Source organism: Psychrobium sp. MM17-31 (genome assembly GCF_022347785.1).
Taxonomy (GTDB): domain Bacteria; phylum Pseudomonadota; class Gammaproteobacteria; order Enterobacterales; family Psychrobiaceae; genus Psychrobium.
In genome coordinates this window covers 230,686-288,356 of record NZ_JAKRGA010000003.1, presented here as the reverse complement: position 1 = coordinate 288,356, position 57,671 = coordinate 230,686, and the positions used below count along the sequence as shown (strand labels likewise).

The window sequence follows — 57,671 nt, the reverse complement described above, 5'->3', positions numbered from 1 at the left end:
GTGAATACCGACAGCTAGATGGGGCTCACTTCTTAACTTGATCCGTTATCCTAGTTGATTAGCCTTGCGGTATTTGCCGTTGTAATCAAAAATCTTTTCTTGGATCTTCCAGTAGTACTTTTGTTTTTTAGCGATCACGAAATCAGGCGTGGTAATACGCGGTGCCATGGCAATGGCTTGATTAAGATCCTTAAACTGCGTCGGTGTTGCGCCGTTATCAACTCGCTTAGAAAATTGATGGTTAAACGCCGCTAGTGCCTTAGGGTTGGCAAAGTTGTAATTTTCACTGAGTGTATGGCCGTCTTCATCATAGTAAATGACTTTAAGAGTATTTTCTTTGCCAGCCTCAAAACTCATGGCCTGACAGCGAATCACTTTGGAGTCTTTTAAACTAAGGGACTTTTTAAGGAGCTCATCGGGATCGATAATCGCGTGCTGACATTGCTGACAATTACGCGCCGCAATATCGTTTTGTGCGCCGCACTGGCTACATTCTTTAAAACGAAAGCGATAATCACAGCGAATGCGCTCGCCATCGATATCTTCAAACCCCATGCAGCGGCGGCCGTAGTGTTCAATAATATCGCCGTCATTGTCGACTTTACCCCAGAAGGTGTTGCCAAATTCGCACATTGGACAAGTCACCATCACGGCAACGCTATCTTTCGATGGTTTAGCGCTGCCAACTTCTGGGCTAAAGATATCAAAACCGCTATTGGCATAGTCGATAATCAAGCAATCATCTTTGTCATCGCAAAGGCGTAAGCCACGGCCGATAATTTGTTGAAACAAGCTTACCGATTGTGTTGGGCGCAGTAGGGCGATTAAATCCACATGCGGCGCGTCAAAGCCAGTCGTTAATACCGCTACGTTGACGAGATATTTAATGTGTTGCGACTTAAATTGATTGATTATCGCATCGCGCTCGTCGTTGGCGGTACTACCAAGTATGATGGCGCTGTGCTCAGCTTGGCCAAACTCGCCGAGATAACCCATGATCTCATCCGCGTGTTTGGTGGTAGCGGCGAAAATCATTACTCCTTTACGATCGGATGCTAAGGATACCACTTGTTCGATAATGGCTTTAGTCACCCGTTTATGACTCGCCAGTAGTGTATTAAGCGCTTTTTCAGGGTAAAAACCATTGCGAGTGGCTTGTAGCTCATCAAAGTCATAATGGGCAATGGCAGCATCAATCAGTTTTGGCGGTGAGAGATAGCCTTGTTTGATCATCAAGCCAAGCGGCATTTCATAAATGCAGTGCTTAAAGATAGCGTCGTCATCGCCGCGAGAAAATCCGTGGTAATGATCGCGATAGATCCATCCGCTGCCCATGCGATAGGGCGTTGCCGTTAAGCCAAGGACTTTGAGATCAGGATTGCGCTCGGTGAGATAGCTAATGATTTGCTGATATTGATTTTGCGTGTCTTTGCTATCATCCACTGCACCGATGCGATGACATTCGTCGATAATCACTAACGAGAAGTGCTCATCAAATTGCGCAAGGTTAGGAGCCACAGACTGAACGCTGCCAAAGGTTACTTGCGCTGATGATTCTTTTTGATTTAAGCCTGCTGAGAAAATACTCGCATTAAGGCCATAGCTCTGATATTTGCTGTGGTTTTGCTCAACCAGCTCTTTAACGTGGGCTAGAACAAGTATTTTATGGCGAGCTAATCGCGCTAATTCGCTAATCACCAAGCTCTTGCCACTACCGGTCGGCAGTACAATCACAGCTGAGTCGTTGGTGCGTCTAAAATGTTTAATAGTCGCTGCAACGGCTTGTTGCTGGTAGGGGCGAAGTTGATATTGCGTCATGGTTACGAATTAGCGTGTTTGTTTTTGGCTTCAATCCACTGTGCCATATATTTGGTGCTTTTGTGGTGGTGATGCTTAAGCATGCTGCCTGCAAAGTTATTAAGACGATGCTTATCTAAGTTAGCAATAGTTTGATTAACCTTGGTCATCAAAGTTTCACCAAGCGATTTTTTATCATAGAGCTTGCGAATAATGTCATCACCATTATCAACACTTTGTTGCCACACTGCTTGTTCTTGATAGAGCTTAACCGCCGCATCGGCGAAGGCTTGTGGCTCTTGCTCGATAAGGCCGTTCCACGGCAAGTTATCGTGCATAGCTTCACTACCGATAGTTGTAGTTACCGACGGTAATCCATTTAACATGGCATCGGCGAGTTTGCCTTTAATACCTGCACCAAAGCGCAGTGGCGCCAATAGCACGCGCGATTTAGCCATTTCGGCATGGGCATCCTCACACCAGCCTTTTATAAGAAATCCTTGTTTTTCATTGTGAAGCTGCGTTGCCTTAGGCGGTGGGTAGGCGCCGTAAATATTAAGTGTCGCCTTAGGGAGCTGTTTGCGAATTAGCGGCCAGATTTCTTGTTTAAGATACAGCACCGCGTCCCAGTTTGGCGCATGGCGAAAATTGCCTATCGACATAAAATCATGACGCTCATCAAAGCCTAAGCGAGGCGCGTTAAGTTTTTCTGGCTCAAGCATGAACGGAATGTGATGGAGTAGAGCCGTATCGACGCGGTAATGATCTCGTAATAGCGCAATCTCGTAAGTGGAGATAATTAATGAAAGATCACAACGTAAAATAGCGGCAATTTCACGTTTAGCAATATCTGATGATAAATCACCATCGGTTAGCTCTCGCCCAGCTTTATTAGCTTGATGTCGAGCATTGCGCAGAGAATGTAGATCCTCGGTATCTAAGATGGTGAGGGCATTGGGACATTGTTCTTCTACGCGCCAGCCAAATTGCTCTTCCATCATAAAGCGATCGTACATCACGATATCAGGAGCAAGTTCGCGCACAAAGCTATCAAAACTTTCGTTATTGAGCTCGATATTGACGGCGTTAACATCAAGAGCGGCTAAGTCAGCCATGTGATCGCTGAGCTGGGCTGGGCTTGCAAAGGTGATGGCGTAATCATGTGATTTAAATAACTCGATGAGTTCCATCATGCGGGTGCCTGCCGCCGATGATTGTGGCTCTGGCCAGACGTAGCCGATAATCAATAATTGTTTCATGGTGTACTTACAAACTGCGTTGATTACTGATGAGAAAACTCGGCTTTAGTTGCTTTAAGCGCTTTGATACCGCCGCCATTGTGTATTTTTGTAAAACCAGCTTTGCGAAGAAATTTAATTGCTTTGCCCGCACGATTACCGCTGCGGCAGTAAAGTACAATTTGTTGATCTTTAGCAACGCCTTGTTGCGTCAAGGTCTTAACAATTTTTTTATACGGGATATGTAAGGCGTTCAGTAAATGTGATTGTTGATATTCTTCATTGGTGCGTACATCGATAAGTAGCGCTTTATTATCGATTAGTTGCCATGCTATTTGCTCTCGGGTTTCGTGTTTATGGTCGTCACCGCCATGGGCAAAAATCGTGGAAGAAAATAATAAGCAAAGGCTTAGCACACAAAGGTTGCGTAATTTCATGAGTTATCTTGGATCGTTTAAAGAAACAGATTGTATCGGAAAACGATATGCCTGACAGCAATTTAACGCGTTATTTCAATCACAATCCTTGGTTTCGCACTTTAGGTACTGATAAACTGCAGGCAAGATTGTTTTAAAGGAAAATTAAGTGGAATTTTTATCAAACTATGGGCTATTTCTGGCTCAAGCTGTCACTATCGTCGTGGCGATTATTGTTGTGCTAGTGGCTATTGTTGCGTTGGGAAGCAAAGGCAAGGGCGGTGACAAAGGTCAATTGGAACTTATCAATATCTCGGAATCATTAGACGCGGTGGCAGACGATTTTCGTCAGACCATTTTGTCTAAAGATGAGTTAAAGAAACGGGCCAAGGACAAAAAGCAGCAAGCAAAAGAAAATAAAGACGAAGTAAAGCCAAATCTTTATGTTATCGACTTTAATGGCTCTATGGATGCCAGTCAGGTGGAAAGCTTGCGCCGTGAAATTACAGCCATTGTGCAATGCGCTGAAAAAGATGATGAAGTGCTGGTGCGTTTAGAAAGCCCGGGTGGAGTGGTTCATGGCTATGGCTTAGCAGCCAGTCAGCTTAAACGCATTACCAGTCGTGATATTTCATTAACCGTTGCCGTTGATAAAGTGGCGGCGAGCGGTGGTTATATGATGGCGTGTATCGCCGATAAAATAGTTGCCGCGCCTTTTGCCATTATCGGCTCTATTGGCGTAATTGCACAAATTCCAAACTTTAATAAAGTGCTTAAGAAAAACGATATCGACTTTGAGCAAGTTACTGCCGGACAATACAAGAGAACGTTAACGATGTTTGGTGAGAATACCGAGCAAGATCGTGAGAAATTTCAAAGCGAAATTGACGATGTGCATGGTTTATTTAAAGATCATGTGGCTAAGCATCGTCCAGCACTAGATATGGACAAAGTTGCAACAGGGGAGACTTGGTACGGTGAACAAGCTATAGATATCGGCTTAGTCGATGAGCTATCCACCAGTGATGATTGGCTATTAGAGCAAGTCAAAGATAAAACGGTTTATTTGGTGAAATATTCAGTGCCTAAAACCCTAACTCAAAAGCTAGGTAAAGCGGCTAGTGCTTCAATTGAAGAGAGTGTGACTAGCTTGTGGCAAAAAGCGAGTCAATGGCGTAGCTTTTAATTGGCATAAGCAATAAAAAAGGGATGCATTAGCATCCCTTTTTTGTATCAGTCATACGACAAGTTAACTTTCAGTTTTACGACCGACCCAAGGATCGTTATAAACTTCTGTGTCTAACTCTTTTTCAGTCTTTGCAACAATCACAGTTACCATACTATCGCCGGTTACATTTACTGCGGTACGTGTCATATCTAATAGACGGTCAACACCGATAATTAGCGCGATACCTTCTACAGGCAGGCCAACTTGCTGTAGTACCATCGCTAGCATAATAAGGCCAACGCCAGGAACACCTGCTGTACCAATTGAGGCTAACGTCGCGGTTAGGATTACCATTAGATAATCAGCAATGCTTAAATCGATACCGTAAACCTGCGCAATAAATACAGTCGCAACACCTTGCATAATTGCGGTGCCATCCATGTTAATCGTTGCGCCTAATGGAACGGTAAACGAGGCGATTGAGTTATCAACACCCATTTTCTTGGTGGTCGTTTCAAGCGTTACAGGAATAGTGGCATTAGAACTCGCCGTGCTAAATGCAAACAATGCTGTATCACGCATCTTACGAATAAAGATCACAGGGTTTAATCCCGTTAGGAATTTGAGGATCGTAGGATAGGTCACTAATGCATGTACTGCTAGTGCTAATAACACTACCAAGAAATACATGAACACTTTGCCGAAAGTGCTAGGTGAAATTTCACTGGCCAATTTAGCCATTAAGAAGAACACACCGTATGGTGCTAAATTCATAATGATATTCACGATTTTCATTACGACTTCATTAAGATCTTCAAATACTGATGCTACACGTTTACCAGCATCACCCGCTAACGTAATCGCAATACCAAACAATAAAGCGAAAACGATAATCTGCAGCATATTGCCTTCAGCCATGGCTTGAATTGGATTGCTCGGGATAATGTTAATAAGAACTTGCGATAGCGACGGTGCTTCTTTACCCGTAAAGCTAGCGCTACTTGCTAAAGCTTGTTCGGATGCGCCTGGAGAGATTAGCAGTGCTAATGCAATTGCTAAGGTGATAGCGATTGCTGTTGTCGTTAGATAGAGAGCAATTGATTTGCCACCTAAGCGCCCAAGCTTGCTTGGATCAGCTAATGAACAAGTACCACATACTAAAGAAATGAATACTAAAGGTACAACCAGCATTTTTAAGCTGTTAACAAACATCTTACCACCGGCGTGGAAGAGACCACCGACGATGTTATCTTGTACGAACTCTACGTCACCCATCCAAAATTGAATGGCAGCACCTACCAAGATGCCAAGACCCATACCGATGAGAATTTTCATCGTTAAGCCTAAAGGTTTTTTATTACTCATGGTAATCCTTAATTATTATTAGGTGCCTGATTTAATAATGATTTGCCAAACACAGACACTAGCAGCGGAGTCTAACAAAAGTTTATTTGATGCAAAAGCACAAATCGTTAAACCCTGTATATCCTAAACGCATAGCGACAACTGTATAAATAATCCCTTGAATTTTATCTAAAATCCTTTTGCATCTTATTGGTAAATTATCTAACATCAACAGTATTGCTTTAACTATTGTTGTATTTTCGGCAGGGAGAATGCCCAATGCGTCAGACCATTCATTATTTTTCAATTGCTTTCCTAGCGCTTTTACTCATTGCTTGTAGCGGTGGTAATAAACTATCAAATTCTTCTGATGGTGATGGCGACGGCGGCACAACCCCAACCCAGCCAACTTCTGTTGTTTCTTTAACAATGACGGATAATGATGGCAACAGCGTCACTAATGTTGACGGTAGCCAACCGCGGTGGTTAACGGCGACTTACACTGTTGACAATAAAGCGGTTGCCAATAAGAAAGTTGTATTTAGCCTTGATGGCGACATTGGTCAGTTATTAGTAACAAGTGCTCTAACCAATAGTGAAGGTGTCGCTAAGGTTGAGATATTTGCTGGTAATACTGTTGGCGCTGGCACAGCAACGGTAACCATCGATGACCTTACTGATTCACTCGACTTCTCGACTTCTAACCCAGTTGCGGTAATTGAACCTGTAAACCTTACCATTAAGCTGGTGGACGATAGTGGTGCATCTATTAAAAACGTCAGCAGTATTGAACCAGCTAAATTAGAAGCGACATTAACTCACAGTGGTTCACCTACCGCTGGCGTAAAAGTGACCTTCGCATTAGCTGATGATATTGGTGAACTAAAAACCACCAGTGCGCTAACTGATGATAACGGCATTGCATCTGTCCTGTTATATTCAGGCGCGCAAGATGGTGCGGGCACGGTGAGTGCTGCAGTAGGTGATGTTAATGCAAGCCTTGATTTTTCAGCATCAGTCGCAGCAGTCAATGTGGAAATGGGGGATCTAGTATTAACACCGACAAGTATTGGCCCTAATGGAACGGCATCGTTATCTGTTCCAATTAATGAGTCTGTTGCTGGTACGGTCAGTCCGTTAGCACAATCGGTAAATGTTCAGTTTTCTTCAGCATGTGTTACTGCAGGCAAAGCAGAAATCGCAAGTGAAGTAGCTACCGTAAACGGCGTAGCAACAGTAACCTATAAAGATAAAGGTTGTGGTGCGGTTGATAAAATCAATGTTACCTCAACTATTGGTCAAACAGTTTTAACCAAAAATGTTGATTTAACGGTCGGTGCTGCAGCACTACAAAGTATTCAGTTTACCGAAGTAACCTCTAATTTCATCGCCCTAAAAGGGACTGGTGGCGCAGAGCGCAGTGAGACTGCAACGGTAACATTTACCGTATTTGACGAATTAGGTGCGCCAGTATCTGATACTTTAGTTAACTTCGCTTTGACTACTAATGTTGGTGGTATTGAAATTCGTCCTGAAAGCCAAGCTAAAACAGACGCCAATGGTCGCGTGGACGTAATTGTTTCTTCTGGTTCTATTGCTGTTCCTGTTCGTGTTGTTGCTTCGTTAGATGCATTCCCAACGATTTCGACTGTTTCTGGTGCTTTATCCATTTCGACTGGTGTTGCTGACTATAATAGTTTCAGTGTTGCAGCTTCTAATTTAAATCCTGATGCTTGGGGAATCGATAACGTTGAGGTTGATATTACAGCGCGTCTTGCAGACCATTTTAATAACCCTGTTCCAGACGGTACTACAGTTCAATTTAGTACAGAGTACGGCGCTGTAGATTCAAACTGTTTAACTGAAAATGGTACTTGTACGGTGAAATGGCGCAGCCAAGCACCGCGAACACCTTCTCCTGCTTATCGTGATGCAAATGCAATCACCCGAACTATTGGTACCTCTCTGTGTTTAAATAGTGCAGGCGTTGATACTGGATTAAGTCAAGCAGGCTTGCCATGTTTTTATGGTAATACTAGAACGGAGAACCGTTTTGGTGGTTTAGGACAAGTTTACGGTAATCGAATAACTATTTTTGCTCATGTATTAGGTGAAGAATCATTTGCTGATTCAAATGGCTCAGGCCAGTTTAACGCTGGCGAAGCATTCACTGATTTACCAGAAGCATTCCGCGACGAAAATGAAGACGGTGTATTTGGTGGGCGATTAGCAAATGGTGATGTCGTTGCTGGGGCTTCAGACACGGGCGGTGTTTGTTATGGCTCGACCGCTGTTTGTTTTGAACCAGGCGGTGATAATGAAGAGTTTATCGATTTAAATAGTAATAACACCTTTGATCTAGGTAATAACAAATACAACGGTGTGTTGTGTAGTGTCGATGATGATGCCGCAGGGATTTGTTCACGAGAGCTAGTTTCTATTTCAAAGAATATCACTATTCTGCAGGCGGGTTCAGGCATTCAAGCTGGTCTCATTGAAGCGGGCTTGGATCGTGATAATCCAGCCAATTATGGCTTAGCTGTTGATATCAGTGGTGGTGCTAAAACGATTCATTTATACGCAGCAGGTGCATTTAATGGATTGCTTCCAAGTGGAACAACAATTACTTTCGACGCAGGTAATGGTGAAATCGTTGGACCGAGTGAATGTACGGTCGGCCAATCATCAGCTTATGCCATCAACCATTGTTCTGTTTCAGTGAAACCAGACGATGAAGCGAGTGCGGGAAGTTTAACCGCGACAATTGAAACACCTAGTGGTGTTGCAAGAACACTCTCGGTATCGGTGAGTGATTAAACCTTAATACTTACGGCGCCTAGTGCGCCGTTTTATTTTGTTTCTTTAACGAGCAATCGATTCAAGAAAAGTATGAATTTTCGGTTTTTCTGCTTATATTGCAAATAACATCTTGAATTCTTGTTTATTAGTCTCTATAAATTGAGCCAATACACATTCTCAATCCATCAATGGACATTTTTTTCTTATGGGAAGATCATTAGTAATAGTGGAATCGCCAGCTAAAGCGAAAACTATTAACAAATATTTAGGTAAAGACTTCATTGTAAAGTCATCAGTGGGTCACATTCGTGATTTACCCACTTCTGGTGCAGTAAAAAAGAATAAGTTTACTAAGACACCTGCTGAAGTTCGTAAAATGGCGCCTGAGGCCAAAGCTAAATATAAAGCTGCGCGTGATAAGCAGCAGCTCATTAACCGTATGGGTATCGATCCAGAAGGCGGTTGGGATGCCCATTACGAGATCCTACCCGGGAAAGAAAAAGTCGTTAGCGAGCTACAATCACTTGCCGAAAAAGCCGATTATGTTTATCTCGCATCGGATTTGGATAGAGAAGGGGAAGCAATCGCTTGGCACCTACGCGAAGTGATTGGTGGTGATGATAGTCGCTTTAAGCGCGTGGTGTTTAATGAAATCACTAAAAACGCGATTAGCGAAGCTTTCGACACACCAACTGAATTAAATATTGATGGTGTTAACGCCCAACAGGCTCGACGTTTCCTCGATCGTGTCGTGGGTTATATGGTGTCGCCACTGCTATGGAAAAAAGTAGCGCGTGGTTTATCTGCTGGCCGTGTTCAATCAGTAGCTGTGAAGCTTGTCGTTGAGCGCGAGCGCGAGATTAAAGCCTTTAACCCTGAAGAATTTTGGGATATGCACGCCCAGTTAACGACCGACGATACACAAGCGTTAACAATGAAAGTGACTAAGGTTGACGGTAAAACCTTTAAACCTGTCAATGAAACAGAATCTAATACAGCGCTAGCTGCATTAAAAGACGCGACTTATACGGTGAGCTCTCGCGAAGATAAACCAAGTCAATCGCGCCCATCAGCACCTTTTATTACTTCAACATTGCAGCAAGCAGCTAGTACGCGTTTAGGTTTTGGCGTTAAGAAAACCATGATGTTAGCCCAGCGACTTTATGAAGCCGGTTACATCACTTATATGCGTACCGATTCTACTAACTTAAGTAAAGATGCCATTGAAGCAGCGCGCGGGCATATTGAAAAAGAATACGGTAAATCTTATTTACCAGATTCACCTAATTACTACGGCAGTAAAGAGGGCGCGCAAGAGGCGCATGAGGCGATCCGTCCAAGTGATGTCACTCGCAGCGCAACATCGTTAACTAAAATGGAGCGCGATGCTGAGCGTTTATACGAGTTAATTTGGCGCCAATTCGTGGCTTGTCAAATGACACCTGCTAAATATGATGTGACAACGTTGAAAGTTGCTGCCGACAAATATGAGTTGAAAGCGACTGGTCGTATTATCAAGTTTGATGGTTGGACGCGCGTTCAGACTGCAGTTAAGCGTAAAGCTGAGGAAGATGTGAATCTTCCAGCAGTTAATGTAGGCAATACATTAAACCTTGAGAAGCTAGATCCTAAGCAACATTTTACTAAGCCGACAGCGCGTTTTAATGAAGCAAGTTTAGTAAAAGAGCTAGAAAAACGTGGTATCGGTCGTCCTTCTACATACGCCTCAATCATTTCTACTATTCAAGACCGCGGTTATGCGCGCGTTGAAAATCGTCGCTTCTTTGCAGAGAAGATGGGCGAGATAGTGACCGATCGTCTCAACGAAAATTTCACTGAGTTACTGTCATACGATTTCACCGCGCAAATGGAAGAAGAGCTCGACCAAATCGCTAACGGTGGAATGGACTGGAAAGAATCGCTGAATAATTTCTATCAAGGGTTCACTAAACAGCTTGATCAAGCGAATTTAGATCCAGAGCAAGGCGGTATGCGTCCTAATGACATGGTGCTAACCGACATCGACTGTCCGAGCTGTGAGCGCAAGATGGGTATTCGCACAGGAACAACAGGGGTATTCCTTGGTTGTTCTGGTTATGACTTACCGCCAAAAGAGCGTTGTAAAACAACCATCAATTTAACATCCGGTGATGATGTTGTAGCCGCTGATGACGACGAAGAAAATAAAGCGTTAATGCAACGTCGTCGTTGTAAAGTGTGTGACACTACTATGGATTCTTATCTTGTTGATGAAACTCGTAAGCTTCATGTTTGTGGTAATAACCCTGCGTGTAGTGGCACGGAGATAGAAGCTGGTACCTTTAAAATCAAAGGTTATGATGGTCCACTTATCGAATGTGACCGCTGTAGCCATGACATGGAACTTAAGAACGGTCGTTTTGGTAAGTACTTTGCTTGTACTAATGTCGACGAGTGTAAAAACACCCGTAAATTACTGAAAAATGGCGAAGTAGCGCCACCGAAGGAAGATCCAGTGCATTTACCAGAGCTGCCTTGTGACAAGAGTGATGCTTATTTTGTGCTGCGCGATGGTGCGTCAGGGATTTTCCTTGCTGCGCATACATTCCCGAAAGCACGTGAAACACGAGCACCACAGGTAGCTGAGTTACATCGCTTTAGAGATCGTATTTCACCGAAGTTTCACTACTTAGCGGATGCACCGCAAAAAGACAGCGAAGGAAATCTCGCTATCGTGCGTTACAGTCGTAAGAACAAATCACAGTACGTTATGACTGAGATTGAAAAGAAAGCGACTGGCTGGACCGCTACCTACGAAGACGGTAAATGGGTTGAGCATCAAAAAGTGAAACGCGCTGCCAAGAAAAAGTAGGGCGTTTCATAGAACCATAAAAAAACCGCTAATATTAGCGGTTTTTTTATGTGTTGAATCTAGTAATCAAAATAACAATAGAGCATTACCATTTCTTTTTAGGCTGGAATAAAATGTCTAAGTCGGTACTCGATTTCTCTTCTTGCTCTTTCTTAACACGTTCATCACGATCAATTTTAACTTGATTGAGCTGAGCTAACATTCCTTCAGCCTCTTCTAATTTAGAAGAAACAAAACCGTCGCCTTCAGAGTTTATGGCTTTAAGGGTTTTGATTGCTTTATCTAAGTATGTACGGGCTGAGCCTGATTGCTTAGCTTCCATCGCACCGCGCGCTCTCGAAATAATTGAATTGATGTTAATACGGATCTGCATTAAATCGGCACGTTTGATTTCATTACCAAAAACATCTGGATTAATTCGGCCGCGTTTGTGTTCACTGTTGATCAGACCCTTTAACTTCTTGATAAGCTGAACCATTTGCAGAATTTCACGGTCGTCATTGGGTAATCTAAAAGTGTCTAGGCCTTGAGATTGGAATGAATTGCCTATTGATTCTATCAATTGTTGACGGTCATTAACCTGTGCAGCAATAGTTCTGTCATTATTAATGGCTAGAATTGCCTTTTGTGTTTCTAAAATACGATTGTGCATGATGATCATTAATGCTTTTGTCACCGGGATATTGGTGATACGGCTTAGCAGATCTTCGGTTTCATCAATAGTCAGTGTTAAACGTGCTACTTCGGTGCGCTTTTCTGACTCGACGCGTTTGCGCTGTTGCTGCATGACGGTCATGACAATAACCATCAATACTAAGAAGCCTACGCCTGCAATAATATAAACTGTCATTAATGGTCCTTATAGTTATGGCAATACTATGGTAAAGGTGCTGCCACCTAATTTACCATCGTTTTGTAGGATAAGTTCGCCGTTGTCGCCGTAATTGTTGTGAGACAGGACAATGAGTTTTGAAAAGAGTAAGCCGATACCCATTCTTCCAAATTGTGACGCTAAATCGTTGATGGGGGCTGCTGCCGCTTCAATCATTTTTTCTGGATAACCTGAAGAGTCATCAGAGATAGCAATGTATAGCTTTTGGTCGAGGATTTTGACGTCTATATCAATGGCAGCCGTTGAATAGCGAATAGCGTTACTTAATACGTCATCAATAAGGTAAGCGATTAAGTCGCGGTCGAGGCACCAGTGAAGTTCATCTTCAACATTAATATTAATTTGGATGCCTTTACTTTGGGTGTAGAGATCGTTTTGGAATACAGCAGTTTCAATCACATCACTGACTAGCTCATCGGTTGAGTTAATCATCAATCTGTCTTCTTCAACATTATATAAGGCCATCAATTGCGTGAGATTGCCGTTGAGGCGCTGCACCTGATAATTGATGTCTGATAGTTCATCACCACTTAAAGTCTTGGTTGCTTGAGGTTGATTGGCAATGGTTTGTAATGACTGAAACATCAGAGTTAATGAGTTTCGCATGTCGTAGCTGATAGCCGATAAGATCTTCTTGTAATCTATATTGTTATTATCTGATTTACTCATAAATATGTCTTATAAAAAAAGGCGTTACACGCATGTGCTTCCTATCATACCGCTTGTTAATAGCAAAAATCTAGCGCAAACCGATAATGAAAACTATGAATCTCAAGACTGGGTTAAATTAACTGAGAATTTGTCTTGCTATATTCTGTTTATGATTTATATTTAGTCTTGTTATAACCAATTAGAATATAGTGAGCGCCATTGCTAACTGGGCGTTTAACCAGTTAGCCCAAAATCGAGAGTTTTACCCCATGAAGTTACAACAGTTAAAGTACATCGTTGAAGTCAACAACAATAATTTGAATGTATCTGCGACAGCAGAAAGTCTTTTTACATCGCAACCCGGTATTAGTAAACAGGTGCGAATGCTAGAAGACGAATTAGGTATTCAAATTTTTGGACGCAGCGGTAAACATTTAACTCATGTTACTAAAGCGGGTCAGGAGATTATTAACATCTCCAATGACATACTTTCTAAAGTAGAAAGCATTAAAGCAGTTGCTTATGAACATACCAAACCAGATCAAGGTGCGTTGAATATTGCGACAACCCATACACAAGCCCGTTACGCGCTTCCTGATGTCATTGGTAAGTTCATTAAACACTACCCAAAAGTATCACTGCATATGCATCAGGGTACACCAGCGCAGATCAGTGAAATGGCGATTAAAGGCGAGGCTGATTTTGCCATTGCCACTGAGTCTATGCATTATTATGAAGATTTGGTGATGCTGCCTTGTTATCACTGGGGGCGCAGTGTTGTAGTTAATCCAGATCATCCACTGGCTAAATTAAGCCGTGTGCGAGAGCTAGAGATCGAAGATATTGCTGCCTATCCATTAGTTACCTATGTCTTTGGTTTCCAAAATAAGTCTGACTTAGAGATAGCGTTTAATGAAGCTGGGCAAGATCCTAACGTTGTATTTACGGCGACTAGTGCCGATGTTTTAAAAACTTACGTCCGCCTAGGACTTGGGGTAGGTGTACTAGCTTCAATGGCTATTGATAAAGAGTTAGATAGAGATCTCGTCGCCATAGATGTAAATCATTTATTTGGTTACGCGACGACCAAAATTGGGTTTAGACGCGGGACATTCTTACGCAGTTACATGTATGATTTCATCGAAGAGTTTGCGCCACATTTAACCAAGAATTTAGTGTCTCAAGCAGCGAGTATGCGCGATCACGAGCAAGTTGAAGCCTTGTTTAAAGATATTAAACTGCCGATGCGTTAATCAACATCCAATAGGCTACAATAAAAAAGCGGCTTAACAGCCGCTTTTTTTGTTATTTTATTTGTTAGAAATTGAGAAATTAACACTCAACGATATTAACTGCCAAACCACCGCGTGCAGTTTCTTTGTATTTACTCTTCATATCGTTACCAGTATCCCACATGGTTTTGATAACTTTATCCAAGGATACTTTGTGTTGACCGTCACCGCGCATGGCGATACGCGATGCATTAATTGCTTTTACAGCCCCCATCGCGTTACGTTCGATACAAGGAACCTGTACCAAACCGCCTACGGGATCACAAGTTAAACCTAGGTTATGCTCCATACCAACTTCGGCCGCGTTTTCCACATTATCAATAGTGCCGCCCATGATTTCAGTTAAACCTGCTGCGGCCATTGAACAAGCAACGCCCACTTCACCTTGACAACCAACCTCAGCACCAGAAATAGAAGCATTTTTCTTGTATAGAATACCGATGGCAGCAGAAGTGAGTAAGTAACGCACTGCAATTTCATCATCAACAGGTTGAATGAACTTATCAAAATAACACAATACTGCTGGAATAATTCCCGCCGCGCCGTTAGTTGGCGCTGTTACTACTTGTCCACCAGCGGCGTTTTCTTCGTTAACGGCCATCGCAAAGAGGTTGACCCAATCGATTGCCGATAGAGGATCAACGTTACTGCCTTCTTCAACTTTTAAGCGGCGATGTAAACTAGCGGCTCGGCGGCGCAGTTTTAAACCGCCAGGTAAAATGCCTTCACGGCGACAGCCACGTTCAACAGAAGCTCGCATGGTGTGCCAAATACCTGCCAAACGCTCTGACACGTCTGCTTCCGGTGCCAATACGGTTTCATTGGCCATCATCAGGGCAGAAATACTAAGGCCATGCTTGTTACATTGGGCAAGTAATTCTTCAGAGGTGTTAAAAGGGTATTTTGCAATATTGGTATCTGACTTTTCTTTACTGAAGGTTTTCATTTCCTCTTCGTCGACAATAAAGCCGCCGCCGATAGAGTAGTACACCTTACTAAAGAGTAGATCGTCTCCGTTATAGGCAAATAGCTCCATCGCGTTAGCATGTAGAGGAAGGCTCTTACGGCGATGGAAAACAATGGCGTTTTTACGCGGGAAGTCTGTTTGATGACGACCGAGTAGGTTGATGGTTTCTTCTTTGTCGACTTGCTCTAAAAAGGTATCAATAATTTCTGGATCAATAGTTTCTGGCTCAAAACCAGCTAATCCGAGGATGACGGCTTTACCAGTGCCGTGGCCGATACCAGTTTGGCCTAGTGAACCGTATAACTCGGTTTTAACGTGGGTGGTATCGTCGAGATGATTTAGGCTTTCTAAATCCTGTGTAAATCTAAACGCTGCACGCATTGGACCAACGGTATGGGAACTCGATGGCCCTATGCCAATACTAAACATATCAAATACACTGATCATAACTTTCTCTGTTGCTCATCTATTATTATCTGACGTATCTTACACTAGCCATCAATGAGACCCAACAAAATAAGTATCTTTTTTTTCACATTTGAGGAAACGTTTCCAAAAGGAAACATCTGTTTAATATCGATTAATCGTGCATGACTTTACTTAAGTTTCTAATTTTTAAATATAAATTGGTTATGAGTTGATTTGCGTCACATCAACTTTTAGCTTTAAGCGCTGTCCTGGTTGTAAATACTTTTTAACATTTAAAGCATTCCATTTAACGACATCTTTTACTTTCAAATTAAATTTTTGGGCGATTCGGGCGATAGAGTCACCGTTTTTAACGCGATAAGTAATGGTACGAACAACTTTATTACCAGGCCCTGTCGATGTGTGTTTTCCATCCAGCCAGATTACTAATTTCTTGCCAAGGCGCAGATTATCAGTAGGTGCCATGCCATTCCATTTGGCAATACTGCGATGGCTTACCTTATATTTGCGCGCGATATCCCATAAGTTATCGCCTGATTGTACGATATGCGTCGTTTTTAACTGGCCGCGCTTTTTGTTCTGCGTCGCTGCTAATCGTGAATCAGCGGAAAGCTGATAATCGCTAAGGTTGTTCGCAGCGATCGGGATTAGTAGATGTTTACCCGCACGAATATTATTACCGCTTAAATTGTTGATTTGGCGTATGATAGATGCTGTCGTTTGATGACGTTGTGCTATCTGGCCAAGCGTGTCGCCATTTTTAATTTGGTAACGAGTCCAGTGTAAACGGTCTTTTTTAGGCGTCTTTGCCAATGCTTGTTTAAATGTCTCTGATTTGGCTAAGGGTAGTAGCAGTTTAACATCACCATTTGGTGGAGTCGCCCATCGATTAAACCCTGGGTTGAGTTTATAAAGAGCTTTTAATTCCATGTCGGCTAACTTAGCTGCTAGCGCAAGGTCAATTTGCGATCCTGTACTTACCTCTGCAACTTGTTGTGTGTTAGGTAACGTTGGCCAAACAAGGTTGTATTTTTTAGGATCGTCTAGCAACTTTGCCAAAGCAAGGAGTTTAGGCACATAGTCTCGCGTTTCAGCTGGTAGTTTCAACGACCAAAAATCGGTAGGCTTTCCGAGTTTTTTGTTTTTGCGAATAGCTCGACCGACACGACCTTCACCTGAGTTATAGGCGGCTAACGCATGTAACCAGTCGCCTTTAAAGTGCTTATGTAAAAACTGTAAGTAGTCTAAAGCCGCGTGGGTCGATGCAACAATGTCACGACGTCCGTCATACCACCAATTGCTTTTTAATCCGAAACGTTTGCCTGTATCGCCAATGATTTGCCACATCCCTGAGGCCGCGCCATGTGAATAGGCAAAAGGATCAAAAGCACTTTCCACAATCGGTAGTAGGGCGATCTCTAAAGGCATGTCGCGTCGCTCAACTTCTTCGACGATAAAGAACAAATACGGCGCCGCGCGGTTTGACATGCGTTGGATATATTTTGGATGTTTCTTGTACCAGTTTAATTGACTGGTTACCGCCTTTTTATCTTCGTGCGGTAGCGAAAACTGCATTTGGATTCTATACCACAGGTTTTCAACTTCTTGCGGGGTAGGTGCTTTGACAACAGCAATAGGGGCAACTTCTTCAACAACAATAGGTGCAGGTTGTTCCACAACGGGTTGAGCTGCAATTGGTTGGTGTTTTGGTGCCGTCGTAGACTGACAGCCCATTAATCCAGAAAAGAATAATGTGGGAAATACTAAATGCTTAACTTTGTTCAAAAGAAAATCCAAAAACAATAAAATCGCGCTATTGTATCGCAATGTCAGCAAAAGCTATAGCGCTAGAAAAGTTCAATAGACGCTATTTTGCTAAAAGGTATCTTTCCAGTGCCTTAACCATTTAAAGGTTTCACTAATATCGCCATTTATTGACAGTGATAAATCAAATTGTTGATTGAGTGAATCAATTAAAGTTGGATCATTAAGGCGCATAAAAGGATTGATGGCAAGTTCAGTGTTGATGTTACTTGGAATTGTTGGTAAGTCGCGCTCGCGTTGGTGATTACAATGAGCAATGTAGTCATCTAATTCGCTAGCTGTTGGTAAGACGGACTTTGCAAATTTTAAATTGCTTAAGGTGTATTCGTGAGCACAATAAACCTTGGTCGTTGTTGGCAACTGTGAAAGTTTTTTTAGTGATGATGAAAACATCGAGGGATCGCCTTCAAACATACGCCCACATCCTCCTGAAAACAGCGTATCACCGCAAAATAGTGAATGGTTATCACAATAAGCTATATGGCCGAGCGTGTGTCCCGGCACATCAAGCACTTTTAACGTTAAGCCAAGAGACTCAATGGTGATGACATCATCTTGTGATAGCGGTTGTTGCACGACTCTTTGTGCTTCCTTAGATGGGCCGTAAACCACAACATCGGGGAATCGCTCGGTGAGCGTTGGCACGCCACCGATGTGATCGTTGTGATGGTGGGTAATTAAAATCGCGGTAAGTTGCAGCTGATGTTGCTCTAAGAAACTGATAACTTCTTTTGCTGAGCCGGGATCAACGACAACACAGTGATTGTTATCCGTTTTAGTGATCGCCCAAATATAGTTGTCGTTGAAGGCCTTGATACCTTCAACTTGGTAGAGTGATGACATTGCTAATCCAATATTATTGTTTTGTTGTCGTGCACTATAACACGACCTTCAAGGTGCATTCTAAGGCCGTTAGAAAGAACGCGCTTTTCGACATCTTTCCCTAATCGCACCATGTCCTGTGGTGTCATGCGATGACTCACTCGTGCAACGTCTTGTTCAATGATTGGGCCTTCATCTAAGTCTTGCGTGACATAATGGCAGGTCGCGCCAATGAGTTTAACTCCACGGTTATAGGCTTGGTGATAAGGTTTAGCACCGACAAAAGACGGTAGAAAACTATGGTGAATATTAATGATTTGATGATGAAAGCGATCGCACATGTTACTGGGCAATATTTGCATGTAGCGCGCGAGCACCACTGTGTCGCTATCGTATTTATCAATCAGCTCAGTGATTTGATTAAAGTGAATCGATTTATCTCGTGTCACTGGTACATGGTGATAGGGAATACCGTACCATTTAACAAGTTCACTAAAATCTGGATGATTAGAAATAACGCATGAGATATCACAATCGAGATCGCCACTATGCCATTGATTGAGAATATCAACCAAACAGTGGGATTCTTTGCTGCACATTAGTATGACTTTATTTTTCACGCCGCTGTCGGTAATTGACCAGTCGAGATTTAGCTCCTTAGCAAGCGGCGTGAACTCTTGGCGAAATTGTTCTAGTGATAATGGAAAGGTGTCCGCAGCGATCTTATGGCGCATAAAAAACCAGTTATCTTGAACGTCAGTGTGATGGTTAGCTTCGGTGATTGACCCCTGATGCTTGGCAATGAATTGGCTTATTTTTGAAACGATCCCGATTTGATCGGGGCAGGAAATAACAAGGCGGTAGTGTCTGTTCATAATTACTTATTTAAAATGAGGATTAACAGACCCTAGCACAGGAGATTGGCGGTTATAAACGATTAAGGCATCATAATAGACCAAAGGGTTAGGGCAATTGGTAATATCTTAGCTTGTAATGGGATAAAAGCTGGGTAATGATAATTGCATGAAAAATGAACTGCGTGACCAATTACAGCTTTTCACCATCGAGAGTCCTTGCATTGGCATATGTGAGGTCAACAATCGCGGCTATTGTAAGGGATGTTTTCGAAGTCGCGATGAACGCTTTTATTGGCATCGATTGAGTGACGCTGACAAAAGTAAGGTTATTCGCCTCTGTCAGCGTCGTAAGCGCAGAAAGCAATCGCAAAGTAAAGGCGGTGATGATTCCCCATCACCAAACCTTTCCTTATTTTAATCAACCAGCGTTCGGGTTTATTAAATTACTTTTGTGCGTTGAGTGCTTGTCCGTTTGTTTCAATGCTGTCGTCAGACATTAGATATAAATAGACAGGCATAATTTCTAATGGTGTTTTTAGCGTTTTAGCATCTTCACCTGGATAAGCACGTGAGCGCATTTGGGTAGCAGTAGCGCCCGGGTTAATAGAATTAACGCGTACATTTGTACCACTCACTTCATCAGCAAGCGTTTCCATCATGCCTTCGGTGGCGAATTTAGAAATGGCGTACCCCCCCCAAAATGCGCGCCCTTTACGACCAACGCCGCTAGAGGTGAAAATAACAGAACTGTTTTTAGTTGCGCGTAAAAGTGGCAACAGGGCTTGCGTCATAATAAATGGCGCTTTGACATTAACTTGCATAATGTCGTCGAAACTATCTTCTTCAATTTCATCAAATGGTGAAAGTACCGTCAAAATTGAAGCGTTGTGCAAGACGCCATCTAAACGCCCGAACTGCTGTTCTATGGTATCAGCCATATCTAAGTAGTTTTGACGCGTTGCCCCTTTAAGATCAAGCGGAATAATTGCTGGCTGTGGGTAACCCGCATTGGTGATTTCATCATAAACTGCTTCTAATTTAGCGACGGTTTTTCCTAATAAAATAACAGTAGCGCCATGCTCAGCATAGCTTAGCGCCGCTTGGCGGCCGATACCGTCGCCAGCACCGGTAACAAGAATAACACGTTCGTGTAGGGCATTTTTTTGACAAGTAAAATCAAACATTAAGAGTTTCCTGATGATAGGTTTTAGAGCATTTTACCTAAATGAAATTCCAGCTTTAAACGCATGTTTTAAATATTTGGCTGAATTTGCAGCAAATTTTACTTAAATTAGTGCTTTAAAGGTGTAGATTATTGGCTTTCTTTAGGTTAAGTTGAGCCTAATCTGTAACAATTATCCAAAATTGCTCTCGAAATTTGGCGCTATTCTAGCAAGCTTATCGAGAGAATTAAAAATAATAACTAAAGGAAATGGAGAATTTTATGAAAAAGTTAATGCTTAGTGTGGCAGTTGCTAGTGCACTAGGGCTAACAGCTTGTGGTGGCGGTGATACCGTTGCTGAAATTAAAGAAGAAGTCATTGATAACGGTGGTCAACAACTACCACTTTCACGCATCGATTACGATCCTGCCAACGCGATAGTTCCCGTTCCTAACGATTTATTATTTAGTGGTACGACTGACGGCACTTTAAATATGCCAGGTGAAACTGTACCTGCGGGCGCTGCAATTAACTACTACGATCCATCAACAGCTATTGGCGCATTAGATGGTTGGTCAACTGTAGCACCAATGTCAATTAACGTAAAAATGGCACAAGGCGTTAGCTTAGAGCCAACAAGTGTGTCACAAGCTGGTGCGGTGCGTGTATTTGAAGCAACGCTAGGCGGTCCGTTATCTCCGGATGCTGAATGTACTACAGCGCCTTCAGTGAGTGCATGTAAGATTGGTGAAGAATTAACCTTTGGTGTTGATTTTGTTACCACAGTATCTGGCAGCCAAATTGTAATGGTGCCAATTAAGCCATTTAAAGCCAAACAAGGTTACTTAGTTGCAGTGACGAATCTAGTAACAGATTCTAACGGGAATGCACTTGCGCCGTCTTCTACTTATGAGTCTGTGCGTATCGATGTCAATACTAAACCTCTTCCTTTACCGAGTCAGTTAAGTCTTCAAACTTTAATTAATTCATATGAAAATGCACTAGATGGTGCTGGTGTAGATAAAGATTCTTTAGTGTATTCTGCTGGCTTTACGACGCAATCAACTAGCGATGTATTTGATGTGGCTAAGTTAGGTATGCTGGCGAGCGCGCCAGTGATTACGCCGTTTACATCGACAACATTCACTGCTGGTCAAATGCTTGTTGGTGCTGGTGCGGTTGATCCTAGTACACCTGCCGGTAAACAGGCATTTGATAGTGCAAGTCGCGCAATGATGTACAACGCAACATTGAATGCGCCACAATATCTGAAAACACCAACTGCAGCTGGCTGTAAGACAACGGCAGAGATGCCAACGCCAAACCCAGTTAATTGTCCAGAACTATTTAGTCGCTTTGAAGCGATGGGTGATAGTCCGATTACGGTAGTTGGTGCACTACAATCAGGTGTTCTTTCTGCTGAATCATTTGCAGCGCAATACGCTCCACAAGCACAAGCATTGGGTCGTGGTGCATTTGACAACAATCCAGCTAACCTTGTTGGTATGACGTTTACCGTTGAAGTTGAAGTGAATGGCCAAAAAGTCAATGTACCTTTAGATCAAGTACGCCATTTAACGAAATTTAATCCACTACCTAAAGTGCAGTCAGTCGCGCAAATTCCAATGTTAATTTCTGTGCCTAATGAAGCAGTAATTAATGCTGGTCGCGCAGCACGTGGCGAAGATCCAATTGAGATGCCTGCAGCAGGTTGGCCGGTAATGATTTACCAACACGGTATTACAACCACCAAAGAAACTTTATTGCCGTTTGCTGGCGCGATGGCGGAAGCGGGTATCGTTGTCGTTGCAATCGATCATCCATTGCACGGCGCTCGTGTTGGTCAAATGACGACACCACTAGGCGTGTTGCCAATTGGTGCTTCTGATACTAAAGTTGGCGAGCAAACAATTCCGGGTAATTCTACGACTTACCTAAACCTTGCAAGTTTGCTAACTGCACGTGATAACCTACGTCAATCAGAAATGGATTTGCTGGCCTTGCGTCTTGCACTTAATGCTAAAGCAAACGACCCTTCACTAAAGATTGATCCAACAAACGTTAGTTTCTACGGTCACTCGTTAGGCGCGATTACTGGTGTGAGCTTTGTAGCTAACGCTAACCGTCCGCTATCTATCGAAGTTCCAGGTAACCCTTACGGTATTAAAGCCGCGTCATTCCTAGCACCTGGCGGTGGTATTCCTGGCTTCTTATTAGAGTCTGGTTCATTCGGTGGTACAGTTAAAGATGGTTTAACTTCATCATCTACGTTCCAAGATCTGTTGGCAAGCACAGCTGCAGCACAAGGTATTACCGCAGATCAACTAGCTGCATTAAAAGAAGCCAATGCACCACAATATACAGCGTTAGTTGACGCTGTATATGGTCCATTCTCGGCGCAATTTGCTTTTGCAGCACAGACGGCGGTTGATGCAAGTGATCCGATTAACTACGGCAGTATGATTGCTGGCAACACTGATGCTATGCACGTGATGGAAGTTGTGGGCGATGGTGCTGATAATCTGCCTGACCAAGTTGTACCAAACCAAGCGAAAAATTCACCGCTGTCAGGTACCGAGCCGCTTGCTAAACTAATGGAGCTGATTTCAGTATCTGAAACCATGATGAATGCTGATGGTATGAAAGGTATCGTTCGCTTTACTGATGGTCATCATAGCTCTATCTTAACCAATGATGTGACGCGTGGCGGTACTACGGTTGAAGGTAACACTAAAGTTCTTTTAGAAATGCAAAGTGAATTAGCCACCTTTATCGGTAGTGGCGGTAAAGTCATCCCAGTGACTGATGCAACGGTTGTTAAGCAATAAATAACAACTGCACTCACAAAAATGCCGCTTGATAGCGGCATTTTTTATGGAATAGAGAAAGTCTAAGATAATTTTCGTTAAACGGTTTTAACTCTCGTCATCATTGCGCACACGTGGCTTACGCTTCATTGGGATATGGCCCACTTCAACACTATCAACAAACGACTTATCGAGCTTTTTCGCTTTCGCTTTAAGTGCGGGCTTATTACTAGCTTTCTTAATTGCTGATAATCTTTTTACAACTGGCTTACGCTTAGCTGGTGCTTTAGGTTTTAATCCTTTAAAACGCGCTTTTAAGCCTTCAATTGTGTCAAACTTAAACTTCGTTTTGAGTAATAATTGAATACGCTCGAAGCTTGCCCAATCTTTTTTACTCACCAAACTAATAGCTACGCCTGAGTTGCCAGCCCGGCCTGTACGACCGATACGATGGATATAGTCTTCAGGGTGTTTAGGTAAATCAAAGTTCACAACATGACTGACGTGTTTGATATCAAGACCACGTGCTGCGATATCTGTTGCCACCAGTACCTTGGTCACCGTACGCTTAAAATCGTCCATTACCTTATTACGTTGGGCTTGCGGTAAATCACCGTGCAATGCAGCCGTATTAACGCCTTGTTCACAAAGTAAGGCAGCTAAGCGATCAGAGTCTGCTTTAGTAGCTGTAAAGATAAGCATTTGCTCGAATTCGTCTTTACAAATCGCGCTTAACTGCGCTTGTTTGTGATCTAGGTGGTCACTTAACAAAATTCGCTGGCTAATGTTTTTGTGTTTATCGGTACTATGACCAATCTCGATGCGTTTCGCATCTTTTAGTACTTCAACACTGAGGGATTTAATAGCTTGGTCATCAATAGTTGCTGAAAACAGCATTGTTTGACGCTTGCGGTGATCGGCATTGTTGTTGATATGACGCAGGGCGGTAGCAAAGCCCAAATCTAACATGCGATCAGCTTCATCAAGGACCAATACTTCTAATGCGTGCAGCGCAATATGACGATGCTCTAAGTGATCTGCCATACGGCCAGGCGTGCCGATGATGATATCAGGCTCTTTACGCAAAACCTTTGCTTGTTCGTTAAAACTCTCACCACCAACAATGAGTGATGCTTTTAAATTTGTGCTGCCAGTGAGCTTTTTAAAATCTTGATAAACCTGAAATGCTAACTCGCGTGTTGGTGCCAAAATCAAGGCGCGAGGATCGCGCTTTGAAAATGCTTTTTGGCGTAAAAGTCGCTGCATGATCGGTAGCAAAAATGCGACGGTTTTTCCCGAACCAGTTTGTGAAGATGCAAGGATATCTTTACCGGCAATTGCAACGGGAATTGCTTCATTTTGGATCGGAGTAGGTTGGGCAAAACCGAGGTGTTCGATGGAAGCAGTTAGGCGTTTATCAAGCCCGAAATTTGAAAAAGACAATGGCAATCCAATAGCTGAAAAATAGTGGCGCTAGTATAAATGTAACCGAGTTTGAACACCAATAATTCTCTTCAATTATGCTAGCGAGCGCAGGAAAAAACAGGGCGAAAAGTGTGACAATATGGTAGAAGTTTCCACAGAGTTGGAAATAACCTAGGAAAATAAGAGTTTTTATTTTTATTGCGGGGTGTTTGGTTCGTAGTTGTGTAAAAGCCAATTTATATGGCTTTTTAGTTTCGTTGTAATGTGCTACATTTGTGATGTTAAAGGGTGTTTTGGAGTGTTTTTTGAATATTTCTGACAGAATTACAGAGCAATTAATCGCAAATTGCGACGATTCAATAAGTCGAATAAATGATTTAGCAATTAAAGGGTTTCACGTGCGCCTTGGCGTAAAGAAAATTGACGCCCCTCGTCTTGCTAGCTTCTATTTTTTTTATCGCATTGGTGGTAGAAATGGTCGACAGGTAAATTATTTTATTGGCAATAGTGAGAACATGGATGCTGGTTTAGCGAGGCGAATCGCATTGCAAATTCAGCCTCATGTTGAAGCGGGAAAAGACATCGCAAAAATGAAATTTGAGGCGGAAAAAGAGCAAGTTCGTCTCAAAGATTTTTGGCGTTATTTAGGTCGCGATTACATCAATGATCGTTACTCGCGCGGTGGTGAAATTTGCACGATGATCGAGAAGCATATTTTACCAGCGATCGGTAGCGTTCATTTAACAAAATTAAGTGAACGTATTATTGTTCTGCGAGTGGTCCATCCATTAATAGAACAAAATAAAAGCTCACTGGTTAAGTCCTTGATGAGTTATTTCAAGCAACTGCTGTTGTTTGCGGTACAAAAGGAATATCTCAATCAATTGCCTCTTCAGACGACGATTCAGGTCCCTAAACAAATCATTAAAGATGAAAGTAAAGAAATGAGCTCGTTAACGGGAGCACAGCTTAAAGGGATCTATTATCGGGCGCACAAAGACACCAGCCAGAGTGCTTATCTGTTTACGTTGCAACTGCAAATACTCTCAGGTCAAACATTGGCGACTATTTGCCGTGCATTTAGGCAAGATATTAAGGGAAATAAATGGTTGTTGCGGGGAAGAGATGGTAAATTAAGCGGCGTGGTGATTCCATTAGATGGGCCGCTAAAAAAATTATTAAAACAAGGTGTTAAAAGTTTTAGTAATGCTCAAAGCCTTTACTTATTGCCAGGTAAAGGCGCAAGGGCGAAAGCGGATAAAGGCATGGATCCTAAGAGCCTAGCCAAGCTGCAACAACAGTTTATTAAAGAAGTGCACAATCATAAGTGCTCAATGAGCCAGCTGTTGAAAGACATTGAAAAGGCGATGATAAGTCTCGGCATTGAGCCGCGTGTTGTCGCTTATTTGTTTCATCGCAAACTAGAAAGTTACTTAGCGCTTGATGCAGACGATCCTATGGTCCAACAAGGATTAAATCAGTGGTATCGAGGCTAATGCTAAAGCACAATGTAAAAACAACCAATAAAGTAGAAAGTATTCCATGAAAAGTGAAATTATTGCGCAAATGCGTGTATTACCGACAATTGATATTGAATTCGAAATAAGTCGTCGCGTTAGTTTTATTAAGCAATCACTGCTAAGTAGTGGTGCAAAATCGTTAGTTTTAGGTATTAGCGGTGGTATTGATTCGACGCTAACTGGTCGTTTAGCGCAATTGGCTGTTAATGAGCTAAATAGTGAAACCGAAACCAGTGATTATGCGTTTTACGCCGTGCGCTTGCCATACGGCGAGCAAAAGGATGAAGATGAAGCACAAATGGCGGTAAGCTTTATTGAGCCGAGTAAAGCATTAACCATTAATGTTAAAGAAGCGGCAGATGCCTTAGATGCGCAAACGTTATTAAATGACTTAGCCGTTGGAGAGCAGGTAAACAAAGATTTTGTCAAAGGTAATCTGAAAGCGCGTATGCGTATGTCAGCGCAGTATCATGTTGCTGGCCTGGTTGGCGGCTTGGTGATTGGTACCGATCATTCAGCGGAGAACATCACTGGTTTCTATACTAAATTTGGTGATGGCGCTTGCGATCTTGCGCCATTATTTGGTCTTAATAAACGTCAGGTAAGAGCCTTAGCCAAACATCTAGGTGCACCTGCGTTACTCGTTGAAAAAGCACCAACGGCGGATTTAGAATGCGATCAGCCTCAGTTGAAAGATGAAGATGCACTGGGTATGACTTATGACCAAATCGATGACTTCTTAGAAGGTAAAACAGTTGATAAAGATGTTGAAGATAAATTAATTGCGATTTATCAGCGTACCGAGCACAAGCGTCAACCCATTCCAACAGTGTACGATATGTAATACTGACCTTGTGTAATAAACGACAAAACGGCGCTTAAAAGCGCCGTTTTTGTGTTTGTGTTGTTAATTAACCTAAGGCTTTACTGAACAGTAAGCACCTTACAAGTGTTAGTTCCACCAACAGTTTCCATGGCATCGCCGCAGGTAAACATCACAACATCACCAGTTTCAACATGGCCATCTAATTTAAGTTGCGCAATGGCTGCCATTGTTAACTTGTCGTATTCTACGGTTGTAGAATCAAAGAATACTGAATAAACCCCGCGATATAACGCAGCCGCGGCTAATGTCGCATGATGACGTGACAAACAATAGATCGGCATGTGCGAACTAATACGCGACATCAGTTTTGGTGTACGACCAGACTCACTTAGCGAGACAATAGCTTTCACGCCTGTCAGATGGTTTGCTGCATACATGGTTGATAGCGCAATCGTTTCTTCAATAGTTGTAAACTCTTCTGATACACGATGGCGTGATTTTGCAATAGAAGGGTGGCTTTCAGCACCTAAACATACATTCGCCATCGCTTGAACAGTTTCAATCGGGTAATCACCAGCAGCGGTTTCAGCTGATAGCATTACTGCATCAGTACCATCAAGTACGGCGTTTGCGACGTCCATTACCTCAGCACGTGTTGGCATTGGGTTTGAAATCATCGATTCCATCATCTGCGTAGCGGTAATGACCACACGATTTAAGGTACGAGTACGTACGATGATGTTTTTCTGAACTGCCACCAATTCTGCGTCGCCGATTTCAACACCAAGATCGCCACGAGCAACCATCACAGCATCAGACGCTAGAATGACATCGTCTAGTGCTTCATCGGTTGCTACTACCTCAGCACGTTCAATTTTTGCCACTAGCTTAGTGCTAAGACCCGCTTTCTCTGCCAAGTTACGAGCATAACGCATTTCATCGCCATTACGTGGGAATGATACCGCCAAATATTCAACGCCAATCTCAGCGGCAGTTAGAATGTCTTGCTTGTCTTTTTCCGTTAGGGCAGGCGCGGTTAAACCACCGCCTTTCTTGTTGATGCCTTTGTTGTTTGATAAAGGACCACCAATTACTACCTCGGTGATCACTTTACTGCCTTCGATACCAGTAACTTTTAATTGAACACGGCCATCATCGAGTAATAATAAGTCACCAGGCGCAACATCATTAGGTAGTTCTTTGTAGTCAAGACCAACTTGCTGTGCATCGCCAGCGTCTTTATCTAGCTCTGCGTCTAAGGTGAATGTATCACCAATGTTAAGCATGACTTTTTTATCTTTAAATCGTGCAACACGGATTTTAGGGCCTTGTAGATCACCCAAGATGCCTACATAAGTATTTAATTTCTTTGCCGCGGCACGTACCATGTTGGCGCGATCGATGTGATCTTGTGCGGTGCCGTGGGAGAAATTCAAACGGACAACGTTGGCGCCAGCTTTAATAAGATTTTCCAATACTTCTGGTGTATCAGTTGATGGCCCCAAGGTGGTTAAGATTTTTGTACGTCTATACATAATATTCCTAGTAGTTTTATTGCCACGTTTATTTGTCGAGTAGTTTGTTAAAACGAGATTCTTTGATCCCTTGTTTTACTTTTTGTAAGTTGTCGCGGAATTTGCTGCCGCGGCGCAGTGTAAATCCTGTTGCTAGTACATCTATGATCACTAGTTGACCGATGCGTGATGCCATAGGCATGTATAAATCGGTGTCTTCCGGAATTTCGGTGGAAATGACCAAGTTACACTCGTTGGCTAGCGGAGAATCAGTCGCAGTGATGCCAATAACTGTCGCATCGTTCTCTTTTGCGATAATTGCTAGTTCAACAAGGGACTTTGTACGCCCTGTATGTGAAATTAAGATGACAACGTCACCATCACTTGAGTTAATACAACTCATTCGCTGCATCAACTCATCTTGAAAGCTCTGAACTGGTACGTTAAAGCGGAAAAATTTGTTAAGGGCATCTTGGGCTACCACTGCTGACGCACCATGGCCGAAAAACGAAATTTGTTTCGACTGGGTAAGAATATCGACAGCGCGATTGATGGTGGCGGTATCTACCATTTGACGACTGCGATCTAGACTAGCGAGGGTTGCCTCGTAAATTTTGTTGGTGTAATCCTCAACGCTATCGCTTTCTTCAACGTGGCGATTTACATAAGGAGTACCATTGGCGAGGCTTTGTGCTAGGTGTAATTTAAAATCAGGGAATCCTTTAGTATCCATTCTACGGCAAAAACGGTTAACCGTTGGTTCACTTACGTCAGCTAATTTAGCTAATGTAGCGATACTAGAATGAATCGCGGACTTAGGGGAGGCGAGAATAGCGTCGGCTACTTTGCGCTCTGAGCGACTTAATTTATTTAAATTAAGTTGGATTTGCTCTAAAACATTCATAAAAACAATGCCTGTAATTAATTTACAGGGAATATGACATAATATTGAGGCGTTTTGCAACGGGGTTGGCACTTTTTCTGTAATTAAATTACAAAAAAGTACCAACTTTGTGAGCTATTTTGGTGGTTTGAAGTTCAATGATTGAATAGAGTCATAGACTTTTTGTGCTTTATCATCGAGATCAGCAATAGAGCCTCCTTGCTTTTTAACTTCAGCTGTTAATGAGCTATAGATGTTAGCTTTAAGTCCGTATTTTATTGCGACTTGAGCCCATACATAGGACAACTTCGGTTTACTCGATTGATAAAAGTAAGTAGATAGTGACGCAAAAATGCCATGATCTAATGTGTCTAAATCTTGTTGGGTAAGATATGAAAGCGCTTTGTAATGGGCTTTAGCGGCTTTTTTTCGGTCACGCTTGTCATAGTATGACGCCATCATCATTTGTAATTGGGTGGTTTGTAATTCACCTTTTTTATCAAGCTTTAATAAGCGGTCTATTTTCTTGTCATCGCCGTCTTGCGCCCAATGATAGTATAAAAGCTGCGGAAGCTGGCTATTTTTGGTCAGTTGCTCAAGTTTTTCTATTTCAGCGACTGAATTAACAAAACTTGCTGCTTTTGTTGGATCGCGGTCTTTAAGGTTTTTACGCTTGATATTGGATGCTGTTTCGATACATTCACTAAACTTTTTCCAATTTATCAGGCTGTTATAAAGGTTTTCTTCGTCCTCAGGGTCAACGATTTGTTGGTAGCGATTGCGGATCAGGCTAGATCTTTCCTGTTTACACCAGCCTTTGGTTTCTATATCCATACAGATTTCTGGGTGATCATCGCAGATGCCATAGATACTCTTTTCGTCACTAAAACATCCTGTTAGCGATAACGAAATAATGCTTGTTATCAATGTCGCTTTTTTTGTATTCAACTTTCAGTCCTGATTAAAATATTACATTTTAATAAATCCGCCTAAACCCTAGTAATATAAGGCTTTCTGCTATAGAATAGCCGCCAATTTTAGAGGCGTCATCATTGCGAATTTCAGTAGGTTTAACCACTATTATTTTAAATGATGTAGGCTGGATGTAATCATCCAAATTAAATTACTAGTGTTGGTGATATGGTCGTTATGACTTATTGCCAATACTGAGTTAATAACACTTTACGTATTATTTATTCGCTTTACAAATTTAGACCAATTAAGGAAGCTTTAATGACTCAAGATAAACATTTGAACAGCTGGCAAGAACGTCAGGAACTCGCTGAAGCAATGCAACCATTGTTAGGTAAACTGTTCCGTCAGCAAGGTGTTGAAATCACTGTTTACGGTCGTCCGTTACTTACTGCCTCTACTATCGATATTATCAAAGCACACCGTAACGTTCGTCAGCACACTGGCGAGAAATTACGTTTACGTGAGTCTTTCCCATTATTACAAGCGATCACAGAGTTAAACATTGCTCAAGCGCGTATCGATCTTGGTAAAATTGCTATTAAATTTGCTCAGCAGCACGGTACTGACTATGAAAAAGCAAATGAATTCCTAACTGAAGAGTTAAGCGAATTAATCGGTAAAGGCGAAGAGGCTGAGCCACGTGACGTTGTACTTTACGGTTTCGGCCGTATCGGTCGTTTATTAGCACGTCTGCTTATTGAGCGCAGCGGTCAAGCGAACGTAATGCGCCTGCGTGCAATCGTAGTACGTGGTAAAGGTGGTGATTTAGAAAAACGCGCTAGCTTACTACGTCGTGATTCAGTACACGGTCCTTTCAATGGCTCAATCGAAGTTGATGAATCTAACAACGCATTAATCGCTAACGGAAACTACATCCAAGTGATTTACGCTAACTCTCCTGATTCTGTTGATTACACTAAATACGGCATTAACAACGCGCTTGTGGTTGATAACACCGGTATTTGGACTGACGAAGCTGGTCTATCTGAGCATCTTAAATCTACTGGCGCTTCTAAAGTGCTACTAACTGCTCCTGCGAAAGGTGATATCGATAACATCGTTTACGGTGTGAATGATTCAATGATTGGTGATTCACGCATCGTAAGTGCGGCGAGTTGTACCACTAACGCCATTACACCAGTCCTGAAAGCAATGGATGATAAATTCGGCATTGTAAACGGTCACATCGAAACAGTTCACTCGTACACTAACGATCAGAACTTAATCGATAACTACCACAAGTCACCACGTCGTGGTCGTAGTGCTCCGTTAAACATGGTTATTACGTCAACGGGTGCTGCTAAAGCCGTAGCCAAAGCGCTTCCTGTTCTTGCTGGCAAGTTAACTGGTAACGCAATTCGTGTTCCTACACCTAACGTTTCAATGGCGATCATGAACTTGAACTTGAAAGAAGGCACTAACGTAGAAGAGTTAAACACCTATCTACGTGACATGGCACTTCACTCAGAGTTACAAGATCAAATTGATTTTACGACTTCAAGCGAAATCGTATCAACTGACTTAGTTGGTAACCGTTACGCTGGTGTTGTTGACTCAAAAGCAACCATTACTAGCGACAACAGCTGTGTACTATACGTATGGTACGACAACGAGTTTGGTTACAGCTGTCAGGTAGTGCGCGTAATGCGTAACATGCTTGGCCTAGATTACCCAACACTGCCACGTGCCTAAGTAATCCGGTGTTAAGAGAAAGCCAATGAAGTAATTCATTGGCTTTTTTGTTTTACTTTTTATTTTAAAAGAAATTTCAATCAATTAAATTTGTTATCTGGCTAAAGTCTAACCACGATTGACTGTACATCTTTGTTTTGTACTGTATTATCCAGAGATTAATTAAAGTTTAGCAATCCGATAGGGGATCTACATGCGTATTATCTTATTAGGCGCACCGGGCGCTGGTAAAGGCACTCAAGCACAATTTCTAATGGATACTTTTGGTATTCCACAAATCTCGACTGGTGACATGCTGCGCGCAGCTGTAAAAGCGGGCACGCCTTTGGGTCTAGAAGCTAAAAAGGTAATGGATGCAGGTCAACTTGTATCAGACGAGTTAATCATTGGATTAGTAAAAGAGCGTGTAGCGCAAGACGATTGTGCCAAAGGTTTCCTTCTAGACGGATTCCCACGTACTATTCCACAAGCTGACGCGATGAAAGAGAATGGTATCGACGTTGATCATGTAGTAGAGATTGACGTGCCAGATGAAGAAATTGTTAAGCGTATGAGTGGTCGTCGTGTTCACGCTGGCTCTGGCCGTGTTTACCACGTTGTTTACAATCCACCAAAAGTTGCTGACATTGATGACGTAACAGGTGAAGCGCTTTCTATCCGTCCAGATGATGAAGAGGCGACTGTACGTAAGCGTTTAGGTATTTATCACGATCAAACTAAGCCATTAGTTGAGTATTACACTAAAGCTGCTGAAGCTGGCTTAAACAAGTACCATAGCTTAGACGGTACTCAAGCGGTTAGTGATGTAAGTGAAAAGATCAAATCACTACTTGCTTAAGCTTAATGATTTAACGGAAAACCAGTCACCGCGACTGGTTTTTTTATGCCTTTAGTTTGCGTAAAACGTGATGTGGTTAACATGAGTCACATTATTGAGTATTGACACTAATTCATCGCAATTTTTTATTCGTGTGTGCCCAGAGATTGAGCTAGAATAGCGGCGTTTGCTCAAATGGCTAATCATTTGGGCTTTTTTAATTTTATTAGGCGATTTCATGAAATTTCCCGGTCAACGCAAAATTAAGCACTATTTTCCCGTAACAACGCCAAAAGCGGCGCATCAAGTTAATAAAAGCCAAAAAATCGAGAGTCACATCTGTGGTATCGATCAGACGCTGGTAGATATTGAAGCGCCTGTGAGTCAAGACTTTCTAGATCGTTTTGACTTGATCAAAGGGACATCGTGCTTGGTGGACGATGCCCAAGCGGAAACTATTTACGGTGCATTATTGGATGCTGATAGTATTAGTCATGAATTTGCTGGCGGGACTATCGGCAACACGCTACACAATTTCTCAGTCTTATCAGATAACCGCAGTGTGTTATTTGGCGTGATTAGTGATCCCATTCGCGCTAAGGGTTATGCCTATAAATACTTGTGTAATACCTCATCGAAAGTGGACTTAGATTATTTGCAGCCGGTTTCAGGTCCTATTGGCCGTTGTTTTACCCTGATCAGCGAAGATGGTGAGCGTACGTTCGCCTTTAACCAAGGTATGGCCAACGCATTAACGCAAGAGAACGTTGACGAAAATGTCATAGCGAAATCTTCAGCCTTGGTGATCAGTGCTTATCTGATGCGTGTAGGTGAGGGTGACACCATCAATACGGCGACGCTAAGTGCTGTCGAGCTGGCGAACAAACACGATGTCCCAGTAGTATTGTCACTTGGAACTAAGCAATTGATTGCTGAGAACCCAAGCTGGTGGCTTGAGTTTATTGAGAAACACGTGTCAGTGGTAGCGATGAACGAAGAAGAAGCTGAAACCTTGACTGGCTTTGATGATCCCCTGCTAGCTAGTGAAAAAGCACTGACGGTTTGTGATTTAGTATTGTTAACTGCTGGATCAGAAGGGCTCTATCTATCTGGTTATACTGATTTTGATCTTAAGCGAGAAACTAAAAACCCACTGAAAACAGGTAAAATTGCCGATTTTAACCAGTTTGAATTTAGCCGCGCCATGACTAAAGCAGACTGTAGTGAACCTATGATGGTATTTTCTCACATTGAGCCTTACATGGGCGGTCCTGAGAAAATTAAGAATACCAATGGTGCAGGTGATGGCGCGTTATCAGCGTTGCTCCACGATATGGCGGCTAATCACTATCACAAGCAGCACTTTCCGAACTCGAGTAAGCACATCAAAAATGCATTAACTTATTCGTCGTTTGCGCAGGTATGTAAATATTCAAACCGCGTAAGTTTTGAAATGCTAAACCAACATTCACCGCGTCTATCTAAAGGCCTACCAGAGCGCGAAGATTCATTAGAAGAAGCGTATTGGGAGCAATAAGCCTGCCTAAAGCTTTTAACTAAAACGGGCCAGCATTTGCTGGCCCTTTTTTTTATAGGTGAAAACTTAGTAGCTATCGTTATGAACTGCAGCGACAGCACGTCCTGATGGCTCATTCATGTTTTGGAAACTCTCATCCCACGCTAGTGCTTCTGGCGTTGAACAGGCAACCGACTTGCCACCTGGCACACATTTGGCAGCAGTTTCATTTGGGAAGTGCTGCTCGAAAATGGTTCTAAATAAGTAGCCCTCTTTACTGTCTGGCGTGTTGTGTGGGAATTTAAATGCCGCATTCTCTAGTTGCGCATCCGATACTACTTCGTCCGCGTGTGCTTTTAGTTCATCAATCCATGAATAACCAACGCCGTCAGAGAATTGTTCTTTCTGACGCCATGCAACTGATTGTGGCAGCATGTCAGAGAAGGCTTCACGTAAGATATGTTTTTCCATACGATCTTTGGTGATCATTTTCGCATCAGGATTTTGACGCATTGCAACATCAACAAATTCCTTATCTAAGAATGGTACGCGGGCTTCAACGCCCCACGCAGACATGGCTTTATTCGCACGGGCACAATCAAACATATGGAGTTTGTTTAGTTTGCGCACAGTTTCTTCGTGGAACTCTTGTGCGTTTGGTGCTTTATGGAAGTAGAGGTAACCGCCAAGTAATTCATCGGAGCCTTCACCAGAAAGTACCATCTTAATGCCCATTGCCTTGATTTTACGCGCCATTAAGTACATCGGCGTAGAAGCGCGAATCGTCGTTACATCATAAGTTTCAAGATGATAGATAACATCTTTAATGGCGTCTAAACCTTCGCGGATCGTAAAATGAACAGGGTGGTGCACTGTGCCTAAGTGATCTGCAACTTCTTGAGCTGCTACGAGATCTGGAGAGCCTTCAAGACCAACCGCAAACGAATGAAGCTGAGGCCACCAAGCGCTTGACTCATCGTTGTCTTCTACGCGTTTTTTGGCAAATTGTTGAGTGACAGCTGAAATTACTGAACTATCTAAACCACCTGACAATAGTACACCGTAAGGGACATCTGACATCAGTTGACGCTTAACACTGTTTTCTAGCGCTGTTTTTAATGCTGCAGGGCTGGCATCATTGTCTTTAACTGCATCGTATTCAGTCCAATCACGCTGGTAGTACTTAACGAGTTTACCTTCTTTCGAATCGTAGTAATGGCCAGGAGGGAATTCTTCAACGGTTTTACACACAGGTACCAATGCCTTCATTTCTGACGCGACATAGAAGTTACCGTGCTCATCATAGCCCGTGTACATAGGAATGATACCAATGTGGTCGCGACCAAGTAGGTAGCGATCTTGCGTTTCGTCATATAAAGCGAATGCGAACATACCGTTTAGCTTATCTAAGAAGTCGCTGCCGTGTGCCTGATAGAGCGCTAAGATAACTTCACAGTCTGATTTGGTTTGGAATGGGTAATCTGGGTACTCAGCACCAAGCTCTTTGTGGTTATAGATTTCACCGTTTACCGCTAGGATGTTGTTGCCAGCTTCGTTGTATAGTGGTTGTGCGCCATTATCGATGTCAACAATCGCTAAACGCTCATGCGCTAAAATCGCTTTGTCTGAAGCATAGATCCCCGACCAATCTGGGCCACGGTGGCGCATTAGCTTAGACATTTCTAAAGCGGTTTCACGCAGTTGTGCGGGATCAGACTTTAGATCGAAGATAGAAAAGATAGAACACATACAAAAATTCTCCTAACGCCACGGGGGCAAATTTATAATAGGCAATAAAAAGCTAGCACGATTTACAGCAGTCACTATATAGCGCTTAATTTGGCGGTAAGTTGAAGGGTGGTTAATCAAAGTGCGCGTTGCGCTAATTCGTTTAACTCACAATATTTATTGGTGTCGTACTTAAGTACAATCTATGTCGTAAATATTGTTGATTTTTATAATCTTGCAAACTTTATAACTAAAGGGTTTATTAATGTCAACGTTAATATACAATCGTTATTAAGTTTTTTTCGACGAATAGAAATATTATGTCTTTTCAATGGATTAGTTTATTACTTTTCATACCAACTTTAGTCGTAGCTAGTGAGCCCTTAATGTCAATTAAGGCAGTAGAGCGTTTGTGTCGGTTGCAAAGTGAAGAGCTCCTTGTTGAACAAGGCTTAATGGTTGATAAGTGGACGAGTGAGTTTTTTAACGGCGAACGTACCTTCAATGTTGACGGTCGTTGGAAAACTAATGGCGGGGTGTTTTTAGTCGAATGTGAAGCACCATTTGGCGGAGCACCTGAGACAATGACGTTAGAGATCACAAAAGAAAAGGCGCTTGGATAAGCGCCTTTGTGATTTATTCAGGAGAGTAGCCTGCACTACCTAAAATATTGTTATCTAGGACAGCAACTTGTTGCCCATTGTGGTCTGCCACACTCAGTCGACCATCGACAAACCAGTTAACGACCAATGGATAGATGCGATGTTCCTGCTCGTGGACACGAGAGGCAAGATCATCGGCACTATCTTCTGGGAACACCGGCACTTTTGCTTGCAGCACGACTGGACCGCCGTCAAGCTCAGCTGTTACGAAATGTACGCTAACACCGTGCTCGGTATCACCCGCATCAATAGCGCGTTGGTGAGTATTGAGGCCCTGATATTTAGGCAGTAATGACGGGTGGATGTTTAGCATTCGTCCGGCGAATTTCTCTGTGAATTGAGGCGTTAGAATACGCATAAATCCAGCAAGAACCACCAAGTCCGCTTCAAACTTGTCGATGGCGTGTGCAAGCTCAACATCGTAAGCTTCACGACTCTCGAAATCGCGATGACTGATCACCGCACTTTCGATGTTGTGATTTGCCGCGCGCTCTAAGCCGTAAACGTCAGCTTTATTAGAAATAACGCCAACGACATCACCAGCAATCTGTTTGGCTTCGCAAGCATCAATGATGGCTTGTAAGTTACTGCCGTTGCCGCTAATTAATACCACAATTCTTTTTGACATCAATATTCTCTTTTACAACACATTTCTGTGACAACAAATAGATACTAAGCGATTGTAACTTGCTCTTCGTCACCATTACGAGTAGCAATGTCACCGATATGCCACGCATTTTCACCAAGTTCTTTAAACTGTGATAAAGCGCTCTCTAATTCATTTTGAGGAACAACCAAGATCATGCCGACGCCACAGTTAAAAGTACGGTACATTTCGTACGTTTCGATGTTACCTTTTTCTTGTAACCAATTAAAGATTACCGGCCATTGCCAGCTGTCACCCTTAATGTTGGCTTTTAGGTTGCTTGGCAGTACGCGTGGAATGTTTTCCCAGAAGCCGCCACCAGTAATGTGTGACAGAGCGTGCACATTGTGTTTTTCGATGACTTCTAGGCAGTTTTTAACGTAGATGCGCGTTGGCTCCATTAAGTGATCAGCAATTGATTTACCGTCTAGTTCAGTTGCTGGATCTTCACCGCTAACTTCAAGTACTTTGCGGATCAATGAGAAACCATTTGAGTGTGGACCTGATGAGGCTAGGGCGATTAGTGCATCACCATCGCTGACTTTGGTTCCGTCAATCACATCTTCTTTTTCAACAACACCCACACAGAAACCAGCCATGTCGTAATCGTCACCGTGGTACATGCCTGGCATTTCGGCTGTTTCGCCGCCAATTAATGCACAACCCGATAATTCACACCCTCTGCCAATGCCGGTAACTACTTGAGTAGCTACATCAACATCCAGTTTTGCTGTTGCGTAATAATCAAGGAAGAATAGTGGCTCTGCACCTTGCACGATAAGATCGTTAACACACATACCAACAAGATCGATACCAACACTCTCGTGACGCTTTAAATCAATCGCTAAGCGCAATTTAGTACCGACACCGTCAGTGCCAGATACCAATACTGGCTCTTTATATTTAGTCGGTAACTGACATAACGCGCCAAAACCACCAATATTACCCATTACTTCTGGACGATGTGTGCGTTTTACAACACCTTTAATGTTATCAACCAGTGCATTACCTGCGTCGATATCTACACCAGCGTCTTTGTAACTTAAGGATTTTGAGTTGCTCACGAGAAATTTCCTGCTTAGCCATAAAAATTGCGCGTATTCTAGCGTAATGTCTTAGGATAGAACACGAAAAAATGAGATTTATTTCACGTTTTTTTTGGCGTTTGTGCCAACTAAAGTGATACAAAGCACGTTATTCGCTCTATTACGCTCTAGTTTTGTTCAGTGTTGGTAAATCTGCTGCAGATATTATCTTGCGCATCGTGCTGTTTTCGCATTAATTATGCTAAGCTTTCACTCACACTTAATAAGGATTTTCTGATCATCGTGTTTAATAAATCTGTTTTGTTCTCATCTATGCTGTTGGCGGCGAGTTTAAGTGTTTCCAACGTTGCATTAGCGCAATCAAATCAAACTCTCTATCAAGCATCTGCGCCGGTTAGCGGTCAATCCAATACTGCGCGTAATGAAGCGATTAAGTCGATGTTTGGCCAAGTTTTGGTCAAAGTATCTGGCCAAAGCAAAATCACCGAGCATCCGACAATTCAACAGGAAATTGCAAAGGCGTTATCTTACGCGTCTGGCTTTGGATTTAATCAAACTGCTAGCGGTAATGAGCTAGCCGTTACCTTTAATGAACAGTTAATTGACGAGCTTTTAAAGCAAAATGGATTTACCTTGTGGGACGCCGAGCGCCCTTCGGTAATGTTATGGCTTGTCTATGAAGACGAGCAGGGCAATCGCCAAATTTTAAACGAGCAATCTTCGCCGCAGTTATTAGCGGATATTAAAAAAATCGCTAAAGTACGAGGATTACCTTTATTAGTGCCTCTTTGGGATCTCGACGATCAAATGGTGGTTTCCGCTGGTGATGTGTGGGGCCAGTTTGAAGACAAAGTTGCGGTAGCCAATGCACGCTATCGTTCTGACTATATGATTTTGGGTAAAGTGACTAACTACGGTTTTAGCAAAAACGTCTCTTGGTCGGTATTCAAAATGGGTTCTGACGTGGATATTTTTGGCCAAACAAGCGCTGATATTAGTATGACTGGCAGTGATGATGCGACGTCGTTAAATGGTGCATTCAACGAGATCATTAACCAAAGCACAGACTTTTTCGCAAAGCAATATAGTGTCGATACCACGGCTAAAGATGGCGATATGATGGTGACTTTAACAAATATTGATTCACTTAGGCGCTATGCTCAAGCCGTTGAGTATCTTAAGAGTATTAAAGCGGTGGAGGATGTTGTTTTGGTCAAGGTCAAAGCCAACGAATACAGCTTTAAAGTTCAATTATTGGGTAGTAGGGATTCATTTCTTGATTTAATCAATCTTGGTAGCAAGATGTCGCAGATTGTGAATTATGATCCTAGTCTCGTTTTGTTCGAGTGGCGAGGTTAAATATTCTGCGTTCAAGCGGGTTTAAGGGTTTGGCGGTTGCCTCTGTATGACGCGGCATGTAAACTAAACTCGCTTTATAAATTGTTGGATTTCACTTTTGTCTAACCCTAACCAATTGTCTTTGCCCGTATATTTACCGGATGATGAAACATTCGATAGTTTCTATCCCGCTAACAACGAAGAATTACTCAATGTAATGTCTTTGCAAGTTGCTAGTGCAGAGAATCAATTTATTTACCTTTGGGGCCAACCTAAATCCGGCAAAACACATCTTCTTCACGCTTGTTGTGCGGCTGCTCAAGAGCAGGGGATGCAAACCTTCTATATTCCTTTTGAAATGTACGCGTCAATGAGTGTGGCTATTTTAGAAAATCTCGATAGTTTACCCCTGATTTGTTTAGATAATATCGATAGTGTTGCTGGTAATCCGTTATGGGAAGAGGCGTTATTCGATTTATATAACCGCGTAAAAGAAGCTGGCGGAAGATTAGTGGTTAGTGCAAGTAATTCGCCAACCCAAAATAACTTCCAATTACCTGATTTGGTGTCGCGTTTGAGTTGGGGCTTGAGCTATCAAGTGCACTTAATGTCTGACGATGACAAATTAGCTGCAATGCAACAGCGCGCAGAGGCGCGTGGTCTGGTCCTTAGTGATGATGTGGTGAAGTATTTATTTAATCGCTTAGATCGCGATTTGCGTACCTTGTTCGATACGCTAGATCGTTTAGACAAAGCATCGATGCAAGCACAGCGCAAATTAACGATTCCTTTTATTAAGGACACGCTCAAGTTATAAAACCTTGAGTAGATTAATCTAGTGATAAAAAAAACCGCTTGTTACAGCGGTTTTTTAGTTTTTGGCTTTTATCACGGAAATAGATTAAGTTTGTGGCTCGTCTTTCTTTTTGCGAATACTTAATCCTAGCTCTTGGCCGCGGAATTTCGCAAAGTAAGAGCAGCCAATAAACATCATCATTGCTAATACCAATTCAATAACGACATAAACACGCTCGTCAGGGCGATCCCAAATCAGCGTCAAACCGTGAAGGAGGTAAAACATCACGATGAAGTTTGACCAAGCATAAGTATATGGCTGACGTTTTAAAATGCCTCTGAGTGGCAGTAATAACGGACCAACGGTTAAGACAAAGGTCACGTATTTATTCATCTCAGACGGTACAATGATCAAATGCCATAAAGGCAGGAAGATCAATAAACCGAAGTAGCCTGTTTGGCCAAGTATCAGCGCGCGGCGAGTCTTTTCACGCATTAAATAATATCCAACACATTTTCTGGTGGACGACCAATCGCCGCTTTATTACCATTTACAACGATAGGACGCTCAAGCAGTTTTGGTGTTGCAACAATCGCCTTGACTAGGGCATCGCGGCTTACACTGTCATCACCTAAATTTTGCTCTTTGTACTCAGCCTCTTTAGTACGCATCATCGCACGTGGCTCAACGCCTAATTTGCTCAGCAGTGATTCTACTGTTTCTTGGCTAACACCAACTTTTAAATATTCAACGATTTCTGGCTCGACACTGTTTTCGTTCAATAGTTGCAGGGTTTGACGGCTCTTTGAACAACGCGGGTTGTGAAAGATGGTGATTTGGGACATGACAGCCTCTTTATATAATTAGTTGGCGCGGATCTTTGCCTAAATTTTTAGATTTTTCAAGTCTTGTTCTCGCTGGCGCAGTTGTTTAATGCGCGCTTGAACTTTTACTTGGGTGATCTGATCATTCTTAATGTTGTTATGAGCCTGATATAGCTCCTTTAACGCTTGCTTGAAATTGCCATACAGTGCGAGATGTTCCGCCTTAGCAATGTGTCGCTGAACGCGGTGACCAGCTTTTTGATTTGCATCGACTAGCATTGACCACGCAGGAATATTCTCTGGATGGGCAGTGGTAAAACGCTCGAGCTTAGTAATTGCCTTATCGTATTCTTTAGCTTCCACTAATGCGGAAGCGTAGTTGAGGGCAATTACCGGATTATCAGCCATGTACTCATTATAATTTTCAAGAACATCAATTGCCTTATGCGGCTGTTTCATACCGATATAGATGTCGGATAGCGTATCCAGAAAATACAAGTTATTCGGCTCAGTCTTTCTAAGGTGATTGATAATGGTTAAGGCTTGGTCGTATTGTTTCAAGCGTACCGCCATTAATGCCTTACCGTAATCATGTGCCATTCGATGCTCTGGCGTGTTGGCATCAAAGCTTACTTTTAAACGGTGGTTGATAGCATCATCAGTGGTTTGATTATAGCGGACTAAGATCCGTGCTTTAGCCAACAGAAAAGGAAGACTCGGGTTTAGGCGCACTGGTGAGTAGGCTTGTGCACGGACACGTGTTTCGGCGATACGTAATTCAGTGACAGGGTGACTTTGCAGCATAGGTGGTAGCTTTGTACTGTAGCGATGCTGGGCCGCCATCTTACCGAAAAATACCGCTGCTGAAGCGGGATCAAAGTTACTTTTTGCGGTTAACGCGATGCCGATTCTGTCCGCTTCGCGCTCGTTGGAACGAGTGTAATTAATGGCTAATTGCTGAGATAGGGCTAGTGATGTTTGAATACCTGCGATGCCTGCTTCACCGGCGCCAGCCATTACAAGCGCAATAGAGCCAAGTAGCGCCGCCATTGTTGCTGGGCTGGTTTGTTGTCTGGCTTCGATGGAGCGCGCAAGATGGCGTTGGGTAACATGGGTAATTTCATGGCCTAAAACTGACGCTAACTCACTTTCGTTGTCCGCCAATGTAAACAAACCAGTATGGATCCCAACGTGACCGCCGAAGAAAGCAAATGCATTGATGGCTTTATTTTCCACCATAAAAAACTCAAACGGGGTTTTGACATCATCGGCGTTCGCCACCAATTTAAGCCCAACATCGTTAATGTATTGTTCAAGTAGTGGATCGTTAATGATCGGCACACGAGAACGCATCATCATCTTATAAGCTTTTCCGATGCGAATTTCTTTCTCTATGGTAAGCGACGAAGAAGCAACAGTGCCAAGTTCTGGAAGTTTTAGCGGATTAGTATCTTTAGCGATAGAGCTTGTGCTGTGCATAGCAAATAGCGGTAACAGGCATAAACTTAACGCCGTTTTCTTTAATCCAGAGAATTTGTTGGCTGTTGTCTCAGACGTTGGCAATGTAAAGTTTCCTTAAATAGGGGAGTTAGCGTCGTTGCGATTGAGCTTTGAAGCGTTACAGGTGATAATAGCCTATCGCAGTTTATTATACTATTGCATTGAAAATACTTGATTTTACTTTACTTCGTTGTCCAGTTCCCTTGGTGCAAACTAAATTGTTTGTCAAAAACGCCGAGGTGGGAACTCGTTGTCGAATTTTATTGTCTGACCCAGGGTCGATACAAGATGTTCCCGCTATTCTAAAAAAAATGGGCCATCTGGTTGAAATACAAACAGATGAGTTAACCAACCAGGTTACCGTCAATCTCCAAATCACAAAAAGGAAGGTTTAATGCTTGAGCTGATAACAAATTGGTATCGACGAAAATTTTCAGATCCCCACGCTGTAACATTGGTTTTTATTCTAGTCGCGCTTGCACTTACTATTTATTTCTTCGCAAGCATTCTTATGCCGTTGTTAGTGGCGATTGTCTTTGCCTATTTACTTGAACGCCCAGTCACAGCGCTCACACGCCATAAAATACCGCGCACCTTAAGTGTGGTCATAGTGCTGGCAATAGCTTCAGCAATCATCATGTTGGTGGTATTTGGTATTATGCCTAGTGTTTGGCATCAGGTGGTGGCATTGAGTAGCGATATGCCGGAAATGCTGTCACAAGCACAAGAGTACCTTTTGGCACTCCCTGAAAAATATCCAAACTACGTTAATGCTGCACAAATTCAAAGTATTACCGACAGCGCTAAAACCCATGTCATCGATTTAGGGCAAGGTATTGTATCGCAGTCATTTAAATCCTTGGTAAACCTTGTTGCGTTAATGATTTACGTCATTTTAGTGCCGTTGTTGATTTTCTTCTTTTTGAAAGATAAAGATCTCTTAGTTAAGAGCGCTACTCGTTATATTCCCGCTAACCGCCGTTTGGCGTCTCAAGTATGGGCGGAAATGAACGTCCAAATCAGTAACTATATTCGCGGCAAGGTGATTGAAATTGTAATTGTCGGCGGTGTTAGTTATATCGCCTTTAGTATTCTTGGTCTGGCTTATGCGACGTTACTGTCGGTATTAGTAGGTTTATCGGTACTCATCCCATTTATCGGTGCAGCCATTGTCACCATTCCAGTATTCTTGGTTGGACTATTTCAATGGGGTATTTCTCCGGAGTTTGGTTATCTGGTTATCGTTTACGGTATTATTCAGGCGCTTGATGGCAACTTATTGGTACCATTGCTGTTTAGTGAAGCGGTGAACCTACATCCTACTTCGATTATTGTCGCTGTGTTGTTGTTTGGTGGATTGTGGGGATTCTGGGGCGTCTTCTTCGCAATTCCTTTAGCGACATTAGTAAAAGCCGTTGTCAATGCGATGTCTAAGCAAAAGAGTGACAATGAGCAGGTACCAGCGGCGCCATAATTGTCGAGAGTAATTAAACTGATATCAGTTATTGCAGCAATGTATTGCACTAAAAAAAGCGCATCAATGATGCGCTTTTGTTTTAGCTTGCTATTTTTTGTTTAGCTTGCCGGTGCTGTTGGCGGTTCTGGTATTTTAAACCGTCTAATTTGGATAATCATGCCAAGGGTTGAATGATCGAAATAATGAATTTCTTTCGAGCGCACACGGCGGTGTTGTTTCATGGGATGGCTAGTTAACTGACTAACAAAACGTGTTTGTGAAGTCGTATCAGGATTTTCAACGTCTGCTGCATTATTCTCTTGGTTAGAAAAAGCGTCGTTTAAGACAAGCTCTTGCTCTAATAATTCATCGGTCACATCATCGTTGATAAGTTGTTTGACTTGCTCAACTTTTCGCAAATCAAAATCGGTTTCAATAAACAAATAGTGATTCAAATAAATTTTAAGGAGACCGTCCAAACGCCAAAGGGGTTGGTCTTCAACTGGTTGTTGTGCTTTTAATTCGCCAAGGATATCTTCAATATTGGTGCTTGGTAGTGGCTGTGGTAGTGTATTTGGCTCCACCAGGGTGTCAGAAGTTGAATACTTATCCACCACGCTTTCTTCTTGTAATTGTCCTTCTAATTCAAGTTTTTCTTTTGCAAGTGCAGCTTCTTGTGCCAAACGCGCTTTGTCTTGCCCATTAACGTCGAACTCCTGTGAATAGTCTTCACCAGCGAATAAATGGATCGGTTTTGCTAAATGACGAGCAAGGGTCGGTTGACGCCAGCCTAGATGCAGCAACGGCTTAGTGTCTTTTTGCCAGCGTAATTTCTTAACCAGTTCACTCATTTCAAGGCGTGATTGGTCAAGCAGGTAAGGAGATTCTGGATTATGGAGCAGTGGTGGTTGATCCTCATCTGCGTTAACTTGAGGCTCAGCCGTTTCTACATTGTCCAGTTCAACAGTTTGGAAAACGGTAAGCGGAGTTTTATAGCGTCTTTCCTGCTGCTCGATAGCGCGGTAATGAACGCCGTTAAATTCAAATTCTGTAGGATACGGGATATAGATATCAGGATTGTAGACTGGTGCTAAAGCCTCTGTATCGTTTAGTCCCTGTGCTTGGAGACTCTCAGTGGTGTGTTCGTCCGAACTATCTTCAGCTGCAGTGTTTTCTGAAGTAGCTGATTGCGATTCTGCATCGATTGGCGTTGGCTGTTCGCCAGTTAATTGTTGGGCAAGTGAGATGTTACTCGTGTTATCAACTGTTTGGGCGCTATCAGCGACACCTGAGTCAATCAGTAAGGCCCGTGCTTCCTCACGTTTTGCTTTTTCAACAAATGCTTGTTGTAGCAAGGTATCATCAGGCGCTACGCACTCAATAATTTCGATCTCAGGCTCAGCTGCGACGTTTTCTACGGACATTTCCGCTGCTTCTGGCGATATTACAGTAGTGTTCTCAACGGCTGGCTCAGCAAAAGACTCAAGGTTCTCGTCCGTTATCGTTTCTTTGGGAAGCAGGCTGAAGCGCTCGAATTGACTCAGATTCGGGCAAGGAGCGGCAGTGCCATAAAACGCATCGTCAACAAGGCGGATAGTTTTCTCTGTATTGAAATGTTTTACGGGCTCTTTAAACTGTTGCTTGGTCTGCTGTCCGAGCCTCTCAAATACGATGACCTCGACTTCAAACCATGATTCACTAGCATGGCTGGTTGAAGTAAACATTAAGCTGCTCACCAATAATGATAACGCGCTAATAGGGTGCTTCATTTATTTCTCCGTGGTGTTGCGTTCAAACTCAGTCAACATCGCATTGACTAGATTTAGTCTATCGGCGGCATTCTCTGTTTTTATAGCAAATTTTAATTTAGTAGGTCCATCAAGCTTGTATATTGCTGGTTGGGTTTGCAGCAATGACATCAAGTAGCCTAGATCGATAATGGTGTTTTCACCAAATACTAACTGACCGCCGTTGAGTCCAACTTCGAGTCGCTTGATACCTAACGCTGCGATGCGCAGTTTGATAAGCGACACGGTAAACAGGTTTTTAGCGGCATCAGGTAATAAACCGAAGCGATCGATAAGTTCAACTTGCATCGAATCCAGTGCTTTATCATCTTCGCAGTTAGCAATCCGTTTATACAGTGACAGGCGGGTATTAACATCAAAGATATAATCTTCTGGTAACAAAGCCGAAATCTTAAGGTCAACATCACCGCCTTGCGGCAATAGATTATCCAGTTTTGGCTGGTCGCCGCGTTTTAGCGCCTCTGTCGCACTGTCGAGCATTTCCATGTAGAGGCTAAAGCCAATGGTTTGGATTTGACCGCTTTGATCATCGCCGAGTAGTTCACCAGCGCCACGAATTTCCAAATCGTGGGTCGCTAGTACGAAACCAGCACCGAGATCGGTTAAATTTTCTATCGCTTCAAGACGTTTTTGGGCATCGCGTGTTAACTGCTTAGGTGGTGGCGTTAACATGTACGCATAAGCTTGGTGGTGTGAACGACCAACGCGACCGCGCAGCTGATGGAGCTGGGCCAAGCCAAATTTGTCTGCGCGGTTAATTATGATTGTATTGGCGCTTGGTACGTCGATACCAGTTTCAATGATGGTTGAACACAGTAGTAGATTGTAGCGCTGGTGGTAGAAATCGCTCATAACTTTTTCTAGTTCGCGCTCGGCCATCTGGCCATGGGCAATGCCAATGCGTGCTTCTGGAAGCAACGCTTCTAAATCTTGGGCCATGTCTTCAATTTTATCGACATCGTTATGCAGAAAATAAACTTGACCACCACGAAGAATTTCACGGCGCACTGCTTCTTTAACTAACGCTGCATCATATGGGCGAACGAAGGTATTTACTGATAAACGGCGCGAAGGTGGAGTTGCAATAATTGATAAATCACGCATGCCGCTCATTGCCATGTTCAATGTACGTGGAATAGGTGTCGCGGTCATGGTCAAGATGTCGATATTAGCGCGTAGTGAGGTGATTTTCTCTTTCTGGCGTACACCAAAACGATGCTCTTCATCGACGATTAATAGACCAAGATCGTGAAAATTGATATCGCCTTGAATCAGTTTATGGGTACCAATAACAATATCGACTTTGCCGCTTTCAACGTCTTCTATGGCTTGCTTTTGTTGCTTGGCGCTGCGAAAACGAGACAACTGTTCAACTCGAATGGCGTGCTTAGCAAATCGATCTCGAAAGTTTTCAAAATGCTGTTGGGCTAACAAGGTGGTTGGTACGAGCACAGCTACTTGTTTACCGTCGTTAACAGCAACAAAGGCGGCACGCATTGCTACTTCTGTTTTACCAAAACCAACGTCGCCACAAACTAAACGATCCATTGGCTTTTTCTTTTGCATATCATTGACCACATGCAATATCGCGTTTTGTTGATCGACGGTCTCTTCAAATGGGAAGTCAGCGGCAAATTGATTGTAGTCGTCAAAATTGACATTAAACTGATAGCCTTTGCGTGAGGCTCTCTGGGCGTAGACTTCAAGAAGCTCTGCCGCCACATCACGAATTTTCTCTGCGGCTTTGCGTTTAGCTTTGGTCCATTTATCACTACCAAGACTATGGAGCGGCGCGCTTTCCTCGCTTGAACCGCTGTAGCGAGAAATTAGGTTGAGTGATGAAACAGGCACATAAAGTTTCGCTTCATTGGCGTACTCAAGTGTCACGTATTCGGTATTGATGCCGCCATTTTCAATGTAGGTAAGGCCTTGATAGCGTCCAACACCGTGATCGTAATGAACGACAGGTTGGCCGATTGATAACTCCGCCAGACTTCGAACAATAGCTTCGCTGGATATGGTTTGTGCTTTTTCACGGCGTCTGCGCTGAGATACTTGAATGCCAAAGAGTTCATTTTCACAAATTAGCGCGATGTTATCGTCGATTAATAGTGCGCTGCTCTCCAATGGCGCAACTAGTACGCTCAGGGGATGCTTTAACGCTTCGCCTAGCTCATTACATTCAACTGGCGCAAGATTGTCTTTTTGCAGTAATTCCAATAACGCCTGTGCCCGACCAAGGGATTCGACGCAGAATACGGTTTTACGTGCTTTGTCTTGATTTAGAAAATCTATCAGTTTTGCAGTTGGCGCGTCTTGTTTGTGATCGACGCTAATATCTGATATCTCCCGGCACGCTAAATTGTAATGACCTTGTTGGGATTTGGCTTCTTCCTCAGACAGCGCTATGCGATTGAAGTTATTGAGCTGGGCAAAAAACTCGTCAACACGACAGAATAAATCATGCGGCTCGAGAATAGGGCGCGCTCGATCGTAGCGGCGCTCCTCATAACGGTGCTTAACATCTTCAAAGAATTCATTGGCACTTTCGTTAATATCACCAACGGTAAACAAGGTCGCGTCGTCAGGAAGATAATCAAACAAGGTGGCGCATTGGCTAAAGAACAGCGGCAAATAATACTCAACACCCGCTGGCCAGATCTGCTTTGTTACTTGTTGGTAGATTGAGTCGGCGGCGTTTGATGCATCAAAGCGCTCGCGCCAATTACTGCGAAACAGTTCCACTGCCATTTGATGAGTTGGGAATTCTTTCGCAGGTAAAATACGAATTTCACTGACGCGCTCTTTCGAGCGCTGTGACTCAGGATCGAAAAAGGCAATTGAATCGATATCGTGGTCAATGAAATCGATGCGATATGGCTTGTTACTGCCCATAGGGAAGATATCTAAGATCGAGCCTCGTTGGCTGTACTCACCATGGGCCAGCACTTGATGAACGTTCTCATAACCAGCAGTATCTAACGCTTGTTTTAGTTTATTAGGATCGCGCTCTTCGTCGGTTTTTAATAATAGCGTATGGCCATTAATAAACTCGCTAGGGCTTAGCTTTGCCATGGCGGTAGCTATCGGTAGTAATACGATCCCGTGATCCATATTTGGCAGATGATATAACGTTTCTAGGCGCTGCGAGATGATGTCTTGATGCGGTGAGAAATTATCGTACGGTAAGGTTTCCCAATCTGGAAACAACATCACTGGTAAATTGTGTTCTTGCGCGACGAAGGTTAATTCGGTTTCAAGTTTGAGCGCCGTTGCTGTATCGCTACACAAAACCACAGTTAACGAAGCTTGTTGTTTAGCGGTTTCCACCAAGGTCAGCGGCAGGGCGCTGCCTTTAAGGTTTCCAATGTGGATTTTTTGGTTGGTAGCCTTAGTAAGATCGGGAAGCGTAGTGATAAATTGGCGAATCAAAGACATTATGAAAAAAACTTAATAAAAGATGCGGTTAGTATAACCTCATAAGCTTATTCTCGCCAAATTAACCAAGGATGAATAGGGGAGTTTATTCCCCAGATTCTGGTTTGCGGGCGTTGCTACGCTCTTTTAGTTGAATGGTTTGAATGTGGAGGGAATTGCGAACCAGTTGCTCTTGATCTTCTTCATCGATTTTTACAAATTCAACATTGATCGTATAACCGTCATCACACGGCGAACTTTCGATAACCTTACCAAAGGCGTAAATTGCGCTGTTACATTCTTCGATAAAAAGTTTTAGCTCTAATAAACACTCATTCTCAAGCGCTGAATCGTTAATAAAGGTAATATTGCTGCCGCCGAAGCTAGTGCCGCGGTTTCGGGCTTTGCTGCCTTCGTCAAGGGTGAGGATATAGCTCATCATGAGATCGATTTTTTTTGACTGCAAGGCCAAAAAATCGGAAAGCTCTGAGGCTTGTTCTCCTAAACTTCTTAGTGGCTTGATGGTGTGGCGGTCAAGCTGACTAATTTGTGACGCCAATTTAAAGGACGTTGGCATGTTCGCGATAAAGGCTTCGTCGTTGGGAACCTGTGCCGATTTGCCAAGTACAGTAACACTCAGTTCAAAGGGATGGCTAATTGAAAAAAATTGCTGTTGATTATCCACGCGGCTTCCTCTATCTAATTTTTGATAATGGTAAATAAAACTTGGGTTTAAGAATTAATGCCATTATCATCGCCTTTTGTTTTTATTATTCACCTTTTTAGGAACGGCCACAAGTTATCTATTTTCAACGGATTGAATTTATTCGCTTAATTTCGGTCTGTGGATAGATATAAAACGGCAATAAGCGGGTTTACGTTGAATCTTACACCATATTTGATTGCATGGCGCTTCGCGAGAGCACGCGGCGGTAGCAGGTTTCTTAATTTCATTACGCTGTTTTCAATTGGCGGTATTTTGTTAGGCGTTGCTGCGCTTATTATTGTGCTGTCGGTAATGAACGGCTTTGAAAGTCAGTTAAAAGATCGCATTCTAGGCGCTGTGCCGCACATTGTGATTAAAGACGTGCCCAAAGAGCAGATTAGTTTACTAAAGCTGCCATCTCAGGTTATTGAGGTGACGCCATTGTCAATGTCTCAGGCAATGATCCAAGGTGACAGTGAACTTAGCGCAGTGATGTTACAAGGCATCGACCCTAATCAAGATAGCAAGGTTAACCTACTCGCCAGCAACATGCGTTATGGCGCCTTTGATAGCTTAGAAAGTGGCAAGTATCGAATAATTTTGGGACGGATCCTCGCTCGTCAGCTCAATGTTACTGTTGGCGATAAAATACGGGTTATTTCAGCGCAAAAAAGCGTTTTCACGCCGTTTGGCCGTATGCCGAGCCAGCGCAATTTTACCATTAGCGGTGTATTTGAGATGCAGTCACAAGCAGATTCTTCGATAGCATTGGTGCATATTGATGATGCTAAACGTTTGCTGCGTCAACGGACAGCTGATGTATCTGATTATCGATTGTTCCTATCAAATGCTTTCGATGACGCGCCAGTGAGCAGTAAGTTAGCGCAAAATATCGAGCTTGAGAAAATTTCAACGTGGCGCGAGCAATACGGTGAACTCTTTAGCGCCGTGCGTATGGAAAAGAATATGCTGTGGATGATGCTGAGTTTAATTATTGCGGTTGCCGCCTTTAATATCATTTCAGCGCTGGTGATTTTAGTGACTGAAAAACAAACCGATATAGCGATTCTTTCCACGCTTGGTTTATCGCGCACTCGCATTGCCATGATATTTATTGCTCAGGGGACACTCAACGGTTTTGTAGGTACGGTATTGGGCACCATCATTGGATTATTATTAACCTTTAATCTCAATGATATTCTCCATGCACTAAATCTAAATATCGTTGCCAATCCAATTGACCCGACTGGCGGATTACCAATCGTGGTAGATTTTCAGCAAGTTGCAATTTTAGTCGTTGCTACTGTGGTTGTGACCTTAGTGTCCACCTTGTATCCTTCATATAAAGCTGGCGCAGTTGAGCCCGCTAAGGCATTGAAACATGAATAACTCATTATTAACCTGTAAAGGCATTTCAAAAACTTACCAAGATGGTGAGAATCAGGTAAAGGTGTTGTCTGAATTAGATCTCAATCTAAATTCTCATGAGTTATTAGCAATTACCGGACGTTCTGGTTCAGGAAAATCAACCTTGTTGCATCTCCTTGGTACGCTTGATGAGCCGAGTAGTGGTGAAGTGCTGTTTAAAGGCCAGAATATTCATCAGCTGAGTAAAGGCAAACAAGCTGATTTTCGAAACAACGAACTTGGCTTCATCTACCAATTTCATCATTTACTAGCTGAGTTTAGTGCGTTGGAAAATGTCATGATGCCGCTGTTAATTGCCGGCGGATCTAAGTCAGCGGCGCGTGCAAGTGCACTGGCGATGATTGATTCAGTCGGCCTTTGTGAACGAGCGCATCACAAGCCAAGTCAACTGTCTGGTGGAGAGCGACAACGGATTGCTATCGCGCGCGCGTTGGTGAATAAGCCGTCATTGGTATTAGCCGATGAGCCAACAGGCAACTTAGACAGTGAAAATGCACTGGCTATCTTTGAGTTGTTAAAATCCCTACGTGATCAACAAGGTACGAGCTTTGTTGTGGTGACTCATGACAATGATTTGGCAAGCAGATTAGATCGCGTGGTGAATCTAACTAGTGGTCATTTAGCTAAGGCGGATAGCGTCAATGAATAACGAGCGTAATTTACCACTGGCATTTGGTTTAAGCAGCGCAATTGGACTTCGTTTTTTAACCGCTAAATCTGCTAACCGATTTATTTCATTTATCTCGATGACGGCGATGTTTGGCATAGCTATCGGAATAAGCGTGCTACTAGTCATTATGTCGGCTATGAACGGTTTCGAACAACAGCTTCGCGATCGTTTATTATCTGTTGTCCCGCATGGCGAAATAATCGCTGTAAATCAGCCAATTCCCAACTGGCAGCAGGTTGTTAACGATCTAAAACACATTCCCGGTGTTATTGACGGTGCACCTGTCATCGCAGTTAAAGGGCTTGTATTGCAGGGGAACGATCTTTCAGGAATTTCTCTTGATGGCGTTTTGCCCGATCAAGAAGCAAAGGTGATGGATAGTGCGAGTTATGTGACGCCAGGAGCTTGGCTGCAATTAACCAGCGGTAGTCGGCATATCATTCTCGGCCAAGGCTTAATCGATAAGTTCGCTTTCGAAATTGGCGATAGCGTCTCTATCATGATCCCACAAAAGGGAGAGCAGGGGCGTTTATCTGCGCCTACGGTCGCTAATTTTACGCTGGTAGGGAGTTTTAAGTTCGGCGGGCAACTTGACGCATTGCAGGCTTACATTCATTTAGATGATGCTAGAGAGCTGGCTAATATCAGTAACGGTGTATTGGGGATCCGCTTCAAATTTAGTGACATTTTTAATGCGACTGAAACCGTTAGAGATATTGGTCGTAATGTTAAAAGCTATGTCTATTTAAGCGATTGGACCCGCACCCAGGGACATCTTTATAACGACATTAAATTAGTCCAAATGATCACTTATATCGTATTAGTGCTAGTTATTGCCGTGGCTAGTTTTAATATCGTTTCTACCTTAGTAATGGCGGTAAACGATAAAGAGAGTGAAATTGCTATCTTGCTAACAATGGGATTATCGAGCGCGCAGGTAAAAAAGATCTTTATTGTGCAAGGCATGATTAACGCTGCTTTAGGTTGTTTATTAGGCGGCGTGCTAGGAACAATACTCAGTGTCAACCTGCCAGAAATCGTGCAGTTTTTAGAATCTGTATTTGATATTCAAGTACTCTCTGGCGATATTTATTTTATAGATTCTCTGCCGGCGCAATTTGAAATTAGTGATCTGTTGGTATTAGTGGGCGCAACATTGACGATAAGCTTCTTGGCGACTTTGTATCCAGCGACGAGCGCAGCGAAGATAAAGCCAGCGATGGTGTTAGGGCAGTAATCTAAAGATTTGTAAGTAAACGTAAAGATTATGTAAAACTAATTAATGATACTTTCATGTAGTACGTAAATAAGTAAATAATAATTTATTCCTACTTATTGAGGTCAATTCATGAAAAGATCAATGAATCTTTTAGCTGTCATCGTTTTGCTTAATGGTTGTGGCGGCAGTTCGTCATCGTCAACGGAACAGCCTACAGCGCCATCTCCTGTTTCTAGTCCATCGCCAACACCCGTTGCGACAGTTAGTGTTGAGGCTCACTTTATTAAGGGGCCTGTTAACGGTGCAACTTGTAATCTTTATGATTTTTCAGGCGGCGATAAAGGGACGTTGTTAGCTAGCGCAATTACAACTGAGCAAGGCCTAGCTGATTTTGGTACGAATATCACCGCAACTGATTGGGGCCTGATTGAATGTTCAGGTGGGCGCTATGTCGACGAGTTTACTGAACGCTCGTCTACAATAGATACGCCAATGATGCGGACGTTGTTACAAATGAATGGTGCTCAGGGTGCGCAGTTCTCATCAGTTGTTACTCCGTTGACAGAAATTGCGGTGACGCTAACCCTCAACGATTCCAACAGCTTTAACACAAGTTTCCCGACTTACTCTCAGCATGTTGCAGTGGCCTTTGGCATTGCAGAAGGCGTCGATATTAGCAACGACAATCCCATTGATTTATTAAATAATATTATCTCAGATGATTCCTTCGAAGCGCAGTATGGCTATGCGTTAGCGTTGTTTAGCTATCTGCAACAGCAAGATGCGAACAGCCAATGGACGCAGGTTTTAGCAACAGATTTGCAAAATCAATTGCAAAACGGCGAAGCTGTTTTTTCTGAGTCGATTCGTGGCGTGCTTGGAGAAGCGACAGACCATTATTTGAGTTTTGGTAGTTTGATTAATAGTGCGCTACAGGGCGTCAATATCCGTAGAGCAGTGATGCAACGTGGACAGTTTGTCAGCCCTGAAGACGACACGCCAATTAAAACCTTTTCAATAATTAAACCTTTGAATGAAATACGGCAGGAATTAGCGGCCTACATCACGAGCAACAATTTAAATCCTGTACCTGCTGCACCGCAAGTAACCGATGAAATGTTCCTACTTGGACAAGCGTTGGCGTTCGATAAGATTTTAAGTGGAAATAGAGATACGTCGTGCATGAGTTGTCACCATCCATTGTTGGCAAGTGGTGATGCCAGGGCCTTATCACTGGGCACTGGTGGTCAAGGGCTTGGCCAGAGTCGTGCTGGTGGCCATGTTATCGCTAGACACGCTCAGCCGTTATTTAATTTGGATTTGTTCAGCAATATGTTTTGGGATGGACGTGTCGAGCTAGTTAACGAAGATCAGTTTAGAACCCCTGCTGGAAACCAATTAACGGCTGAAATGGCCAAGGTATTTCTCGCAAAGCAAGAAACTGATGGCTTTACTGGCTATGGCGTCGTTTCTGCTCAAGCGTTGTTCCCAGTGGCAGATGCGCATGAGATGCGCGGTGTAGGGCAAGATAATGAGCTTTCACAATTGAACCCTGATGCGTTTTCTGAGATCTGGCAGCGCTTGATGAATAGACTTGGCGAAATCGATGAGTATATCACGCTGTTTGAAGCAGCTTATCCAAATACCAAGTTTAGTGAGATGACTTTTGCGCATGCGGCCAATGCAATTGCTGCGTTTGAAATAAGGGGATTCGACTTTCGAAATAATCGTTGGCAAGCCGTGATCAGCGATGTTGCCGACAATGGGGTGTTTGATAATCATGAGCTGATGGATGAGAACACCACTAGAGGGGCTCACTTCTTCTTTGAAACAGGTTGTGTTAACTGTCACAAAGGCAGCGTCATGTCTGATTTTGATTTCCACAGCTTAGCGTTCGCGCAATACGGACCGGGCAAAGGCAATGGCGTGTCAGGGATGGAAGATTTCGGACGAGAGAATATTACCCAAAACAGTCAAGATCGCGCAAAATTTCGTACGGCGCCATTGTTTAATGTTGATTTGACTGCCCCTTATGCGCATTTGGGACAATTCAATAGTTTATGGAGTCATATTCAAACCTATTCCATTCCAGAGCGTTTTTGGATAAATCTATACACGGGGTATGATCGTATCGTCGGGGGCTTTGTCCATGATCCTGTGTTCAATGATGAAGTGAGTGTTTCAGAGCGTGCGTTGTTAATGACATTTCCGATGCCTTCATTTGACGGTAATAACTACGGCTTTATTAGGACGCTGGATTATATTGAAGCCAAACTCGAACAAGCAATTGCCGATCCCGGTCGTTTAACGCTCGAGGAAGGGAAACGCATGGGAGATGGTGAGCTAGGACTTCATCGTGACATTCTGGTTCCATTTATGGAGGCGCAAACTGATGAAGGGGCCAGAGATCTATCACACCTCATTCCCCGCACAGTGCCTAGTGGACTAGAAGTGGAGCGCAGAATTAATCGCTAATACAAAAAAGCCGACGTCAAAGTCGGCTATTTTGTTTTAATTATCGCGGTTAACGATTTTGACGCTGTTTGTATTCTCTAATGACGGATAAGCGCCACAGTAGGCGAATAAAACCATAGCCGATAGCACTCGATGCTAAACCTATTACGACACATCCCGTTAATAGCGGTGGCGCTATGGTTCCTATGCTTGATAAAAACCAGTCGAGTGAAATTTCAAAGCTAAACTCATGAGTTTCACTGCCTAGAATCTTGACACCAAGTAGATACGCACCGTAGAACATTGGCGGCATGGTTAATGGATTACTAATCCAAACCAATACGACTGATAAAGGAAGGTTCACTCGAAATATCACTGCGAAAATTGCTGCAAATAACATTTGCATTGGAATTGGCATCCAAGCGAAAAACAGACCGACAGCAAAGGCCCCCGATGCACCACGACGGTTGAGGTGCCACAGGTTTGGATCGTGCAAACGAGAGCCTAAATAGCGCAAATGTTTGTGATCGCGGATTTTTTCATGATCCGGCATTATCCGTTTAATCGTTTTTCTTGGCATATACTTATTCAACTATGACTATGGAAAGACAAATGCTAGCAATGACAGCTGGCTTCTTAACGATATTGCTTTGGCCTTCGCTACCGGACTATTGGGTGGCGTTAGTGTGTTGCGGATTGGCAATACTGCTATATAAGACTCACCGGATGTCGGCAAGTTTCATTGCTGGTTTATCTATATGTATTGTATCGACGAATTTTCACTTCACCGATCTCAAGTTGTTATTGACGGCAAACTCTAGCATAAAAGGAAAGATTGTTTCACTCCCAGTACAGGGAAAACACCACAATCGCTTTTATTTTGAGCTATCTCAAATTGAGATGGGTGACTTAGTCGTTCAAACGCAGTCTCGAGTCGCCGTAATATGGCCTGGGCAACATAAACTTAACCAAGGCCAAAAGCTGCAACTTAACGTAAAAGCAAAACCAATTTCTGGATTGTTTAATCAAGGGAGCTTCAACTACCAGCGTCATATGCTGGCGAGTGGTGTGATTGCAAATGTCACGGTGTTGGAAGGAAAGTTCCTGAGCCAAAAGGTCGATTTTAGAGCCAAGAGCTCAGCACTATTAAGTGCGAAAGGAGAGCACTTGCCTGCGATGCGTTTCATCCGGGCATTAGTTATTGGTGATAAACGTGAGTTTAGCACCAGTGATTGGCAAGTGTTACAACGCACAGGTACCAGTCATCTATTTGCGATCAGTGGTTTACACCTCGGGTTGGTGTGCTTTTTCGCGTTATTGATTGTTAAACCCATCGTTAGAATTATAAAAATTGAAGCACATTTAGCACTTACATGTTCGTTAATCATCGCCTTGGCCATTGGTGTTTTCTACAGCGGGTTAGCAGGCTTTAGTTATCCAACGATTCGTGCATTGCTTATGCTTGTCGTCGCCAGTGTTTTTGTTGCA

At 43.0% G+C, this 57,671-nt stretch carries 48 protein-coding genes (2 of these 48 only partly in view); 22 read left to right on the top strand and 26 right to left on the bottom strand.

What is annotated here, in order from left to right; all coding sequences use genetic code 11:
- Positions 1–41: the final stretch of a pseudouridine synthase gene (locus tag MHM98_RS10170; protein WP_239439164.1), read on the top strand. 661 nt of this gene lie to the left of the window's left edge; 41 of the gene's 702 nt are visible here — the last part of the coding sequence; its start codon lies off the left edge, out of view; its stop codon occupies positions 39–41.
- A gap of 4 nt (positions 42–45) precedes the next feature.
- Here MHM98_RS10170 and MHM98_RS10165 read toward each other — a convergent pair whose 3' ends face one another.
- Genes MHM98_RS10165 through MHM98_RS10155 form a run of 3 tightly spaced genes read right to left on the bottom strand, consistent with a single transcriptional unit; the run spans position 46 to position 3,472 of the window.
- Positions 46–1,818: a DEAD/DEAH box helicase gene (locus MHM98_RS10165; RefSeq protein ID WP_239439163.1), complete on the bottom strand. Its 1,773-nt coding sequence runs from the start codon at positions 1,816–1,818 to the stop codon at positions 46–48.
- 2 nt (positions 1,819–1,820) lie between these two features.
- The gene (locus tag MHM98_RS10160) at positions 1,821–3,056 is read right to left on the bottom strand and encodes a glycosyltransferase family 4 protein (RefSeq protein WP_239439162.1); all 1,236 of its coding nucleotides are present in this window, start codon (positions 3,054–3,056) and stop codon (positions 1,821–1,823) included.
- 23 nt (positions 3,057–3,079) lie between these two features.
- A complete protein-coding gene (locus tag MHM98_RS10155) occupies positions 3,080–3,472 on the bottom strand; it encodes a rhodanese-like domain-containing protein (protein WP_239439161.1) in 393 nt (130 codons plus the stop codon).
- A gap of 148 nt (positions 3,473–3,620) precedes the next feature.
- Here MHM98_RS10155 and sohB point away from each other — a divergent pair, with 148 nt between their 5' ends.
- The gene (gene sohB, locus MHM98_RS10150; RefSeq protein WP_239439160.1) at positions 3,621–4,637 is read left to right on the top strand and encodes a protease SohB; all 1,017 of its coding nucleotides are present in this window, start codon (positions 3,621–3,623) and stop codon (positions 4,635–4,637) included.
- A 63-nt stretch (positions 4,638–4,700) separates the two neighbouring features.
- Here the strand turns inward: sohB and MHM98_RS10145 are convergent, their stop codons facing one another.
- On the bottom strand, positions 4,701–5,984 hold the full coding sequence (locus tag MHM98_RS10145; protein WP_239439159.1) for a dicarboxylate/amino acid:cation symporter: 1,284 nt from the start codon (positions 5,982–5,984) through the stop codon (positions 4,701–4,703).
- Positions 5,985–6,066: 82 nt separating this feature from the next.
- Positions 6,067–6,270, bottom strand: a complete 204-nt coding sequence (locus MHM98_RS10140) for a hypothetical protein (protein WP_239439158.1) — start codon at positions 6,268–6,270, stop codon at positions 6,067–6,069.
- Between MHM98_RS10140 and MHM98_RS10135 the strand changes: the two genes are divergently transcribed.
- Positions 6,243–8,780 carry a hypothetical protein gene (locus tag MHM98_RS10135; protein ID WP_239439157.1) on the top strand — a complete coding sequence of 846 codons (2,538 nt, stop codon included), beginning with the start codon at positions 6,243–6,245 and terminating at the stop codon, positions 8,778–8,780. The two genes, MHM98_RS10140 and MHM98_RS10135, sit on opposite strands and share 28 nt — an antisense overlap.
- Positions 8,781–8,967: 187 nt before the next feature.
- On the top strand, positions 8,968–11,613 hold the full coding sequence (gene topA, locus MHM98_RS10130; protein ID WP_239439156.1) for a type I DNA topoisomerase: 2,646 nt from the start codon (positions 8,968–8,970) through the stop codon (positions 11,611–11,613).
- A gap of 85 nt (positions 11,614–11,698) precedes the next feature.
- Here topA and MHM98_RS10125 read toward each other — a convergent pair whose 3' ends face one another.
- Together MHM98_RS10125 and MHM98_RS10120 are read right to left on the bottom strand one after the other, a co-directional pair.
- Entirely contained in the window at positions 11,699–12,463 is a 765-nt protein-coding gene (locus MHM98_RS10125; RefSeq protein WP_239439155.1) for a hypothetical protein, read from the bottom strand.
- Between the two features lie 15 nt (positions 12,464–12,478).
- Positions 12,479–13,174, bottom strand: coding sequence for a HAMP domain-containing sensor histidine kinase (locus tag MHM98_RS10120; RefSeq protein WP_239439154.1), 696 nt, complete (start codon positions 13,172–13,174; stop codon positions 12,479–12,481).
- Between the two features lie 251 nt (positions 13,175–13,425).
- Here MHM98_RS10120 and cysB point away from each other — a divergent pair, with 251 nt between their 5' ends.
- Positions 13,426–14,409 (top strand): HTH-type transcriptional regulator CysB, encoded by a 984-nt coding sequence (gene cysB, locus MHM98_RS10115; RefSeq protein WP_239439153.1) that lies wholly within the window; start codon positions 13,426–13,428, stop codon positions 14,407–14,409.
- 79 nt (positions 14,410–14,488) lie between these two features.
- Here the strand turns inward: cysB and MHM98_RS10110 are convergent, their stop codons facing one another.
- The 4 genes from MHM98_RS10110 to purU form a co-directional block, all read right to left on the bottom strand.
- Complete coding sequence (locus MHM98_RS10110; RefSeq protein WP_239439152.1) at positions 14,489–15,862, bottom strand: L-serine ammonia-lyase; 1,374 nt, start codon at positions 15,860–15,862, stop codon at positions 14,489–14,491.
- 183 nt (positions 15,863–16,045) lie between these two features.
- Positions 16,046–17,629: a LysM peptidoglycan-binding domain-containing protein gene (locus MHM98_RS10105; RefSeq protein WP_239439151.1), complete on the bottom strand. Its 1,584-nt coding sequence runs from the start codon at positions 17,627–17,629 to the stop codon at positions 16,046–16,048.
- 90 nt (positions 17,630–17,719) lie between these two features.
- Entirely contained in the window at positions 17,720–18,511 is a 792-nt protein-coding gene (gene gloB, locus MHM98_RS10100; protein WP_239439150.1) for a hydroxyacylglutathione hydrolase, read from the bottom strand.
- Positions 18,512–18,513: 2 nt separating this feature from the next.
- Positions 18,514–19,365 carry a formyltetrahydrofolate deformylase gene (gene purU, locus MHM98_RS10095; RefSeq protein ID WP_239439149.1) on the bottom strand — a complete coding sequence of 284 codons (852 nt, stop codon included), beginning with the start codon at positions 19,363–19,365 and terminating at the stop codon, positions 18,514–18,516.
- 148 nt (positions 19,366–19,513) lie between these two features.
- On the opposite strand from purU, the gene MHM98_RS10090 reads away from it, so the two are divergent.
- A complete protein-coding gene (locus tag MHM98_RS10090; protein ID WP_275441516.1) occupies positions 19,514–19,765 on the top strand; it encodes a DUF1289 domain-containing protein in 252 nt (83 codons plus the stop codon).
- Between the two features lie 25 nt (positions 19,766–19,790).
- Here the strand turns inward: MHM98_RS10090 and MHM98_RS10085 are convergent, their stop codons facing one another.
- The gene (locus MHM98_RS10085) at positions 19,791–20,531 is read right to left on the bottom strand and encodes a YciK family oxidoreductase (protein WP_239439148.1); all 741 of its coding nucleotides are present in this window, start codon (positions 20,529–20,531) and stop codon (positions 19,791–19,793) included.
- 260 nt (positions 20,532–20,791) lie between these two features.
- Here MHM98_RS10085 and MHM98_RS10080 point away from each other — a divergent pair, with 260 nt between their 5' ends.
- Positions 20,792–23,338, top strand: coding sequence for a VolA/Pla-1 family phospholipase (locus tag MHM98_RS10080; RefSeq protein ID WP_239439147.1), 2,547 nt, complete (start codon positions 20,792–20,794; stop codon positions 23,336–23,338).
- A gap of 87 nt (positions 23,339–23,425) precedes the next feature.
- On the opposite strand, the gene MHM98_RS10075 is transcribed toward MHM98_RS10080, so the two are convergent.
- On the bottom strand, positions 23,426–24,760 hold the full coding sequence (locus MHM98_RS10075; protein WP_239439146.1) for a DEAD/DEAH box helicase: 1,335 nt from the start codon (positions 24,758–24,760) through the stop codon (positions 23,426–23,428).
- Positions 24,761–25,047: 287 nt separating this feature from the next.
- Here MHM98_RS10075 and MHM98_RS10070 point away from each other — a divergent pair, with 287 nt between their 5' ends.
- Positions 25,048–26,238, top strand: a complete 1,191-nt coding sequence (locus tag MHM98_RS10070) for a hypothetical protein (RefSeq protein WP_239439145.1) — start codon at positions 25,048–25,050, stop codon at positions 26,236–26,238.
- 46 nt (positions 26,239–26,284) lie between these two features.
- Positions 26,285–27,106, top strand: coding sequence for an ammonia-dependent NAD(+) synthetase (nadE, locus tag MHM98_RS10065; protein WP_239439144.1), 822 nt, complete (start codon positions 26,285–26,287; stop codon positions 27,104–27,106).
- 80 nt (positions 27,107–27,186) lie between these two features.
- On the opposite strand, the gene pyk is transcribed toward nadE, so the two are convergent.
- The 3 genes from pyk to MHM98_RS10050 all read right to left on the bottom strand — a co-directional run bounded on the left by pyk (position 27,187) and on the right by MHM98_RS10050 (position 30,433).
- Positions 27,187–28,623 carry a pyruvate kinase gene (gene pyk, locus MHM98_RS10060; RefSeq protein ID WP_239439143.1) on the bottom strand — a complete coding sequence of 479 codons (1,437 nt, stop codon included), beginning with the start codon at positions 28,621–28,623 and terminating at the stop codon, positions 27,187–27,189.
- Between the two features lie 28 nt (positions 28,624–28,651).
- Complete coding sequence (locus tag MHM98_RS10055) at positions 28,652–29,506, bottom strand: MurR/RpiR family transcriptional regulator (RefSeq protein WP_239439142.1); 855 nt, start codon at positions 29,504–29,506, stop codon at positions 28,652–28,654.
- A 114-nt stretch (positions 29,507–29,620) separates the two neighbouring features.
- Positions 29,621–30,433: a DUF2989 domain-containing protein gene (locus MHM98_RS10050; RefSeq protein WP_239439141.1), complete on the bottom strand. Its 813-nt coding sequence runs from the start codon at positions 30,431–30,433 to the stop codon at positions 29,621–29,623.
- 285 nt (positions 30,434–30,718) lie between these two features.
- On the opposite strand from MHM98_RS10050, the gene MHM98_RS10045 reads away from it, so the two are divergent.
- The 3 genes from MHM98_RS10045 (at position 30,719) to MHM98_RS10035 (ending at position 34,506) form a co-directional block, all read left to right on the top strand.
- Positions 30,719–32,152, top strand: coding sequence for a glyceraldehyde-3-phosphate dehydrogenase (locus tag MHM98_RS10045; RefSeq protein ID WP_239439140.1), 1,434 nt, complete (start codon positions 30,719–30,721; stop codon positions 32,150–32,152).
- A gap of 193 nt (positions 32,153–32,345) precedes the next feature.
- Complete coding sequence (gene adk / locus MHM98_RS10040) at positions 32,346–32,990, top strand: adenylate kinase (protein WP_239439139.1); 645 nt, start codon at positions 32,346–32,348, stop codon at positions 32,988–32,990.
- Positions 32,991–33,207: 217 nt separating this feature from the next.
- Complete coding sequence (locus MHM98_RS10035) at positions 33,208–34,506, top strand: inosine/guanosine kinase (protein ID WP_239439138.1); 1,299 nt, start codon at positions 33,208–33,210, stop codon at positions 34,504–34,506.
- Between the two features lie 66 nt (positions 34,507–34,572).
- Here the strand turns inward: MHM98_RS10035 and asnB are convergent, their stop codons facing one another.
- The gene (gene asnB, locus MHM98_RS10030; protein ID WP_239439137.1) at positions 34,573–36,234 is read right to left on the bottom strand and encodes an asparagine synthase B; all 1,662 of its coding nucleotides are present in this window, start codon (positions 36,232–36,234) and stop codon (positions 34,573–34,575) included.
- Positions 36,235–36,599: 365 nt separating this feature from the next.
- Between asnB and MHM98_RS10025 the strand changes: the two genes are divergently transcribed.
- Positions 36,600–36,836, top strand: a complete 237-nt coding sequence (locus tag MHM98_RS10025; protein WP_239439136.1) for a hypothetical protein — start codon at positions 36,600–36,602, stop codon at positions 36,834–36,836.
- A gap of 13 nt (positions 36,837–36,849) precedes the next feature.
- Here MHM98_RS10025 and purN read toward each other — a convergent pair whose 3' ends face one another.
- Together purN and purM are read right to left on the bottom strand one after the other, a co-directional pair.
- Complete coding sequence (gene purN, locus MHM98_RS10020) at positions 36,850–37,506, bottom strand: phosphoribosylglycinamide formyltransferase (RefSeq protein WP_239439135.1); 657 nt, start codon at positions 37,504–37,506, stop codon at positions 36,850–36,852.
- A gap of 41 nt (positions 37,507–37,547) precedes the next feature.
- On the bottom strand, positions 37,548–38,585 hold the full coding sequence (gene purM / locus MHM98_RS10015) for a phosphoribosylformylglycinamidine cyclo-ligase (RefSeq protein WP_239439134.1): 1,038 nt from the start codon (positions 38,583–38,585) through the stop codon (positions 37,548–37,550).
- Between the two features lie 264 nt (positions 38,586–38,849).
- On the opposite strand from purM, the gene MHM98_RS10010 reads away from it, so the two are divergent.
- Complete coding sequence (locus tag MHM98_RS10010; protein WP_239439133.1) at positions 38,850–39,926, top strand: DUF2066 domain-containing protein; 1,077 nt, start codon at positions 38,850–38,852, stop codon at positions 39,924–39,926.
- 97 nt (positions 39,927–40,023) lie between these two features.
- Entirely contained in the window at positions 40,024–40,722 is a 699-nt protein-coding gene (hda, locus tag MHM98_RS10005; RefSeq protein ID WP_239439132.1) for a DnaA inactivator Hda, read from the top strand.
- An 84-nt stretch (positions 40,723–40,806) separates the two neighbouring features.
- On the opposite strand, the gene MHM98_RS10000 is transcribed toward hda, so the two are convergent.
- From MHM98_RS10000 to MHM98_RS09990, 3 genes are read right to left on the bottom strand one after another with little or no spacing between them, the layout of a single operon-like run.
- Positions 40,807–41,196 (bottom strand): DUF2069 domain-containing protein, encoded by a 390-nt coding sequence (locus MHM98_RS10000; RefSeq protein ID WP_239439131.1) that lies wholly within the window; start codon positions 41,194–41,196, stop codon positions 40,807–40,809.
- Complete coding sequence (gene arsC, locus MHM98_RS09995) at positions 41,196–41,546, bottom strand: arsenate reductase (glutaredoxin) (protein WP_239439130.1); 351 nt, start codon at positions 41,544–41,546, stop codon at positions 41,196–41,198. Before arsC ends, MHM98_RS10000 begins: the two co-directional genes overlap by 1 nt.
- A gap of 39 nt (positions 41,547–41,585) precedes the next feature.
- Entirely contained in the window at positions 41,586–43,088 is a 1,503-nt protein-coding gene (locus MHM98_RS09990; RefSeq protein WP_239439129.1) for a M48 family metalloprotease, read from the bottom strand.
- A 98-nt stretch (positions 43,089–43,186) separates the two neighbouring features.
- Here MHM98_RS09990 and MHM98_RS09985 point away from each other — a divergent pair, with 98 nt between their 5' ends.
- Positions 43,187–43,420, top strand: a complete 234-nt coding sequence (locus MHM98_RS09985) for a sulfurtransferase TusA family protein (protein ID WP_275441515.1) — start codon at positions 43,187–43,189, stop codon at positions 43,418–43,420.
- Positions 43,420–44,499, top strand: coding sequence for an AI-2E family transporter (locus MHM98_RS09980; protein WP_239439128.1), 1,080 nt, complete (start codon positions 43,420–43,422; stop codon positions 44,497–44,499). The genes MHM98_RS09985 and MHM98_RS09980 overlap by 1 nt, the downstream gene beginning before the upstream one ends.
- Positions 44,500–44,600: 101 nt before the next feature.
- Here MHM98_RS09980 and MHM98_RS09975 read toward each other — a convergent pair whose 3' ends face one another.
- From MHM98_RS09975 to MHM98_RS09965, 3 genes are all read right to left on the bottom strand, one after another.
- The gene (locus tag MHM98_RS09975) at positions 44,601–46,250 is read right to left on the bottom strand and encodes a CsiV family protein (protein ID WP_239439127.1); all 1,650 of its coding nucleotides are present in this window, start codon (positions 46,248–46,250) and stop codon (positions 44,601–44,603) included.
- A complete protein-coding gene (mfd, locus tag MHM98_RS09970) occupies positions 46,251–49,727 on the bottom strand; it encodes a transcription-repair coupling factor (protein WP_239439126.1) in 3,477 nt (1,158 codons plus the stop codon). It lies immediately after the preceding gene.
- Between the two features lie 85 nt (positions 49,728–49,812).
- The gene (locus tag MHM98_RS09965) at positions 49,813–50,391 is read right to left on the bottom strand and encodes a PilZ domain-containing protein (protein ID WP_239439125.1); all 579 of its coding nucleotides are present in this window, start codon (positions 50,389–50,391) and stop codon (positions 49,813–49,815) included.
- 195 nt (positions 50,392–50,586) lie between these two features.
- Here MHM98_RS09965 and MHM98_RS09960 point away from each other — a divergent pair, with 195 nt between their 5' ends.
- The 4 genes from MHM98_RS09960 (at position 50,587) to MHM98_RS09945 (ending at position 56,204) form a co-directional block, all read left to right on the top strand.
- Positions 50,587–51,801 carry a lipoprotein-releasing ABC transporter permease subunit gene (locus tag MHM98_RS09960; protein WP_239439124.1) on the top strand — a complete coding sequence of 405 codons (1,215 nt, stop codon included), beginning with the start codon at positions 50,587–50,589 and terminating at the stop codon, positions 51,799–51,801.
- The gene (gene lolD / locus MHM98_RS09955; RefSeq protein ID WP_239439123.1) at positions 51,794–52,489 is read left to right on the top strand and encodes a lipoprotein-releasing ABC transporter ATP-binding protein LolD; all 696 of its coding nucleotides are present in this window, start codon (positions 51,794–51,796) and stop codon (positions 52,487–52,489) included. The genes MHM98_RS09960 and lolD overlap by 8 nt, the downstream gene beginning before the upstream one ends.
- Positions 52,482–53,747, top strand: a complete 1,266-nt coding sequence (locus MHM98_RS09950) for a lipoprotein-releasing ABC transporter permease subunit (RefSeq protein ID WP_239439122.1) — start codon at positions 52,482–52,484, stop codon at positions 53,745–53,747. The genes lolD and MHM98_RS09950 overlap by 8 nt, the downstream gene beginning before the upstream one ends.
- 123 nt (positions 53,748–53,870) lie before the next feature.
- Positions 53,871–56,204, top strand: coding sequence for a cytochrome c peroxidase (locus MHM98_RS09945; protein ID WP_239439121.1), 2,334 nt, complete (start codon positions 53,871–53,873; stop codon positions 56,202–56,204).
- A 49-nt stretch (positions 56,205–56,253) separates the two neighbouring features.
- Here the strand turns inward: MHM98_RS09945 and MHM98_RS09940 are convergent, their stop codons facing one another.
- Positions 56,254–56,763 carry a DUF2062 domain-containing protein gene (locus tag MHM98_RS09940; protein WP_239439120.1) on the bottom strand — a complete coding sequence of 170 codons (510 nt, stop codon included), beginning with the start codon at positions 56,761–56,763 and terminating at the stop codon, positions 56,254–56,256.
- A gap of 32 nt (positions 56,764–56,795) precedes the next feature.
- Here MHM98_RS09940 and MHM98_RS09935 point away from each other — a divergent pair, with 32 nt between their 5' ends.
- Positions 56,796–57,671: the beginning of a DNA internalization-related competence protein ComEC/Rec2 gene (locus MHM98_RS09935; protein ID WP_239439119.1), read on the top strand. Its footprint extends 1,410 nt past the window's final position; only the first 876 of its 2,286 coding nucleotides appear in the window; its start codon is at positions 56,796–56,798; its stop codon lies off the right edge, out of view.

What these genes read in the sequence shown, in the direction of transcription:
- MHM98_RS10165 (WP_239439163.1), bottom strand. Translation starts at nt 1,818, where the DNA reads ATGACGCAATATCAACTTCGCCCCTACCAGCAACAAGCCGTTGCAGCG.
- MHM98_RS10160 (WP_239439162.1), bottom strand. Translation starts at nt 3,056, where the DNA reads ATGAAACAATTATTGATTATCGGCTACGTCTGGCCAGAGCCACAATCA.
- MHM98_RS10155 (WP_239439161.1), bottom strand. Translation starts at nt 3,472, where the DNA reads ATGAAATTACGCAACCTTTGTGTGCTAAGCCTTTGCTTATTATTTTCT.
- MHM98_RS10145 (WP_239439159.1), bottom strand. Translation starts at nt 5,984, where the DNA reads ATGAGTAATAAAAAACCTTTAGGCTTAACGATGAAAATTCTCATCGGT.
- MHM98_RS10135 (WP_239439157.1), top strand. Translation starts at nt 6,243, where the DNA reads ATGCGTCAGACCATTCATTATTTTTCAATTGCTTTCCTAGCGCTTTTA.
- topA (WP_239439156.1), top strand. Translation starts at nt 8,968, where the DNA reads ATGGGAAGATCATTAGTAATAGTGGAATCGCCAGCTAAAGCGAAAACT.
- MHM98_RS10125 (WP_239439155.1), bottom strand. Translation starts at nt 12,463, where the DNA reads ATGACAGTTTATATTATTGCAGGCGTAGGCTTCTTAGTATTGATGGTT.
- MHM98_RS10120 (WP_239439154.1), bottom strand. Translation starts at nt 13,174, where the DNA reads ATGAGTAAATCAGATAATAACAATATAGATTACAAGAAGATCTTATCG.
- cysB (WP_239439153.1), top strand. Translation starts at nt 13,426, where the DNA reads ATGAAGTTACAACAGTTAAAGTACATCGTTGAAGTCAACAACAATAAT.
- MHM98_RS10110 (WP_239439152.1), bottom strand. Translation starts at nt 15,862, where the DNA reads ATGATCAGTGTATTTGATATGTTTAGTATTGGCATAGGGCCATCGAGT.
- gloB (WP_239439150.1), bottom strand. Translation starts at nt 18,511, where the DNA reads ATGTCATCACTCTACCAAGTTGAAGGTATCAAGGCCTTCAACGACAAC.
- purU (WP_239439149.1), bottom strand. Translation starts at nt 19,365, where the DNA reads ATGAACAGACACTACCGCCTTGTTATTTCCTGCCCCGATCAAATCGGG.
- MHM98_RS10090 (WP_275441516.1), top strand. Translation starts at nt 19,514, where the DNA reads ATGAAAAATGAACTGCGTGACCAATTACAGCTTTTCACCATCGAGAGT.
- MHM98_RS10085 (WP_239439148.1), bottom strand. Translation starts at nt 20,531, where the DNA reads ATGTTTGATTTTACTTGTCAAAAAAATGCCCTACACGAACGTGTTATT.
- MHM98_RS10080 (WP_239439147.1), top strand. Translation starts at nt 20,792, where the DNA reads ATGAAAAAGTTAATGCTTAGTGTGGCAGTTGCTAGTGCACTAGGGCTA.
- nadE (WP_239439144.1), top strand. Translation starts at nt 26,285, where the DNA reads ATGAAAAGTGAAATTATTGCGCAAATGCGTGTATTACCGACAATTGAT.
- pyk (WP_239439143.1), bottom strand. Translation starts at nt 28,623, where the DNA reads ATGTATAGACGTACAAAAATCTTAACCACCTTGGGGCCATCAACTGAT.
- MHM98_RS10055 (WP_239439142.1), bottom strand. Translation starts at nt 29,506, where the DNA reads ATGAATGTTTTAGAGCAAATCCAACTTAATTTAAATAAATTAAGTCGC.
- MHM98_RS10045 (WP_239439140.1), top strand. Translation starts at nt 30,719, where the DNA reads ATGACTCAAGATAAACATTTGAACAGCTGGCAAGAACGTCAGGAACTC.
- adk (WP_239439139.1), top strand. Translation starts at nt 32,346, where the DNA reads ATGCGTATTATCTTATTAGGCGCACCGGGCGCTGGTAAAGGCACTCAA.
- MHM98_RS10035 (WP_239439138.1), top strand. Translation starts at nt 33,208, where the DNA reads ATGAAATTTCCCGGTCAACGCAAAATTAAGCACTATTTTCCCGTAACA.
- asnB (WP_239439137.1), bottom strand. Translation starts at nt 36,234, where the DNA reads ATGTGTTCTATCTTTTCTATCTTCGATCTAAAGTCTGATCCCGCACAA.
- MHM98_RS10025 (WP_239439136.1), top strand. Translation starts at nt 36,600, where the DNA reads ATGTCAATTAAGGCAGTAGAGCGTTTGTGTCGGTTGCAAAGTGAAGAG.
- MHM98_RS10000 (WP_239439131.1), bottom strand. Translation starts at nt 41,196, where the DNA reads ATGCGTGAAAAGACTCGCCGCGCGCTGATACTTGGCCAAACAGGCTAC.
- arsC (WP_239439130.1), bottom strand. Translation starts at nt 41,546, where the DNA reads ATGTCCCAAATCACCATCTTTCACAACCCGCGTTGTTCAAAGAGCCGT.
- MHM98_RS09980 (WP_239439128.1), top strand. Translation starts at nt 43,420, where the DNA reads ATGCTTGAGCTGATAACAAATTGGTATCGACGAAAATTTTCAGATCCC.
- MHM98_RS09975 (WP_239439127.1), bottom strand. Translation starts at nt 46,250, where the DNA reads ATGAAGCACCCTATTAGCGCGTTATCATTATTGGTGAGCAGCTTAATG.
- mfd (WP_239439126.1), bottom strand. Translation starts at nt 49,727, where the DNA reads ATGTCTTTGATTCGCCAATTTATCACTACGCTTCCCGATCTTACTAAG.
- lolD (WP_239439123.1), top strand. Translation starts at nt 51,794, where the DNA reads ATGAATAACTCATTATTAACCTGTAAAGGCATTTCAAAAACTTACCAA.
- MHM98_RS09950 (WP_239439122.1), top strand. Translation starts at nt 52,482, where the DNA reads ATGAATAACGAGCGTAATTTACCACTGGCATTTGGTTTAAGCAGCGCA.
- MHM98_RS09945 (WP_239439121.1), top strand. Translation starts at nt 53,871, where the DNA reads ATGAATCTTTTAGCTGTCATCGTTTTGCTTAATGGTTGTGGCGGCAGT.
- MHM98_RS09940 (WP_239439120.1), bottom strand. Translation starts at nt 56,763, where the DNA reads ATGCCAAGAAAAACGATTAAACGGATAATGCCGGATCATGAAAAAATC.